The organism is Corynebacterium nasorum (assembly GCF_032821635.1).
GTDB classification, from domain to species: domain Bacteria; phylum Actinomycetota; class Actinomycetes; order Mycobacteriales; family Mycobacteriaceae; genus Corynebacterium; species Corynebacterium kefirresidentii.
The window spans coordinates 1-57,671 of sequence record NZ_JAVBIE010000013.1; the positions used below are offsets into that span (position 1 = coordinate 1).

49 protein-coding genes and 3 tRNA genes (1 of these 52 running past the window's edge) are annotated in these 57,671 nt (G+C 57.2%); 32 read left to right on the forward strand and 20 right to left on the reverse strand.

Annotated features, from left to right (window positions below; all coding sequences use genetic code 11):
• Positions 1–84 precede the first annotated feature (84 nt).
• Positions 85–927, reverse strand: coding sequence for an HNH endonuclease (locus tag RAE07_RS10020; RefSeq protein WP_317001778.1), 843 nt, complete (start codon positions 925–927; stop codon positions 85–87).
• A 208-nt stretch (positions 928–1,135) separates the two neighbouring features.
• Between RAE07_RS10020 and RAE07_RS10025 the strand changes: the two genes are divergently transcribed.
• Positions 1,136–2,296: a glycoside hydrolase family 25 protein gene (locus tag RAE07_RS10025; protein ID WP_317001779.1), complete on the forward strand. Its 1,161-nt coding sequence runs from the start codon at positions 1,136–1,138 to the stop codon at positions 2,294–2,296.
• On the opposite strand, the gene RAE07_RS10030 is transcribed toward RAE07_RS10025, so the two are convergent.
• On the reverse strand, positions 2,277–3,113 hold the full coding sequence (locus RAE07_RS10030; RefSeq protein WP_239205686.1) for a spermidine synthase: 837 nt from the start codon (positions 3,111–3,113) through the stop codon (positions 2,277–2,279). The genes RAE07_RS10025 and RAE07_RS10030 overlap by 20 nt on opposite strands.
• Before the next feature lie 94 nt (positions 3,114–3,207).
• On the opposite strand from RAE07_RS10030, the gene mnmA reads away from it, so the two are divergent.
• Positions 3,208–4,293, forward strand: a complete 1,086-nt coding sequence (mnmA, locus tag RAE07_RS10035) for a tRNA 2-thiouridine(34) synthase MnmA (RefSeq protein WP_023021730.1) — start codon at positions 3,208–3,210, stop codon at positions 4,291–4,293.
• A 24-nt stretch (positions 4,294–4,317) separates the two neighbouring features.
• Positions 4,318–5,211: a uroporphyrinogen decarboxylase/cobalamine-independent methonine synthase family protein gene (locus tag RAE07_RS10040; protein ID WP_396127274.1), complete on the forward strand. Its 894-nt coding sequence runs from the start codon at positions 4,318–4,320 to the stop codon at positions 5,209–5,211.
• On the opposite strand, the gene RAE07_RS10045 is transcribed toward RAE07_RS10040, so the two are convergent.
• Together RAE07_RS10045 and RAE07_RS10050 are read right to left on the reverse strand one after the other, a co-directional pair.
• Entirely contained in the window at positions 5,208–6,329 is a 1,122-nt protein-coding gene (locus RAE07_RS10045) for a DUF8462 domain-containing protein (protein ID WP_317001780.1), read from the reverse strand. The two genes, RAE07_RS10040 and RAE07_RS10045, sit on opposite strands and share 4 nt — an antisense overlap.
• A 78-nt stretch (positions 6,330–6,407) precedes the next feature.
• Entirely contained in the window at positions 6,408–7,079 is a 672-nt protein-coding gene (locus RAE07_RS10050) for a 3'-5' exonuclease (protein ID WP_200287671.1), read from the reverse strand.
• A 45-nt stretch (positions 7,080–7,124) separates the two neighbouring features.
• Between RAE07_RS10050 and ligA the strand changes: the two genes are divergently transcribed.
• Positions 7,125–9,194 carry an NAD-dependent DNA ligase LigA gene (ligA, locus tag RAE07_RS10055; protein WP_524535623.1) on the forward strand — a complete coding sequence of 690 codons (2,070 nt, stop codon included), beginning with the start codon at positions 7,125–7,127 and terminating at the stop codon, positions 9,192–9,194.
• 10 nt (positions 9,195–9,204) lie between these two features.
• Here the strand turns inward: ligA and RAE07_RS10060 are convergent, their stop codons facing one another.
• Positions 9,205–9,864 (reverse strand): ACT domain-containing protein, encoded by a 660-nt coding sequence (locus RAE07_RS10060; protein WP_239208877.1) that lies wholly within the window; start codon positions 9,862–9,864, stop codon positions 9,205–9,207.
• A gap of 204 nt (positions 9,865–10,068) precedes the next feature.
• Here RAE07_RS10060 and gatC point away from each other — a divergent pair, with 204 nt between their 5' ends.
• The 3 genes from gatC to RAE07_RS10075 all read left to right on the forward strand — a co-directional run bounded on the left by gatC (position 10,069) and on the right by RAE07_RS10075 (position 12,435).
• On the forward strand, positions 10,069–10,365 hold the full coding sequence (gatC, locus tag RAE07_RS10065) for an Asp-tRNA(Asn)/Glu-tRNA(Gln) amidotransferase subunit GatC (RefSeq protein WP_034656449.1): 297 nt from the start codon (positions 10,069–10,071) through the stop codon (positions 10,363–10,365).
• On the forward strand, positions 10,366–11,853 hold the full coding sequence (gene gatA, locus RAE07_RS10070; RefSeq protein WP_239208879.1) for an Asp-tRNA(Asn)/Glu-tRNA(Gln) amidotransferase subunit GatA: 1,488 nt from the start codon (positions 10,366–10,368) through the stop codon (positions 11,851–11,853).
• Positions 11,854–11,940: 87 nt separating this feature from the next.
• Entirely contained in the window at positions 11,941–12,435 is a 495-nt protein-coding gene (locus RAE07_RS10075; RefSeq protein ID WP_239208881.1) for an META domain-containing protein, read from the forward strand.
• A gap of 76 nt (positions 12,436–12,511) precedes the next feature.
• Here RAE07_RS10075 and RAE07_RS10080 read toward each other — a convergent pair whose 3' ends face one another.
• Positions 12,512–12,835 (reverse strand): hypothetical protein, encoded by a 324-nt coding sequence (locus RAE07_RS10080; protein WP_005323344.1) that lies wholly within the window; start codon positions 12,833–12,835, stop codon positions 12,512–12,514.
• Between the two features lie 47 nt (positions 12,836–12,882).
• On the opposite strand from RAE07_RS10080, the gene RAE07_RS10085 reads away from it, so the two are divergent.
• The 3 genes from RAE07_RS10085 to RAE07_RS10095 all read left to right on the forward strand — a co-directional run bounded on the left by RAE07_RS10085 (position 12,883) and on the right by RAE07_RS10095 (position 16,378).
• The gene (locus tag RAE07_RS10085) at positions 12,883–14,259 is read left to right on the forward strand and encodes an MFS transporter (RefSeq protein ID WP_316327331.1); all 1,377 of its coding nucleotides are present in this window, start codon (positions 12,883–12,885) and stop codon (positions 14,257–14,259) included.
• Positions 14,260–14,283: 24 nt separating this feature from the next.
• On the forward strand, positions 14,284–15,315 hold the full coding sequence (locus tag RAE07_RS10090; RefSeq protein ID WP_023021719.1) for an ATP-dependent 6-phosphofructokinase: 1,032 nt from the start codon (positions 14,284–14,286) through the stop codon (positions 15,313–15,315).
• 64 nt (positions 15,316–15,379) lie between these two features.
• Positions 15,380–16,378, forward strand: coding sequence for a bile acid:sodium symporter family protein (locus RAE07_RS10095; RefSeq protein WP_317001782.1), 999 nt, complete (start codon positions 15,380–15,382; stop codon positions 16,376–16,378).
• Here RAE07_RS10095 and RAE07_RS10100 read toward each other — a convergent pair.
• Positions 16,375–17,160: a DUF4261 domain-containing protein gene (locus tag RAE07_RS10100; RefSeq protein WP_239205668.1), complete on the reverse strand. Its 786-nt coding sequence runs from the start codon at positions 17,158–17,160 to the stop codon at positions 16,375–16,377. The genes RAE07_RS10095 and RAE07_RS10100 overlap by 4 nt on opposite strands.
• Before the next feature lie 57 nt (positions 17,161–17,217).
• On the opposite strand from RAE07_RS10100, the gene gatB reads away from it, so the two are divergent.
• The 4 genes from gatB (at position 17,218) to RAE07_RS10120 (ending at position 22,630) form a co-directional block, all read left to right on the forward strand.
• Positions 17,218–18,723 (forward strand): Asp-tRNA(Asn)/Glu-tRNA(Gln) amidotransferase subunit GatB, encoded by a 1,506-nt coding sequence (gene gatB / locus RAE07_RS10105; protein ID WP_234288100.1) that lies wholly within the window; start codon positions 17,218–17,220, stop codon positions 18,721–18,723.
• Between the two features lie 136 nt (positions 18,724–18,859).
• Positions 18,860–19,912: an NAD(P)-dependent alcohol dehydrogenase gene (locus RAE07_RS10110; protein WP_284798674.1), complete on the forward strand. Its 1,053-nt coding sequence runs from the start codon at positions 18,860–18,862 to the stop codon at positions 19,910–19,912.
• 203 nt (positions 19,913–20,115) lie between these two features.
• Positions 20,116–21,543 carry a YkvI family membrane protein gene (locus RAE07_RS10115; RefSeq protein WP_239208417.1) on the forward strand — a complete coding sequence of 476 codons (1,428 nt, stop codon included), beginning with the start codon at positions 20,116–20,118 and terminating at the stop codon, positions 21,541–21,543.
• 16 nt (positions 21,544–21,559) lie between these two features.
• Positions 21,560–22,630 carry an aldo/keto reductase gene (locus RAE07_RS10120; protein ID WP_284835757.1) on the forward strand — a complete coding sequence of 357 codons (1,071 nt, stop codon included), beginning with the start codon at positions 21,560–21,562 and terminating at the stop codon, positions 22,628–22,630.
• Between the two features lie 21 nt (positions 22,631–22,651).
• On the opposite strand, the gene RAE07_RS10125 is transcribed toward RAE07_RS10120, so the two are convergent.
• Entirely contained in the window at positions 22,652–23,344 is a 693-nt protein-coding gene (locus RAE07_RS10125) for a LysE/ArgO family amino acid transporter (protein WP_239208419.1), read from the reverse strand.
• A 70-nt stretch (positions 23,345–23,414) separates the two neighbouring features.
• On the opposite strand from RAE07_RS10125, the gene RAE07_RS10130 reads away from it, so the two are divergent.
• The 4 genes from RAE07_RS10130 to RAE07_RS10145 all read left to right on the forward strand — a co-directional run bounded on the left by RAE07_RS10130 (position 23,415) and on the right by RAE07_RS10145 (position 26,201).
• On the forward strand, positions 23,415–24,287 hold the full coding sequence (locus tag RAE07_RS10130) for a LysR family transcriptional regulator ArgP (RefSeq protein ID WP_317001783.1): 873 nt from the start codon (positions 23,415–23,417) through the stop codon (positions 24,285–24,287).
• 69 nt (positions 24,288–24,356) lie between these two features.
• Positions 24,357–25,304, forward strand: coding sequence for a DoxX family membrane protein (locus RAE07_RS10135; protein WP_317001784.1), 948 nt, complete (start codon positions 24,357–24,359; stop codon positions 25,302–25,304).
• A 125-nt stretch (positions 25,305–25,429) separates the two neighbouring features.
• Entirely contained in the window at positions 25,430–25,894 is a 465-nt protein-coding gene (locus RAE07_RS10140; protein WP_316328176.1) for a hypothetical protein, read from the forward strand.
• On the forward strand, positions 25,887–26,201 hold the full coding sequence (locus tag RAE07_RS10145) for a transcriptional regulator (RefSeq protein WP_200287647.1): 315 nt from the start codon (positions 25,887–25,889) through the stop codon (positions 26,199–26,201). Before RAE07_RS10140 ends, RAE07_RS10145 begins: the two co-directional genes overlap by 8 nt.
• Here the strand turns inward: RAE07_RS10145 and RAE07_RS10150 are convergent.
• The 3 genes from RAE07_RS10150 to RAE07_RS10160 all read right to left on the reverse strand — a co-directional run bounded on the left by RAE07_RS10150 (position 26,176) and on the right by RAE07_RS10160 (position 29,978).
• The gene (locus RAE07_RS10150) at positions 26,176–27,450 is read right to left on the reverse strand and encodes a glycosyltransferase family 87 protein (RefSeq protein ID WP_317001785.1); all 1,275 of its coding nucleotides are present in this window, start codon (positions 27,448–27,450) and stop codon (positions 26,176–26,178) included. The two genes, RAE07_RS10145 and RAE07_RS10150, sit on opposite strands and share 26 nt — an antisense overlap.
• Positions 27,451–27,527: 77 nt before the next feature.
• The gene (gene ilvD / locus RAE07_RS10155; protein ID WP_317001786.1) at positions 27,528–29,381 is read right to left on the reverse strand and encodes a dihydroxy-acid dehydratase; all 1,854 of its coding nucleotides are present in this window, start codon (positions 29,379–29,381) and stop codon (positions 27,528–27,530) included.
• A gap of 54 nt (positions 29,382–29,435) precedes the next feature.
• Positions 29,436–29,978 (reverse strand): PH domain-containing protein, encoded by a 543-nt coding sequence (locus RAE07_RS10160; RefSeq protein WP_200287641.1) that lies wholly within the window; start codon positions 29,976–29,978, stop codon positions 29,436–29,438.
• A gap of 306 nt (positions 29,979–30,284) precedes the next feature.
• On the opposite strand from RAE07_RS10160, the gene RAE07_RS10165 reads away from it, so the two are divergent.
• From RAE07_RS10165 to RAE07_RS10205, 9 genes are all read left to right on the forward strand, one after another.
• A complete protein-coding gene (locus tag RAE07_RS10165) occupies positions 30,285–32,135 on the forward strand; it encodes an acetolactate synthase large subunit (RefSeq protein ID WP_200287640.1) in 1,851 nt (616 codons plus the stop codon).
• 2 nt (positions 32,136–32,137) lie between these two features.
• Positions 32,138–32,656, forward strand: coding sequence for an acetolactate synthase small subunit (ilvN, locus tag RAE07_RS10170; RefSeq protein ID WP_086589129.1), 519 nt, complete (start codon positions 32,138–32,140; stop codon positions 32,654–32,656).
• 100 nt (positions 32,657–32,756) lie between these two features.
• Positions 32,757–33,770 carry a ketol-acid reductoisomerase gene (gene ilvC / locus RAE07_RS10175; protein WP_200287638.1) on the forward strand — a complete coding sequence of 338 codons (1,014 nt, stop codon included), beginning with the start codon at positions 32,757–32,759 and terminating at the stop codon, positions 33,768–33,770.
• Between the two features lie 113 nt (positions 33,771–33,883).
• Complete coding sequence (locus RAE07_RS10180; protein ID WP_200287637.1) at positions 33,884–35,674, forward strand: GmrSD restriction endonuclease domain-containing protein; 1,791 nt, start codon at positions 33,884–33,886, stop codon at positions 35,672–35,674.
• Entirely contained in the window at positions 35,616–36,569 is a 954-nt protein-coding gene (locus RAE07_RS10185) for a hypothetical protein (protein WP_259824478.1), read from the forward strand. Before RAE07_RS10180 ends, RAE07_RS10185 begins: the two co-directional genes overlap by 59 nt.
• A gap of 63 nt (positions 36,570–36,632) precedes the next feature.
• Entirely contained in the window at positions 36,633–38,219 is a 1,587-nt protein-coding gene (gene serA, locus RAE07_RS10190) for a phosphoglycerate dehydrogenase (RefSeq protein WP_308767516.1), read from the forward strand.
• 121 nt (positions 38,220–38,340) lie between these two features.
• Positions 38,341–39,360 (forward strand): 3-isopropylmalate dehydrogenase, encoded by a 1,020-nt coding sequence (locus tag RAE07_RS10195; RefSeq protein WP_259824344.1) that lies wholly within the window; start codon positions 38,341–38,343, stop codon positions 39,358–39,360.
• 181 nt (positions 39,361–39,541) lie between these two features.
• A complete protein-coding gene (locus tag RAE07_RS10200; RefSeq protein WP_049360951.1) occupies positions 39,542–40,351 on the forward strand; it encodes a fumarylacetoacetate hydrolase family protein in 810 nt (269 codons plus the stop codon).
• A 201-nt stretch (positions 40,352–40,552) separates the two neighbouring features.
• A complete protein-coding gene (locus RAE07_RS10205) occupies positions 40,553–40,918 on the forward strand; it encodes a class I SAM-dependent methyltransferase (protein ID WP_375545471.1) in 366 nt (121 codons plus the stop codon).
• Here the strand turns inward: RAE07_RS10205 and RAE07_RS10210 are convergent.
• Positions 40,915–42,018: an isochorismate synthase gene (locus RAE07_RS10210; RefSeq protein WP_317001787.1), complete on the reverse strand. Its 1,104-nt coding sequence runs from the start codon at positions 42,016–42,018 to the stop codon at positions 40,915–40,917. The two genes, RAE07_RS10205 and RAE07_RS10210, sit on opposite strands and share 4 nt — an antisense overlap.
• A 100-nt stretch (positions 42,019–42,118) precedes the next feature.
• Between RAE07_RS10210 and RAE07_RS10215 the strand changes: the two genes are divergently transcribed.
• A complete protein-coding gene (locus tag RAE07_RS10215; RefSeq protein ID WP_316328167.1) occupies positions 42,119–43,270 on the forward strand; it encodes a CE1 family esterase in 1,152 nt (383 codons plus the stop codon).
• An 85-nt stretch (positions 43,271–43,355) separates the two neighbouring features.
• On the opposite strand, the gene RAE07_RS10220 is transcribed toward RAE07_RS10215, so the two are convergent.
• From RAE07_RS10220 to RAE07_RS10250, 7 genes are read right to left on the reverse strand one after another with little or no spacing between them, the layout of a single operon-like run.
• On the reverse strand, positions 43,356–44,837 hold the full coding sequence (locus tag RAE07_RS10220; RefSeq protein ID WP_317001788.1) for a choice-of-anchor M domain-containing protein: 1,482 nt from the start codon (positions 44,835–44,837) through the stop codon (positions 43,356–43,358).
• On the reverse strand, positions 44,834–45,742 hold the full coding sequence (locus RAE07_RS10225) for an anchored repeat-type ABC transporter permease subunit (RefSeq protein WP_316328164.1): 909 nt from the start codon (positions 45,740–45,742) through the stop codon (positions 44,834–44,836). The genes RAE07_RS10220 and RAE07_RS10225 overlap by 4 nt, the downstream gene beginning before the upstream one ends.
• Positions 45,739–46,467, reverse strand: coding sequence for an anchored repeat-type ABC transporter ATP-binding subunit (locus RAE07_RS10230; RefSeq protein WP_316328162.1), 729 nt, complete (start codon positions 46,465–46,467; stop codon positions 45,739–45,741). Before RAE07_RS10230 ends, RAE07_RS10225 begins: the two co-directional genes overlap by 4 nt.
• A complete protein-coding gene (locus RAE07_RS10235) occupies positions 46,460–47,338 on the reverse strand; it encodes a choice-of-anchor M domain-containing protein (protein ID WP_316328160.1) in 879 nt (292 codons plus the stop codon). The genes RAE07_RS10230 and RAE07_RS10235 overlap by 8 nt, the downstream gene beginning before the upstream one ends.
• Positions 47,331–48,842 (reverse strand): anchored repeat ABC transporter, substrate-binding protein, encoded by a 1,512-nt coding sequence (locus RAE07_RS10240; protein WP_316328158.1) that lies wholly within the window; start codon positions 48,840–48,842, stop codon positions 47,331–47,333. Before RAE07_RS10240 ends, RAE07_RS10235 begins: the two co-directional genes overlap by 8 nt.
• Positions 48,842–50,443 carry a choice-of-anchor M domain-containing protein gene (locus RAE07_RS10245; RefSeq protein ID WP_316328156.1) on the reverse strand — a complete coding sequence of 534 codons (1,602 nt, stop codon included), beginning with the start codon at positions 50,441–50,443 and terminating at the stop codon, positions 48,842–48,844. Before RAE07_RS10245 ends, RAE07_RS10240 begins: the two co-directional genes overlap by 1 nt.
• A 36-nt stretch (positions 50,444–50,479) precedes the next feature.
• On the reverse strand, positions 50,480–52,921 hold the full coding sequence (locus tag RAE07_RS10250) for a choice-of-anchor M domain-containing protein (protein WP_301716148.1): 2,442 nt from the start codon (positions 52,919–52,921) through the stop codon (positions 50,480–50,482).
• 232 nt (positions 52,922–53,153) lie between these two features.
• Here RAE07_RS10250 and gltX point away from each other — a divergent pair, with 232 nt between their 5' ends.
• The 4 genes from gltX (at position 53,154) to RAE07_RS10270 (ending at position 55,843) form a co-directional block, all read left to right on the forward strand.
• A complete protein-coding gene (gene gltX, locus RAE07_RS10255; RefSeq protein WP_023021686.1) occupies positions 53,154–54,647 on the forward strand; it encodes a glutamate--tRNA ligase in 1,494 nt (497 codons plus the stop codon).
• Between the two features lie 246 nt (positions 54,648–54,893).
• Positions 54,894–54,965 (forward strand) — tRNA-Gln (locus RAE07_RS10260).
• 39 nt (positions 54,966–55,004) lie between these two features.
• Positions 55,005–55,077 (forward strand) — tRNA-Glu (locus RAE07_RS10265).
• A gap of 690 nt (positions 55,078–55,767) precedes the next feature.
• A tRNA-Glu gene (locus RAE07_RS10270) sits at positions 55,768–55,843 on the forward strand.
• A gap of 289 nt (positions 55,844–56,132) precedes the next feature.
• Here RAE07_RS10270 and RAE07_RS10275 read toward each other — a convergent pair.
• Positions 56,133–57,671, reverse strand: the 3' portion of a protein-coding gene (locus RAE07_RS10275) for a YhgE/Pip domain-containing protein (RefSeq protein ID WP_239208446.1). The gene runs 669 nt beyond the window's last position; 1,539 of the gene's 2,208 nt are visible here — the last part of the coding sequence; its start codon lies beyond the right edge, outside the window; it ends in the stop codon at positions 56,133–56,135.

Consider the following 57,671-nt stretch of genomic DNA (forward strand, 5'->3'; position numbering starts at 1 on the left):
CATGTCGCGTGGGTGCAAAATGAGCTCAACGAAACACCCCGACAAATCCTCGGCGGCGCAACCCCACGTGAAATACTTAACGAACTATTCAAGCGTGGCGCATCCACCGCTTGATTCCGCCACGTAGCTTTCGCTTTCCATTTCTTTGGCTAAGTCCATGTCTCGCGTCTGAGCGGGGCGCAGGTTATCCGCGGTCTCTGGGCTTACCCATCCGAATCCCCGGATAAACGCGGGTGCAGACTCCTGATCATGGGCGCGATACATATGCAGAACTACCTTAGTCCGAGACTCAATTTCACCCAGAATCAATTTGGCCAGTGCTTCTGCCTTGGAAAGGCCATGTTCCTCGGCGGCTTTGCTGATGTGTTCGTCGATAGCTATAAGGGTAGTTTCGTCAAATTCAACTGCTAGCCCGGCTTTGCCACCGAAGCTGGAGTAGGTGAAATAGGAGTTATTCTTCGTGGGAGCCTCTTTATTTTCTTCGGTGGATGGGTTTTCAATAGCAATGAGGCCATTGAGTTTTCGCCGTAAATTCGTGTTGGAGGGCAGTACCTGTCCCGGCTTCGAGGGGGTCAAATAACGAGATAGTTCTTGGTCTATCCTCTCGAGGGTTTCCGCAGGGACATCACCGAGCTTGCTAAGTACGGCGTCGATAGTAATGAGGCGAGAGAAATCCAGGAAGTAGTAGGTTTCCTGCAGGGTCATTGTTAGAGGTAACTCAGCCAGCCGGTAGAGCGCCATGGTTATATCGCGCGTGCGCCGCTCACTCAATCCCGTACGGGTGGCAAGGGTATGGCAAGAAATGTCGAAATCGTCTTCTAAGTCTGGTTTGGCATCTTTCCAGAAAAGGTAATCTTGCTTTCTGATTTCGGTAGCTTTAACTGCTAATGGATCTTTAGGATCATTGACTATGTAATAGGCTTCCAAAATTATTTCCCCCGAATATTAGAACTGCTGAACTAATCTTCACGGTGTCTATCTTACGCTGTGGGTGCGCCCGCCACAAGAGGGGGGCAAAAATATGTTCTAAATGGTGAAATTGCCTACGGTGACAGAAATAGAAGAAAAGAAAATTATCTCAAGTGGTGCGTGTTAAAGATGTTGATAGAGTGAAACCATTGTTAGACTCACGCGCATGACTTCAAAGAAGGCACTCCGAAAGAGTATTACTGCGGTAGTTACCGTGGCTGCACTAGCTATTAGTGGTACCGCTGTTGCCCGGGCGGTGAGCTTTGGCGCCCCTAAGGGCGTGGACGTTGCGGCACACCAGCACCCGGGCGGCACGCCCATCGATTGGTCTAAGGTACGTACTGACGGTCAGTCTTTTGCATTTGTAAAAGCAACTGAGGGTGGGGATTGGGTAAATCCGCACTACGTCGAAGATGTTCAGGCCGCCCACGCTGCCGGCCTTAAGACAGGCGCATATCACTACGCTCGTCCATCGACTGACGCCAAAACGCAAGCGGCGAACTTTGCCGCGCAGATTGCGCTGGCGCCAGATCAGACATTGCCTCCCGCACTCGATATCGAGGTGGATGAAGGTAAATCCGCGGCCCAGTTGGAGCAGTGGATCGAAGAATTTACCAGTGAGCTCAAGCGCCTTACCGGCCGCACTCCCATGATCTACACCTACAAGTACTTCTGGATGGGGCAGATGAATAACTCCCAGAAGTTCTCGGATATGCCGTTGTGGCTTGCGGCCTATCAGGATCAGGCGCCCGAGGCCGTGGGTGGCTGGAAGAAGCTATCCTTCTGGCAGCGTTCTGGCTCCGGCAAAGTGGCAGGAATTCCTACCGACGTTGATATGAACCTTTTTAATGGTTCCAAGCAGCAGCTGCAGTCCTTTAGCGATGGAAATTATGTGGATGTCGGCGGCGCGCTCGAACAGCTCGTGGTGGGCGATGGCGTTGACCTAAGCTCGGACAGCACGCCGCTTATCGGCGCTATCCTAGCCCTCGCAGCAGGACTGATTGCGATACCACAGCTTGTCGACGCCGCCGAAAAGTCCGGCCTTGACCCCCAAGCAGCGCAAGGCCTAGCAGGCTTCGTGAAGACCTTGCAGGACAAGGATGCCCTCCCAGTAGAAGATCTGGGTGATATGGCAAAGGGGAACTTCTCTGTCAGTGACCTAGCAATCCTGTTGGACAATGCCGGTCACGTGAACAACGTTAAGTCTGGCAATGTCTCCGAGTCCGAAGTTTCGGAGGCTAAGAACGCGGCCAAGAAGGCTGGCGCTGATGTTCCCGATTTCGATGCGGGCCAAGTAGCCACGCTACTTAATCGCGTGCTGCAGTAGCACCAGCGAAAAACGCGCGGGTCCACGCCTCGTCCTTGTAGTGGGCAGGCACCGCCCCGCCAAGGAGTGCCTTAGCCAGCTGAGCGGCTTCAATGGAGCCCTCGGCTGGCATTTCTGTATCCGAGGCTATAAGGATGATGTTTCCGTAGCGCCGGCCTTTAAGCATTGGTGGGTCCGCGATGACCGCGAGGTGGTCAAAAACCTTGCTTAGTCCGGCCAGTTCGCTTTTTGCTAGCTGCAGATCAGAATGGTCTCCGCAATTGGCAATATAGAGTCCACCTGGCTCTAGTGCCTGCTTTGCAGCCTGGAAGAACTCCACGGTGGTGAGGCTAGCCGGAGTCTTATCGCCAGCAAATACATCACGGATGATGATGTCACGGCTGGCGGGCAGGAACCCCTCGGTTTCTTTGCGTGCTTCGCCGGCGCGGATCTTCACGGTAGGGGAACGGGGGACGTCGAAAAGCGTACGCACCAATTCCCCCAGTTTGGCGTCGAGTTCGACCACCGTGTGGCGGCTACCCGGGAGCTTGCTGGCAAAATAGCGTGGAAGGGAGCAGCCTGCGCCACCTAGGTGGGTGACACGCAGCTTATTCGCTGGCCGAGTATTGAGGTGTTCGACGGCCGCTGCAATCCAGCGCATGTATTCGAACTCCAATTCTTCTGGCTCGCCCAGCACGATGTGGCTACTCGGCACGCCGTTAACGTTGAGGATATAGGCTCCATCGCGGAACTCATCCGCCACAACCTCGGCTGTTCCGGTCGAGATTTCGTAGGTGCCGGTGATTCCTTGTTCGGTGGAGGCTCGCTTTCTTCCCATGTGACACAAGCTTAGGGAATGGATTCGATTTAAACCGCGTTGGGGCTAGGGAGTAGACTTTCGGGCCTGTAGTCAAGGTGAATTGGGGAGCGAGATGCGAGTATTGGTTGCCATGTCCGGCGGCGTGGACTCATCTGTTGCCGCCGCCCGGGCGGTAGAAGCTGGCCATGAGGTGATTGGCGTTCACCTCGCCCTGCACAAGGACGCGCAGCAAACCAGAGAGAAAGCGCGCGGTTGCTGCTCGCTGGAGGATTCAGCCGATGCTCGCCGCATCTGCGATAAGTTGGGCATCCCCTTCTATGTGTGGGATTTTTCGGAGGAATTTAGAGAAGAAGTCATCACGGACTTCGTGGATTCCTATGCTCGCGGCGAGACACCTAATCCTTGCTTGCGCTGCAACGAGAAGATTAAGTTCCGGGCACTGCTACAAAAGGGCATGGCGCTCGGCTTCGATGCTGTGGCGACGGGTCACTATGCCACCATTGACGAAAACGGCTACATGCGCCGTTCTTTGGATGAGAATAAGGACCAGTCTTATGTCTTGGGCGTCATCTCGGCCGAAGAGCTGGAGCACTGCTTTTTCCCCATTGGCGATACTCCTAAGCCGCAGATCCGTGAAGAGGCCGCGGCGCATGGCTTTTCCACCGCGAAGAAGCCGGATTCCTATGATATTTGCTTCATTCCCGACGGCAACACTCAGGCATTTTTGGGCGCTCGCATCGGGCTTCGCCCTGGCCTGATCGTGGATCAGGAGGGCACGGAGCTTAAAGAGCACGATGGTGCATGGAACTACACCATCGGTCAGCGAAAGGGCCTAGACATCAAGGCGCCGGCTGCCGACGGCCGTCCCCGCTACGTCACCGACATCGATGCTTCTACGGGCACGGTGACCGTCGGTGCCCGCGAGGACTTGGCCGTGACCTCAATTCAAGCTGACCGCCTGAAGTACCTTCACCCAGCCATGGATGGGGACTTCGAGTGCGAGGTTCAGGTGCGTGCGCATGGTTCCGTGGTGCCTTGTGTCGCGCACGTCGACCGCGATGCGGATGAGATGCGCCTTGAGCTTAAGGAACCGCTTTCCGGCGTGGCTCGTGGCCAGGCGGCGGTGCTGTATTTGCCGTCGCCAGACGAGCTTGGCGATATCGTTATCGGGTCCGGCACCATTTGCGGGACGGCCTAGATGGCCGGCTTTGCACTTGGCCCCATGCCCGGCACTTCCGTAGCGGAGGCGGCGGACATCATAATCAGTGAGACTGACCTTCCCGCTATCCCGCAGCTTCCTGATAGGGGACTCGGCTCCGATGCGGTTGGGCGTACGGCCAGCATGCTCGAAGCCATCAATATCGATCGTGGTCCGCGGTCGTGGCGCATGACTGCGCGTCCGCAGCTTTTGACGCGGCGGACCTGGGATCGCTTAGAACGCGACCTCGATGAGGTTCAGGGGGTCTGGGGCGAGACGGTTTCCCACATTAAGGTGCAAGCCTTGGGGCCCTGGTCTTTGGCGGCGAGCATCGAGCTCTCCGATGGCCACCGCGTGTTCACTGACTCTAGCGCTTTCGCAGAGCTTTCCGATGCCCTCTTACACGGCCTCCACACCCATGCCCACGATGTGGCAAGCCGTTTCCACGGCGAGGTGCACGTACAACTCGATGAACCGCTACTGGCAGATATCATTGCTGGCCGGATTCCCGGGACTACTGATTTTGACTCGATACCAGCGGTCCCAGAGGAAGTCGTCCTAGAAAGCCTTTTAGCGTTTGAGGTCGACTATGTGCATGCTGCGCCTATTTGGTCGGTGGCGCGCGCAGCGAAGACTTTTTTGGTTGATTCGCGCTTTCGCCAGCAGCTTTCCACCCCACAGCACTATGACGGATTGGGCGAGCACCTCAGTGCGGGCTACCGCATCGGCTTGGGCATTCTCGGCAAAGATGCGAGGGAGGAAGCAATCGCCCTAGCTTCCCACCTTGATCGCATAGGTATGCCGCGCGAGCTATTGGTCGACCACTTCGATGTTTTTCCCAGTGCGGCTTCGGCTAGTTCGCTTCGTTCTGTCACTGAGACCGCCGACATCCTCGTCCGGGACGCCGGCGATCTTTAATCGACACGCCCGCGGCTATCCGTGGCGGTGAAGTATTCGCCCATATAAGGGATGACGTAGCGCAGTTTGCCGTGTGCGGTGGGTTCGATCAGGTCGGCGTCGATAAGCCGCTGGCGAGTGGCGGACAAGGATCGTACAGTGCGGTCCATGTGTCCTGCTATGTCGGCGATGGTGGCCACGCCGTCTAGCTCCACTGCGGCCATTGCTTCCAAAAACTCCCGCTGTGCCGGTGGCAAGGTCAACGTCGCAGGCTGGTGTACCTGCGCGCCCATAATTGAAATCGCATCTGGAGCTATCGAGGCAATCGTCTCCTGAGAAATGCCACTTTCTTGGTTCTGGCGACTGCGCTCCCATGCCAGCGAGCCAACCAATTGCACGAGGTACGGGTAGCCGCGCGTAAGCGCTGCGGCGTCCCTAGTCGCCTCGGGGCTAAACTCTAACCCCGAGCCAGACGCTGTGTGCTCTAGAGCCTGCTGCGAATTGGCCGGAGACAGCGGTCCTAAGACGAACTTCTGGGCCCGGCGCAGAAACGTCACCCCGGGCAAATCCAATAGGTGGTTGACCCCTTGGGGAAGGCCGGCGGCTACCAAAGCGATATCAATTTCATCGCGCACCAGGTCTTGGTAGGCCACGGCGATGGTGGTGAGTTCATCGACATCGGCGTCTTGCACCTCGTCGATGGTAAGCAGGATTCCGGTGCCTTTTAGCTCTGTGGAAAGCTCACGCAGGCGAGTATTCAGCGTGGGGGTGAAGCGATCTTCCTTTTGATGGTCGAAGCCGATTGATCCCACGCCGCCGATGCCGATGCGGCTGACCTTCTTCTTGTCGCTCGGCGAGAGTTGTTCAAGCAGCCTGGGGATGGTGGTATTGACCAGTTCCTCGACCATGGTGGAGCGCCCTGAGGCGCGTAGCGTTACCCACCCTCGGGCCTCGGCGATGTCCTCCAACTCGTTGATGAGAACAGTCTTGCCGATGCCCCTTGCACCGCTGAGCACCATGGAGCGGGAAGTATTGCCTGCCGAGCCATCGAGCGCAGTTCGGAAGCTATCGAGCACGATACCGCGCCCGACCCAGAACAGGGGAGGAGCGCCGAATGTAGGGCGGAACGGATTTTCCATAACGCTAGTGTAACCCTTGTTGTCGGAGATTTGGGAGACTTTTAGCCGTACTTGGAGATCTAGGAGATTTGGGAGACTTTATCCGATGAGGGGCCATGCAGTCGAGACATCCGAGGCATCGCGGCCCTTGCCCTCTAGGTATTTCTTAAATGCAGTCCGATCCTCGTACCACTTGACCGCCTGGAATTCCATGAGCTCGTTTTCATCCATCTGCGCCAAGTTGGGGTAGTGCTGGCGTACCTGTTTCCAAGCGACGCGGGCGGCTGCGAGGGCATCGGCAGTAGCTTCGTGGGCGTTGCCCAACTCGACGCCGTAGTGCTCGCACACTGCGCCAAGGGTGCGCTTGCCCTTGCGCCATTTATCGCTGACGCGGTCGATTACATAGGGGTCATAGACCGGGCCAGTGACCGTGAAATCGCCGGTGAGGCTCCGCAGCACGGTGAGATCAAAAGCAGCGTTGTAGACAATGAGCGTTAGACCATCCTCCCAGGCGGCCTTGATGGCCGCGACCGTATCTTTCAGAACCTCTTCGTGCGGTCGGCCCTCGGCGCGGGCTTTTTCGGTAGTGATGCCATGCACGTTGGTCGCTTCCTCCGGGATCTCGATTCCGGGATCGGCGAGGTGCTCCACCTTTTGTACATCGCGGCCATCAATGCGGACTAAGGCAGAGGTGACGATGCGGGCTTCTTTGGGATTGGCCGAGGTGGTCTCAAGGTCGAAGGCGAGCATGCGGGAGGCGTCGAAAGTCATGATCAATACCTTAGTAGCTAGCCCCGACACGAGGGATAGCTACACTTGAGCAGCGTGACTAATCCAGTTGATCTGCACCGTGAATGGAATGACCTTGCGCAGGAAGTGCGCCGCCACCGCAACCTGTACTACAACGGTGAGCCGGCTATTCCCGACGCCGACTTTGATGCCCTCTTCCAACGCCTTCTTGCACTCGAAGAAGAACATCCTGAGCTTGCCGTGCCTGATTCACCTACCCAGCAGGTGGGTGCTGCACCGAGCGCCGGTGAGGATATTGAACACCTTGAGCCCATGATGAGCTTGGACAATGTCTTTAGCGCTGGCGAGATGCAGGATTGGCTCGATAGAACCCCAGCAAAGACTTATCTGACTGAGCTCAAGATTGATGGCTTGTCTATCGATTTGGTCTATCGCAATGGGCGCCTGACTACCGCCGCGACCCGTGGCGATGGCACAGTGGGCGAAGACATCACTGCTAATGCACGCGTGATTGAAGACATTCCGCATGAGCTCAAGGGGACAGATGAATACCCGGTCCCAGAGCTGATCGAGATTCGCGGCGAAGTCTATATGCGCCCCGAGGATTTTGAAGAGATCAATGAGGAGCGCGCGGCCGATGGCAAGGAAAAGTTTGCTAATCCGCGCAATGCCGCGGCAGGTGGACTGCGCATGAAGGATCGCGCCGAGGTGAAAAAGCGCCGCCTGAAAATGGTGTGTCACGGGCTAGGCGCGCGCGAGGGATTTTCACCCACTTCCCAACATGATGCTTATAAGGCAATTGCGGCTTGGGGGCTGCCCGTTTCCCCATATACCAAGCAGGTTTACTCGGCTGAGCAGGTCCAGGACGAGGTGGCACATTGGGCAGAACACCGCCACGATGCCATCTTTGAGATGGATGGACTCGTCGTCAAGGTAGATGATTTGGGCTCGCAGCGCGCACTGGGTGCGACTTCCCGCGCCCCGCGCTGGGCCATTGCCTATAAGTATCCACCGGAAGAGGTGACTACAAAGCTTAAGGGTATTGAGGTGGGTGTTGGGCGTACCGGGCGAGTGACCCCGTTTGCCATTATGGAGCCGGTCTTTGTCTCCGGTTCCACAGTGTCCATGGCTACCTTGCATAATCAGTCCGAGGTAAAGCGCAAGGGTGTGCTTATCGGGGATACCGTCATCATTCGCAAGGCGGGCGAGATTATCCCGGAGGTGCTCGGACCAGTGCGCGAGCAGCGCGATGGTAGCGAGTATGAGTGGGCATTCCCGGAGAACTGCCCGGCATGCGGCACGAAGTTGGCCCCACAAAAAGACGGCGACGCGGATTGGCGGTGCCCCAATACCCAATCGTGCCCAGCACAGCTTTCCGCGCGCTTGGAGTATTTGGCCTCGCGCAAGGCACTGGACATTGAGGCCCTGGGCGAGAAGGGGGCAATGGACTTAATTGAAAATGGTATTCTCGTCGACGAATCAGAGCTTTTCGAGCTCACCGAGGAAAAGCTCCTGGCCTCGGACGTCTACACGGCGAAGAAGGATACAAAGGACAAGCGCACCAAAAAAGAAGGAAATGTCAAGGTCAATACGGCCGGACAGAACTTGTTAAAGAATCTGGATGAGGTCAAAGGCCGTGACTTCTGGCGCGTCCTGGTCGCGCTGTCTATTCGTCACGTGGGGCCAATTGCCGCTCGGGCGCTGGCCTCCCGCTATGGAGCCATGGAAAAGCTACGCGCAGCCAAAACGGAGGAGCTGGCAGAAGTCGATGGCGTGGGTATGACCATCGCACAATCTTTCCATGATTGGTTCGAAGTGGACTGGCACCGCACTATCGTGGACAAATGGGCTGCCGCAGGGGTGGCTATGGAGGTAGCGGTGGAAGACCACAAGGAGCAGACTCTAGAGGGTCTGACCATCGTGGTGACCGGCAGCTTGGAGAACTTCACCCGTGATTCCGCGAAAGAAGCTATTGTTTCTCGTGGCGGAAAGGCTACCGGTTCGGTCTCGAAGAAGACCTCCTATCTCGTGGCTGGCGAAAACGCCGGTTCGAAGGAGGATAAAGCCCGTGAGCTGGAAATCCCGATTCTCAATGAAGCGGAATTCCAGCAGCTACTAGAAACAGGTGAAGCCTAAATCGGTCCGGCTACTTGAGGAAGCTGCCCAAGATAGTGCCGATGTGACCTAGGTGCTCCACCTCGGAAGCTAGGTAGTCAGGGCCGCCGGTGCGGCCCATGGCTATAACTAGGCCGGTATCGCCGAGCGGGGCGGCGGCTAGGGCGGAATCGAGAAGGGACCAACTTTCCGGGATCCATTCATCACGCTCGGGGCTGAGCACGCGGGCGCTTTCCACCTCAATATCGTGAGGAACGGTTCCATCATCTTCGGGGGCGGCATTGGAAGAAGCTACGCGGTGGATGGGCTCGTTATTGTCGATGACGATGCACCACGTGGAGGTTAGAGCCCTTGGGATCGCGGCTACTACCTCTTCCATAGCGGCAGTGACATTCGTGGCATGGGCAACTCGTGCAAGGAGCTCGATTTGCCCGCGGCGGTCTACGCGGCCGCTGAATGGGCGGATGGAGTCGACCTCCACGCCCTCGACAGAGGAGGCGGCGGTAATGAGGACATCGGCCATGGTGCCTTGCGGCAACTCAATGACAATGTCATCCATGACTGTTCCATCGGGAAAGTTTTCTACGATATCGACCGATTGGATATTGCCATCGACGAGTCCAAAGGCGTCGGCAAGCTGGCCCAAGCTGCCAGGAGCATCGGGGAGCAGTACGCGGATCAAAAAGGACATGGTCTTGCACGCTTTCGGTAGTTTGTAGTCCCAGACATGATACGTGCGTCACAATGCGGGCTTCAAGCAACGCAAATTTGGGGTGACGCGGCAACCGTCGTGGTCGGTGCAGTACCATGGGTCGTTAGCAATTCACATAGTACATGCTGACGGTGAATATTTTTCACCCGCGTGTCAATTATGCAGAAAAAGGATGGAGTTCGCGTGTCTGAGATTTCGCGTGATGAGGTAGCCCACCTCGCCAAGCTTTCCCGCCTGGCCCTCAGTGAGGAAGAGCTAGCCCAGTTCGCAACGCAGATTGATGAAATTGTTGATTCGGTTTCCGCGGTGGGAAACGTTGATACCGAGGGCGTGGAGCCGATGAGCCACCCGCACTCCGTGGACGCCCCGATGCGCGAGGACGTTATTGTGCGCACCCTTACTGCAGAACAGGCCTTGGACCAAGCACCGGCCGTAGAAGAAGAGCGCTTCGTTGTGCCACAGATCCTGGGAGGAGAATAAATGTCTAACCTGACCGTTCCCGCGGAGGGCCTGACCTCCCTGACTGCTGCCGAGCTGGCGGAGAAGATTCACGCCCGTGAAATTACTTCCCGCGAGGTAACCCAGGCATTCCTAGACCGCATTGCAGAGACCAACGAGGAGCTCAACTCCTTCCTGCATGTGGGTGCGGAAGAAGCCCTCGCGGCTGCCGACGCCGTGGATAAGGCACTCGATGCCGGCGAAGAGCCTGCTTCTGGTCTGGCCGGCGTGCCGCTGGCGCTTAAGGACCTGCTGGTTACCACCGATGCGCCGACAACCGCCGCTTCCAAGATGCTGGAGGGCTACGTTTCTCCCTATGACGCCACCGTGACCAAGCGCCTGCGCGAGGCTGGAATCCCCATCCTGGGCAAGACCAACCTGGATGAGTTTGCTATGGGTTCTTCCAATGAGAACTCTGCTTTTGGCCCAGCGCATAACCCTTATGACACGGAGCGCACCCCAGGCGGCTCCGGCGGTGGTACCGCTGCTGCGCTTGCATCCGGTCAGGCGCCGCTTGGCATCGGTACCGATACCGGTGGTTCCATCCGCCAGCCAGCTGCACTGACCAACACCGTTGGCGTAAAGCCGACCTACGGCACCGTGTCCCGCTACGGTCTTATCGCTGCTGCCTCGTCCCTCGACCAAGCGGGCCCGTGCGGCCGCACTGTCCTCGATACCGCGCTCCTGCACGAGGTCATCGCTGGCCACGATGCTTTCGATGCTACTTCCGTTGATAAGCCGGTAGCGCCGGTTGTCGCCGCTGCACGCGAGGGTGCTACGGGGGACCTCTCTGGAGTCAAGGTCGGCCTGATTAAGCAATTTGAGCGCGATGGCTGGCAGGAAGGCGTGATGGAGAACTACCATGCCGCCGTTGAGCAGTTGCGCGAGCAGGGTGCGGAGATTGTCGAGGTAGATTGCCCGCACTTTGACGACGCCCTGGCAGCGTACTACCTGATCATGCCGTGCGAGGTGTCCTCTAACCTGGCGCGTTTCGATGGCATGCGCTACGGCCTGCGTGCGGGAGATGACGGCTCCCACTCTGCCGAGCAGGTCATGTCCCAGTCTCGTGCAGAAGGCTTTGGCCCAGAGGTCAAGCGCCGCATCATGCTGGGTACTTATGCACTGTCCGTGGGCTACTACGATGCCTACTATCTGCAGGCGCAGCGCGTGCGTACGCTCATTGCCCAGGACTTTGCTCGCGCCTTCGAGCAGGTTGACGTAATTGTTTCCCCGACCACCCCGACTACCGCGTTTAAGCTGGGGGAGAAGGCCGAGGATCCGATGGCAATGTACAACTTTGACCTGTGCACTCTGCCGCTGAACCTGGCTGGCCTGTGCGGCATGTCTGTGCCATCCGGTATGGCAAGCGATACCAATTTGCCCACCGGTCTGCAGATCATGGCGCCAGCCTTCCAAGATGACCGCCTGTACAAGGTCGGCGCTGCCTATGAAGCTGGCCGCAATAAATAAGCGACTTCCTGTGGGGTCCCTGGCAATTCCATAAAGGTTTATCTGCCCCCGTTGAATTTGTATTCGGCGGGGGTAAAATTATCGGGTATGCATTTCAAGAAGACCGCAATTTTTTCGCTGTCCGCCGCTGCACTCATGGGCGTGGGCGTTGCCAATGCCGCGCAGGTGCCCTCCATCGATCCGGGGTTCAGCATGACCGCGCCGACCAACTCTGGGCTTATTGCCCCGCTGCCGAAGGGCGCGGAGAAGCTGGAGCCTCACATCGAGGGGCAGACCATCACTGGAACTCTCCACTCCATTAAGGAAGAAGGAAAGTTTAGCGTCGAATTTGCCAAGGACCACTCCTTGGTGATGAATGATGGCTGCAATACTTACACCACCACCTACAAGGTGGCTGCGGATGGCACCATCAGCGTCGGCGAGTTTAACTCCACCCGCGCGGCGTGCGATGAGCATACGCAGCAGCTTTCCGACGCCCTGCTCGGCCTCCTTGAGTCCAAGCCTTCCTTCTTTAACCTCCCTGGCGGCACCGTCGCCTTGGGCAGCGAGGAAGCTGCGGCCGAGTTTAGTGTTGCCAAGTAAAAACTCGCAGCACACTAAAACTAAAGATGCGCACCATGTCTTCGGGCATGGTGCGCATTTTGTGTGTGTGGGGGGATTACTTGGCGTCGGAAAGCGCATAGGCTGCGCCCGCCGAGGCCGCGGTCACGCTAAGGACGGCTGGCCAGGCGCCAATCTTCTTCGCCAACGGGTGGGAGGCGCCGAATGCGCCCACGTAGAGTGCACACAGGCCAGCAGTGGTAGCCGGAGTGGTTTTCTTTGCCCAAGAGCGGCCTGCCCACACGCCAGCGGCGGCGAGGATAACGCCGCCGAGCGGGCGGATTCCGGTCTCGCGGGCGGTCACCCACCCGCCGATAAGACCGAGGGTGACAGTAGTGGCGGTAGATACGTCTTGGGGCTTTTTGATATCAATCATGGACATGCGGCCAGTCTAGGCCGATACTTCTGGCCCCGCTAGACTTTATGGCTATGACTGTGGAGACGCACTTGCCGCCTGAGCGCCAAGCATGGCGCGCCATGTTTGCACTGTCCCTGGGATTCTTTGTGTCTCTTCTGGACCAATCCATGGTGGCGGTCGCGCTGCCGAACCTGCAACGTGATCTAGACGCGGGTGTAAACCAGGCCATGTGGGTATCCGCGTCCTATTTATTGGCTGCAGTGGTGCCGTTGCTCTTCGCCGGCCGTCTGGGCGACGTTTTGGGCCAACGCCGGATGTTTTGTCTGGGCGTGGCTATCTTCGGGGTCGGTGCGATGGTTTGTGCCATAGCTCCCCAAGTAGAAGTACTCATTGCCGCGCGTGCCGTGCAAGGCGTAGGGGCATCTCTCCAGATGCCGCAAAGTATGCCCGTCATCAACCGAATCTTCGCACGCGAGCGCCGTGGACGTGCGTTGGGCGTGTGGGGTGTAATCGGCTCGATTGCAGCACTTGTCGGTCCACTCGCCGGAGGCTTCTTAGTGGGAAACTTCGGTTGGCAGGCCGCCTTTTGGGTACATATTCCTTTCGTGATGCTGGCCATCGTGCTGGCGCTGTTGTGGGTGCCCGAGTTGCCTACTACCGCGCAGTCCATCGATGCGCCATCGGCCGTTGTTTCTCTGATCGCGTTGGCGGCGATTGTCTTTGGCATCCAACAGGGACCAGTACTGGGGTGGGGCTGGACCATTTGGCTTATTCTGCTCGCCGGAGCAATCGCTAGCGCAGGTTTTATTCGGTTGCAGGCTACCGCCGATGCCCGCGGGGCGAGCCCGCTGGTGCCGCTGACGCTCTTTCGCGACCGCAATTACCTTGCCGGCTCGGTGGGCATTATTGCCATGGGGTTTATGGCGGCTGCAGTGATGCTACCCATCATGTTGTGGCTGCAGACCATGCAGGGCATTCCAGCAGGCGAGGCTGGCATTATCGTGGCGCCAATGGCTCTGATTTCTCTACTGATATCTCCGCTCGCGGGAATTATGGCGGATTATGTGAATCCTCGAATTCTTGGAGTGGTGGGATTTTCCCTCCTTATTCTTTCTCTGCTTGCGGCATGGTGGGTGATGCATGTAGACGCCTTGCCGTGGGTGCTCGGGCTGCCCATTGCAGGCCTTGGCGTGGGGCAGTCCTTCATCTGGGGTTCCAACGCAGCTACCACCTTGCGCGATATTTCGCCGGAGCTCATGGGTGCTGCATCCGGTGTGTATAACACCTCCCGCCAAGTGGGATCCGTAGTGGGCGTCGCCTTAGTGTCTGCCGTTATGCAAACAGGTGACCCAGCAGTGGCACTTATTAATTCGCTCCTTGTCATCGTAGTTGCGCTGGTGGTGGGCTTGGTTTCTGCTCTCTGCTTTCGGGACACTCTGCAGGGCTAAAAATAGCGCGCTAGATTGGTAGGTATGCGTCTAGGTGTTTTAACGTCCGGTGGCGATTGCCCCGGCCTCAATGCTGTAATTCGTGCGGTTGTGCGTACCGCATCCAATGAATTTGGAGATACCGTCGTAGGTTATGAAGACGGTTGGGTGGGCCTGATGGAGGACCGCCGCCGCGACCTCTATGATGATGCAGAAATCGACCGCATTTTGTTGCGCGGTGGCACCATCCTAGGCACTGGCCGCCTGCATCCGGATAAGTTCAAAGCGGGTCTTGATCAGATTAAATCCAATATGGCCGATGCCGAGGTGGATGCCCTCATTGCCATCGGAGGCGAGGGAACCCTCAAGGGGGCAAAGTGGCTATCTGATAATGGGGTGCCGGTAGTAGGTGTTCCAAAGACCATTGACAACGACGTCAATGCCACCGACTACACCTTTGGTTTTGATACCGCAGTATCTGTAGCTACCGATGCTATTGACCGCTTACATACCACCGCGGAATCGCATAACCGTATTCTGATTGTGGAGGTTATGGGCCGCCATGTGGGGTGGATTGCCTTGCACGCGGGCATGGCCGGTGGCGCGCATTACACGGTGGTGCCCGAGGAGCCCTTCGATATCGCAGAAATCACCAAGGCGATGGAGCGCCGCTTCCAAATGGGTGAAAAATACGGCATCATCTGCGTTGCAGAAGGCGCCCTCCCCAAGGAGGGGACGATGGACTTTGAAGCCGGCGGCGTGGATCAGTTTGGCCACCAGACTTTCAACGGTATTGGTCAGGTCATTGGCGATGAGATCAAGGCGCGCACTGGATATGACGTGCGAACGACGGTGCTGGGACACATCCAGCGCGGCGGTACACCGACTGCCTATGACCGCGTTCTGGCAACTCGATACGGCGTGCACGCAGCCCGTGCTACCCATGAGGGCAAGTCAGGTATGTGTGTAGCTCTCCATGGCGAGGATATTGATCTAGTTCCGTTGGAGGAGGCCGTGGGAACCCTTAAGACAGTGCCGGAATCGCGTTACCGCAATGCACAAGCGCTCTTTGGGTAGAGACCGCGCACATTTCGAATATTAGGATAGCGCTCCCACTGCGTGGGAGCGTATTCTTTTGTCCATGAGTATCGATAGCATGACAGATAATCGGATGGTGGCGGCTACCGGGCCCTCCGCAGCTCAAGATCGCCAAGCATTTATCGCAGCGCTAGGCTTTCCCGTGCTTGTGATTATCGGTGGAGTGATTGGATACTTCGCACCGAATACCGCAGCCTCCTTTGCTCCGCAGGTCACCCCGCTGCTGGGCATCGTCATGTTCGGGATGGGACTTACCCTCAAGCCAGTGGACTTTGCCTTGGTGGCCCGCCGGCCGCTTCCCGTGCTCATCGGAGTAGTTGCGCAGTTTGTCATCATGCCGCTGGTGGCATTGGCGGTGGTAGCAATCATGGACCTCCCAGAAGCGGTAGCGGCCGGGGTCATTCTTGTAGGCTGCGCTCCCGGTGGAACGAGCTCTAATGTGGTGTCCTATTTAGCGCGTGGCGATGTAGCCCTGTCGGTGACCATGACCTCGATTTCCACCCTATTGGCACCGGTGTTTACCCCGTTGCTGACCTTGTGGCTGGCAGGGGAGTATATGCCGGTTTCCGCTTCGTCTATGGCATGGTCCATTGTGAAGGTGGTGCTCATTCCTGTCGTCGCCGGCATCCTCATAGGCATGCTGGCGCCGCGGGTGGTGGCAAGGATTAACTCGGCATTGCCTTGGATTTCGGTTGCGGCGATTTCCGCCATCGTGTGCATCGTGGTGGGCGGAGCGCACGACACCATCGCCAGCGCCGGTGCGCTGGTCTTTGCCGCCGTGATTATCCACAACGGGTGTGGCTACGGTCTGGGCTACCTAGCCGGATTGATAACCAAGCAGCCAGTCGCTGCTCGGCGCACGATGGCCGTCGAGGTGGGCATGCAAAACTCCGGCTTGGCCACCTCCTTGGCATCGACGTATATGAACCCATTGGCTGCTCTGCCAGGAGCCGTCTTTTCCGTGTGGCACAACCTTTCCGGTGCGGTGCTGGCTGCCATCTGCCGCTATGTGGATTCCCGTAGGAAGGAGAGTACTAGCTAGAAACCAATCGTGACCGCTGGAAGAGACTCGTCTACAAACCAGGGTTCTTCCTGTGCGGTCAGGGGCGGCTGACCTTCTTCGAAGCTTAAGGTGTCGCCGTCCTTGACGGTGGCGCCTTGGAGAACGTGGTCTGCGATATTAGCCAGCTTGTAATAGAGATCGGTGGGATCCATCGATTCGGTGGCCGCCTGGACTTCGGGGTGACCTGCTTGGACTAGCCCCACGGTATAACCCAGAATCTTGTTTCCCTTTTGGGTGAGCCATACTGGCGCAATGTGCATCGGGGCAAGGTTGTCCCGAACGGCCTCGAGGAACGTATTCGGAGCGATAGATACGTTGCCTCTGGGGTTGTGGACGATGAGGCATTCTGGGTGTTCGGCTACCACAGCGGTGGCTTTAGAGAGCAGCTCTAGGTGCTCGCGGCGAGCCTCACGAAACTGCTTGGCACCGTTGTCTTCTGCATCCCGGGGAAGTACGGAGACGAGGATTTGTGCGGTGGCAGAATCGAGACCGCGTGCGTCCGCGCTCAAAATGGGGTGGAGACCATAACTATCGCGGGTGGGAGGGGTATCGATGGCTTGGTAGTGCAATAAGAATGAATCATCGAGCTCGGCCATGAGGCTACCGGGATTCTTGCCCGGAGTGATGTCTCCCAAGCGATCGGCAAAAGTGGTGGTCAAACGCTCGCTTACCTCCTCGGGCGTGGGGGCAGTGCGAAAGACTGCGATGTTGATCAAAGGGGCATCGATAAGCTGAGCATCAACGCTATGTGGTGTAGTCATAATATTCAGCTTAGGGGCGTGAGCGCGCGGGTGCATGGACGTATTAAGATGGCACGCATGACTGCTGCGATGTATGACCTGATGGACTTTGATGAGGTCCTAGAAAAGTTCGAGCCGGTAATGGGCATGGAAGTCCACGTAGAGCTGGATACGGAAACCAAGATGTTTTCTACCTCTCCTACGAACTTCAACGCAGCGCCTAACTCCAACGTTGACCCGGTCTCACTGGGTCTGCCCGGTGCGCTGCCGGTAGTAAATTCCAAGGGCGTGGAGGGCGCCATCAAGATTGGCTTGGCGCTTAATTGCTCCATTGCCGAGTCCTCTCGCTTTGCCCGCAAGAATTATTTTTACCCGGACCAGCCAAAGAACTACCAGATTTCCCAGTATGACGAGCCGATTGCCTACGACGGCTACTTGGACGTAGTTCTGGAGGACGGCACCGAGTGGCGGGTGGAAATTGAGCGCGCGCACATGGAGGAAGACACCGGCAAGCTGACCCACTTGGGCGGCGTGGACGGCCGTATTCACGGTGCTACGGCTTCCTTGGTGGATTGCAACCGTGCGGGCATTCCTCTCATTGAAATTGTCACCAAGCCGATCGTCGGCGCCGGCGAGCGTGCACCGGAGGTGGCTAAGGCCTATGTTTCCGCTCTGCGTGAGCTTGTGGCAGCCCTAGGCGTTTCCGATGCCCGTATGGATCAGGGCTCGATGCGTGTGGACTCCAACCTGTCTCTGCGCCCAGTGGGGCAGGAAGAATTCGGCACCCGTACCGAGACCAAGAACATCAACTCCCTGCGTTCTGTGGAACAGGCGGTTCGCTTCGAGATGCAGCGCCAGGCACAGGTACTTGAAGATGGCGGCACCATCGATCAGGAAACCCGCCACTACCAAGAGACCGACGGCACTACCTCCAAGGGGCGTCCGAAGGAGACCGCGGAGGATTACCGTTACTTCAATGACCCGGATCTTCCACCGGTCATCGCCCCACGCGAGTGGGTAGAAGAACTGCGCCAGACCCTTCCGGAGCTGCCATGGGTTCGCCGTGCGCGCATTCAGGAAGAGTGGGGCATCAAGGATGAAGAGATGCGCGACTTGGTCAACGCCGGCGCACTCGACCTCATCGTGGATACCGTTGAGGCCGGCGCGAAGCCGGACGAGGCGCGCTCTTGGTGGGTTTCCTATCTAGCAGGCAAGGCCAACGAGAAGGAAACCGACCTTGCAGGTTTGTCCATTACCCCGCAGCAGGTGGCGCGCGTTATCGCGCTCGTCAATGAAGGGAAGCTGACTACCAAGCTGGCGCGTAAGGCGGTAGATGGCGTGTTGGCGGGCGAAGGCGACGTCGATGAGGTCGTCGAAAAGCGCGGCTTGGAGGTCGTGCGCGACGATGGAGCCATTGAAAAGGCCGTGGATGATGCGCTGGCAGCTAACCCGGACATCGTGGAGAAGTACCGTGCCGGCAATAAGAAGGTAACTGGTGCCATTGTGGGTGCGGTCATGAAGGCCACCCAGGGTAAGGCCGATCCTGGTCAGGTCAATAAGCTCATCGCAGAAAAGCTTAACTAAGCACCACGTTAAGCCAGCCGCGCTCGCACTTCCTCGAACAGGACGCGTGGCTGGCTTTTGTGCCCTCATTTCCTGTCAAAATTGGTGATTATTTTCGTTAGGCGAGGTCAGTAGGGGTGGGCGTAGGGTTGTGGGCATGTCAATTAAGAGCAAAGTATTGCAAAAGGAAAGTCCTGAAGCTCCCTTTAAGGTCGTAGAAATCGAGCGCCGCGATCCGCGCGAGGATGACGTGGTCATTGATATCAAAGCTGCGGGCATTTGCCACTCCGATATCCACACCATTCAAAACGAGTGGGGCGAAGCCCACTTCCCACTGACGGTGGGCCATGAGATCGCCGGTGTTGTAGAAGCCGTGGGCGATAAGGTCACTAAATTCAAGGTCGGCGACCGCGTTGGCGTGGGATGCTTAGTAAATTCCTGTGGCGAGTGCGAGCAATGCCGCAATGGACAGGAGCAGAACTGCCTTAACGGCAATGTAGGAACCTATAACTCCGAGGACGTGGACGGCACCATTACCCAAGGTGGCTACGCTCAGAAGGTAGTCGTCAACGAAGGATTTGTATGCACCATCCCAGAGGGCATCGATTTTGACGAAGCGGCCCCGCTGCTGTGCGCGGGAATTACCACCTATTCGCCGCTGGCACGCTGGCAGGTCAAGGAAGGTGACAAGGTCGCTGTAGTGGGCTTAGGCGGATTGGGCCACATGGGTGTCCAAATCGCGGCGGCAAAGGGTGCGGAAGTGACCGTGATTTCCCGCTCCTTGCGCAAGGAGAAGGAGGCCTACGAGCTTGGTGCGAAGCACATTTTGGCCACCGGTGAAGACGAGGACTTCTTTGCCAACCACCGCGGCGAATTCGATGTCATCCTGTCCACCATTTCTGCCCAGTACTCTCTCGATGATTACCTGCAGCTGCTCAAGCCGCGCGGCATCATGTCCGTGGTAGGGCTGCCACCAGAGGAGCTGGGAATCCATATGGGCAGCCTCGTCGGCGGCGGTAAGGTGCTGACGGGCAATAATATCGGCGGTATCGCTGAGACCCAGGAGATGCTGGACTTTTGTGCCGAGTACGGCATTGGTGCCGTCATTGAGAAGATCGGCGTCAACGATGTCGATGCTGCCTATGAGCGCGTGGTAGCCGGGGACGTGAAATTCCGCTTTGTGATTGATACCGCGACCTTCGAAGACTAAGGCGTTTGGTTGATTTCGCTGAATCCCCATATGTGATTTAGCACAACATCGGTATGCATCAGTAGGTGTTTGGCGGGTCACTTACGTACCATTCCTTAAGGAACGCATATCGGTGTTGCGTAGCCCACGTGCTGGGGAGCGGGGGACAAAGGGGCCGCGCGCACCAGTATGCGAGAGATATTCGCTACAAAAGTTAGGCAACTGTGTCTTCTAAAAACATTATCGCCATTGCAATGTCCTTCGTGGGCTTGTTGGTCGGCGCAGGCTTTGCCACGGGACAAGAGGTGGTGCAGTACTTCACTGCCTTTGGCACCTGGGGCATTCCTGGCATCATTATCGCCGCACTCGTCATGACCCTCGCGGGTACAGTGTTCTTGCAGCTGGGAAGCTATTTCCACGCCTCGGAACACAATACTGTTTTCCGCAATGTCACCCACCCGATCGTCTCCAAATTGCTGGATGTGGCGGTCATCATCACCCTCTTTGCCATTGGTTTTGTGATGCTGGCCGGTGCCGGCTCTAACATGGAACAGCAATTTGGCTGGAAGACGTGGATTGGTTCCACGCTCATGCTGGTCTTGGTCTTGCTCGTCGGCATGCTCGACGTGGATAAGGTTTCCAAGGTTATCGGTACGGTCACACCGTCCATCATCATTGCGGTCATTGGCGTAGCCATCTACACCGGACTCAATATGCCGGATGACATTGGGGCGGCCCTAGACGCTTCGAGTCAGATCGATACTCCGATTGGCAACTGGCTGATTTCCGCACTGAACTACAACGGCCTTGCTCTGATGCTAGCCGTATCTATGTCCCTGGTTATCGGCGGCGATAATATTAGCCCGCGCGAGGCCGGCTGGGGCGGCGTCGTGGGCGGCATTATCTACTCCGTCATGATGGGTCTTGCCGGTTTCTCTTTGCTGATGAACTCGGATAAGGCACAAGGCTCCGATATTCCGATGTTGTCTCTGGTCGATGACGTCAATCCCACATTGGGCGCTGTCATGGCGGTCATCATTTACTTGATGATCTTCAATACCGCCATCGGCATGTTCTACGCGCTGGGTAAGCGCCTGTCTGCCGGCCATGAGAAGCGCTACCCGGTCATCTTCGTCATCGGCTGCTTGGCTGGTTTCGCTGTTTCCTTTGCCGGCTTTAAGACCTTGATGAACTACATCTATCCAATCATTGGCTACATGGGAATCCTCATGGTCGCCATCTTGGTTTTTGCGTGGTTCCGTAGCCAGTCCCAGATCCAGGACGAGGCAGTGCGTCGCGAGCGCGTACGAGCCCTCATGCACCTGAAGCTGCACCCAGACAAGGATTACGACGCCGAGCGTTACGACGATGAAATTGGCCAGCACATCGAGGACTCCAATATGGACAACGAGGCCCTCTACGATGAGCTGGTGGAGGAAGTCACCGAAGAGCTCGACGGCGACGATGACGTGGACTTTGACAAGGAAAAGTACGAAGAAAAGCGCCACGATTACTCCTACTACACCGAGCGCGATGCGGTAGAAACCGACCGCACCCCGGAGGAAATTGAAAAGTGGGTCGAAGAAACCGGGGCATCCGGCGACCCCGAGGAAGATGAGGAGCTTCCGCAGACTGACAAACCGAAGAATTAAGCGGACAATGGGTGCCATGAGTATCTATGCACCCGCATCTGACCGTTATGATTCGATGGAGTACCGCCGAGTAGGCAACTCTGGGCTGAAGCTGCCGGCCATTTCCCTTGGCCTATGGCAGAACTTCGGTGACGATCGTCCCCTGGCCACGCAGCGCGAGATTCTACGTGCAGCGTATGACCGGGGGATTACTCATTTCGATTTGGCCAATAACTATGGCCCAGAACCTGGCGCCGCCGAAGACAACTTCGGCCGCATCTTCGCCCGCGATTTCCGTCCCTTCCGTGATGAAATGATCATCTCTTCCAAGGCCGGCTGGGTGATGAATGATTCCCCTTATGGCTTTGGTGGCTCCCGCAAGTATCTGGTGAGTTCCTTGGACGCGTCTCTCGAGCGCATGGGCTTGGACTACGTGGACATTTTTTATCACCACCGCCCGGATCCAGATACCCCGCTGGAAGAAACCCTTTATGCACTGCGCGATATCGTAGCTTCCGGCAAGGCCCTCTACGTGGGCATTTCTTCCTACGGTCCGGAGCTTACCGCGGAGGCCGTGGAATTCATGGAAGACGAAGGCTGCCCATTGCTGATTCATCAGCCAAGCTATTCCATTCTCAACCGCTGGATTGAGCGTCCGGGCGAAGATGGCGAGTCGTTGCTTGACGTCACCGGGCGTAGCGGATTGGGAGTCATCGGCTTCGGGCCGCTGGCACAGGGCATGCTGACCGATCGCTATATCGATGGCATTCCCGCAGACTCTCGCGCGGCACAAGATAAGACCTTGGAAAAGGGCTGGCTCAACGAGGAGAACCTGTCCATGATTCGCGACCTCAACGATATTGCGCGTAAGCGTGGACAGTCTCTAGCTCAGATGGCTATTTCGTGGGTACTGCGCGACCAAGGCGATCGCACGCTAACCTCGGCGCTGTTGGGCGCTTCTTCGGTGGAGCAGCTCGAGCATAACCTAGGGGCACTGGACAACCTCGACTTCAGTGCAGAGGAGCTGGGCGCGATTGACGACGTCGCCCACGACGCCGGAATCAACCGGTGGGCCGGTGCGACCGCGTCGCGCGTTCGCGGCAATTAGGCGGCCCTTTGAACCCGGCCCCTAGAGCAGGAGCAACTTGAGCGTTAGGCCAATCATGATGACGCCGATACCGAAGTTGATCCAACGCCATACCGTGGGTCGGGACAACACATGGGAAAAACGTGCAGCGCCAAAGCCGATGAAGGGGAACCAAGTGAAGCTGGCGCAGATAGCACCCACGGCGAAAAGCCAGCGCCCTGATTCGCCGTATTGGTTGGCGATGCTGCCGAGCATGACCACCACGTCTACGTAGGCGCCTGGGTTCAGCCACGTTAAGGCCAGGGCGGTCAATAGTGGCTTAACCCAGGAGGGGGAGCGCTTTATCTCCACCCGAGTTTTAGTCTTCGTCGTGCTGCGTGACGTGGAACCATCGAAGGTGGCTACTTCCTGCGGGACCTTAGGCTGTGTGGATTCGACCTCAATGGCCTCGCCCTTCGTCTTTAACGCATCGCGGAAGCAGGTAAAAGTAAAATAGGCCAGGTAAGCCGCGCCAACGTATTTCAGGACTTGCAGGGCGTTGGGAAACTTTTCGACCAGGTAGCCCACGCCGGCTGTGCCGGAGGTAATCAGGATGACGTCGGAAAGCGCGCAGACGGCAATGATTAAACCGATGTGATCACGGCGGATGCCGAATTTAAGCAGCATGGCATTTTGCGGGCCGACGGCCACGATGAGCGATAATCCCAGAAAGAAACCAGCAAGCACGATGGACATGCCTTCTAGTGTGATTTCTTAGGCTGGATTAGTCCAGTTAATGCTTCTTCAGTTGGTTTAGAATGGCTTCATGAATCCGGTGCACCTAGAAACCTTGCTTGCGATCGTGGACGAAGGCAGCTTCGATGTTGCCGCAGCCGTGCTCGGTATATCGCCGTCTGCGGTGAGTCAGCGTATCAAGGCCTTGGAATCGAGCACCGGACGAGTACTCCTTCGCCGTGCCACCCCGGTAACCGCCACGGAAGCGGGCGAGATCCTTGTTCAGTCCGCGCGCCGCATGGCGTTAGTGCAGGCAGAAACGGATGCCCGCCTCGGCCATCGCCTAGCTCGGGTCCCGCTGTCTGTCGCAGTAAATTCGGATTCTTTGGCGACGTGGTTTAGGAGGGTTCTAAGCGATACCGCGCGGCGGGGTGACGTCGCCTTGCGCATCCGGATTGAGGATGAAGCACGCACCTTAGCCATGTTGCGGCGTGGCGATGTGCTGGGCGCAGTAACGAGGGAGGCCACACCAGTTTCGGGTTGCGAGTCTAGCTTTTTGGGCACTATGCGCTACTTTCCAGTCGCGGCGCCACATATTGCAGAAAGCTTCCATAGCGGTCGGCTGACCTGGGAAACCATGCCTTTGGTGGGATATGGTCCCAACGATCAGGTATTGGATGATGCCATGCGCGAGCGCTTCATTGATTCGGCCGTGGTGCGTGCCCGGGTGTCGCAGATTCCCTCTTCCGAGGGCTACCTCGAGGCGGTTCGGGTCGGCCTAGGGTGGGGATTGCTGCCCCAAGCCCAGGCACTGCCGCTTTTGGAGGCGAAAGAGCTGGTGCTTCTCGACGGCTCCCCGCTCGATATCGACCTCTATTGGCAGCGTTGGCGTTTGGAATCGGAGGTTTTGGGTGCGCTCACGCGTTCGGTGATTGAGGCCGCAAGCGGCTTGGAAGCACTCTAGCCAGTTTGCTGCAACGGCGCGCCGTGGCGGGTACCACAAAAGCGCAGGCCCGTGCCTTAAATTGGAGCTATGAGCGATAAACAGCCGGATAAAGCCACACCGTTAGATGAAGACATGGGCGTGCCTACCTACAACGCCAAGCCCGCGAGCAAAGATTCCGTTTCCAGCGAGAAGAACTCGAAGCCTGGCCTCTTCGAGCGCGCCGGCCGCGCTGAGCCGCAGGAGATCAAGCCTTTCCAGGCGCGGCAAGACCACCCTGAAACTGAGGTAATGTCCTACTCCAGCGCGAATGAAGCCGCGCGTCAGCAAAGCGGCGCCAGCGAGGAAACTGTAGCGTTTGCGCAACCGGAGTCGGCCACGCCGGTTAGTGCCGAGGAGGAATCGGCACTTGCTACTGCCGACGCCCCTGAAGAAGGTGCCGCCAGCGCAGAAACCGCAGAGGAGCGCGAGGCCCGCTTGCAGGCGGAACAGGAAGAAAAAGAAGGCTACCACCGCTATGGGCGCCGCGGCACTATCGACTTTGGTCTGCTATTCATTTGCATCGCACTGAGCGCCTACCTAATCATTGCCGGTGCAAAAACCTTCTTCGAGCTCGGCGATAGCCAGGGCTTGTCCGGTCTAGAGGGTGATTTTGCCAACTATGCTTGGGATACCGCGCTGTCGATTGCGGTTCCGACCATGCAGCTTATCGCTGGTGTATTCCTGTTGCTGGGACTCATTACGCCTCTGGCTGCCATGCTGGGCTTGGTGGTGACCGGCTTTAGCGCTGTCCACGAGCTAGCGCAGACCGATGCCGGTTTGGACGTCTTTAGCTGGCCAGATTCCGTCTGGCTTTCTTTGGTCCTCTTCGTTATTGCTGTGGGCCTGCAGTTTACTGGCCCGGGCTTTATTTCCGTAGACTTCAAGCGCTCCTGGGCACGCCGCCCGCTGGGCACCTCCTGGGTCTTTGTGCTTATCGGCGTAGCGATTCTCGTAGCACTGTGGTTCTTCGGTGCGGGAGTTAATCCGCTGAAATAATCGCCAAAAAATAATCCGTCGCGCACGCGGCGGATTTTCTTTTACCCCTTGCTTTCCAGGAGGGAAAGTATGATACTTTCTAAAGTGGAAAACAACGAAATTCGAGGGTGAAAGGGATAGAGACGATGGAAGACAGCGTGCACGAGGCACTGGCATTTAATGAAGAAATGGAGCAAGACCAGAGCGCAGGGCGGAAGACCGCGCTTAATGCATTGTTTGCTGCGGCGTTAGCAGGACTGTGGTTTGGCCTGAGCCAATTTGGGAAAGGTATGCCGCTATGGTTATCTCTCGGAGTCATAATTGCCTGCGTGGGTGTAGGCCTTTGGGTAGGCGCTAAAAAGCGTGACGTACGTGCAGGCTATAGACAAAATCCTTTTGACCAGCCGCAGCCGGACTGGAAATACTATCTCGGATTTTTTCTAATGTTTGCCCCTACGTTTTTCCAGACCTTTCTCGAAGGGCACATGGTGATTGCGGCCACCGTATTCACGTTGTGGGGCGTGGGTGTGTTTTGGGCTCTCAATTCGGGAGCAATGGATATGTCCACGCGTGGCCATAGAGACGACAAGCAGGCGAGCGGTGATGAGTGAGCTTGATCCAGTAATTCACCCGCTTAACCGGTTTAAGATTTGTGCGGTACTTAATGCTGCCGGGGCAGTGGAAGGTGCCATTAATAAGGAGATGCGCTTTGCGGCGATCCGGGACAAGGTGAATCAATCCGATGCCACGCTGTCTAAGCAGCTAAGCGCACTGGAAAAAGAGGGGTATGTCAGTCGCTTTCGTGAGTATGGATCCTCACGTGGCAAGGACACGGTATGGGTAATGCTCACAACTAAAGGTAAGGCCGCATTCGATTCGCACCTTGCAGCGCTTAAGACGCTAGCGGGACAGGAGTAGCGGTATTCGCGTTCCGGTTATTGCGCTGGGAGGCATAGAAAGCGGCTGCGAAAAGTGCGACGGTCAGTATGGTTAGCCACACGAAGTCATCCACCCAGAACTTCTGGTAGCGCTCCATGGCGTGGACATCGACTTGGTCGCCCCACCACCATTTGGGCGGGACGGTCAGAAGCATGCCTGCCCAGGCAACGAGAACGGTAAGAAGGCTGCCCGCGGCCCATCCCGTAGAAAGCCAGCTCCAGGCGCGGTAAAGAAAGACTGGGATGATGAGCGTGAGCCAGACCCAGTGGTGTGACCAGGAAACGGGGGAGATGAGCAGGAGGGTGAGGGCGGTGACCAACTGGGCGTCGACAAGCAAATGCTCTTCGCACAGGCGCTTAATAAGACACGCCGCGAATGCAATGACCACGAGGGAGGCGGCGATCCACGCGATGTTGATAGCCAGCCCATTGGCATCCATGGCCTCCGAAGAAGAATACATGCGCTGAATGGCGCCCTTGATAGAGCTATTCGACTGGTAATCAGTCCCCACGCCGAAATCGCCGCCAGAGCCCATATCGAGCAATTTGGAACTGAAGAACTCCACGAACGCGTCCCAGCGGAAGGCTGCGGCAAGGAGGGTGGCCGCAACAGCGGAAAGGAGCGCTGTGGCAATCTGCTTCCACTCCTTGCGCACGAGGAAGTAAAGCAGCATGGCCAGAGGGGTTATTTTGATGGCGGCCGCCAGACCGATCAGGATTCCTTGCGGTAGGAAGCGCCGGCGCGGAACGAAGTCGAGGACAACGAGCGTCATGACCACGATATTGATTTGGGCAAAGCCGTTATTGAGGTCAACCGGCTCAAAGCGCAATACAATTGCCCAAGTAATGGCGGCGACGGGCAGGAGGAACTCCGGATTTTTCAGCACGGCCTTGAAGACAAAGTAAAGGCAAACGAGAACGAGCAGGTCAGAGAGAATGACCATGATGTCGCCTGCCATGTCGTGGTCAATACCGTCGAAGGCCGTTAGCGGAACCATGACCAGCGCGCCAAAGGGTGGATAAATGAAGGGCAATTGAATATCGCCGGCCAGCATGGGTTCGCTGTAGACAGAGCGGTGTTCAAGGAAGGCCTTGACGCCTTCGCGGTAGACCACCATATCGATGGGGAAGTCCGTAATGTGGATATCTTGGACGATCTTCCGAGCGCCAAAAATGAGCCCCAGTAAGGCCAGGGCATAGCGGAATAACGGGGTACGCGCGAATTTCATCGCAGGATATCTTATGTGATTTGCAGGCAAAAGGCGCGCACCCCACCGAAGCACAGCAATTTAGCAGCTATCTCCTGCTAATTCACATAACCGTCAACCACGCGAACCGCGCCGCGGTCAGCTGAGGTTGCCATTGTCGCATATGCACGCAGTGCCTTAGTGATCGGGCGGTTGCGGCTTACTGGGGTCCAAGGGGATTCGCGCTGTTCTTGGGCGGCGCGGCGGCGCTTCAGTACTTCCTCATCCACGTCTAGGGTGAGCTCGCGCTCGTGGATATTAATAGAGATGGTGTCGCCGTTTTCGATGAGCCCGATAAGTCCTTGGTGAGCAGCCTCGGGGGAGATGTGGCCAATGGATAGGCCGGAAGTACCGCCGGAGAAGCGGCCGTCGGTAATCAAGGCACATGCCTTGCCCAAACCGGCGCCCTTGAGGAAGGAAGTCGGGTGGAGCATCTCTTGCATGCCAGGGCCACCGGCCGGGCCTTCATAGCGGATGACCACGACATCGCCCGGCTGAACCTCCTTATTGAGGATGATAGATACCGCTTCCTCCTGGGACTCTACGACTCGTGCAGGGCCGGAGAAGGTCCACAGCTCCTCTTCGACGCCCGCTGCCTTGACGATGGCCCCGTCGGGAGCGAGGTTGCCGCGCAGGACAACGAGGCCACCGTCGGAAGAAAAGGCATGCTCGGCGTCGTGGATGCAGCCATTGGCGGCGTCGGTATCGAGATCGTCCCAGCGGTTGGATTGGGAGAAGGGCTCCGTGGTGCGCACGCCGCCGGGGGCGGCGTAGTAGAGTTCGCGGGCCTCCTCGGTGGCGTGAGGGTTGCGGATATCCCAGTCATCGAGCCACTGTTCGGCGTTGTCATATAGCGCTGTATGTACCTTGAGGTTGAGGTGCCCGGCGCGGCGAAGCTCGCCCAAGATGGCGGGAATGCCGCCGGCGCGGTGAACATCTTCAATGTGGTAGGTCCCGTTGGGCGCTACCTTGGACAGGCAGGGTACGCGGTAGGAGATGTCGTTGATGTCATCCAGGGTGAAGTCCACCTCGCCTTCCTGCGCGGCCGCCAAGGTGTGCAGGATGGTATTGGTGGAGCCACCCATGGCCATGTCTAGGGCCATGGCGTTAGTGAAAGCTTCCTTGGTAGCGATATTGCGCGGCAGTACGGATTCGTCTTCTTCGCCGTAATAGCGACGGCACATATCGACGATGGTGGTGCCGGCCTTTTTGAATAGGCCGCGGCGGGCCGTGTGGGTGGCCAAGGTGGTACCGTTGCCGGGCAGTGCAAGGCCGAGGGCCTCGGTCAGGCAGTTCATAGAGTTGGCGGTAAACATGCCGGAGCAGGAACCACAGGTGGGGCAGGCAGATGCTTCGACCTGGGTTAGTCCTTCATCCGAGACCTCATCATTGGCGGAGGCCGTAATGGCCGTAATGAGGTCGGTTGGGGCGTGGGCTACGCCATCTACAACGACCGCCTTTCCTGCCTCCATTGGCCCACCAGAGACAAAGATGGTGGGGATATTCAAGCGCAGGGCAGCATTGAGCATGCCGGGGGTGATTTTATCGCAGTTGGAGATGCATACCAGGGCGTCGGCAGTGTGGGCATTGGCCATGTACTCGATGGAATCGGAGATGATTTCGCGGGAGGGAAGCGAGTACAGCATGCCGCTATGGCCCATGGCAATGCCATCATCGACTGCGATGGTGTTGAATTCCTTGGGCACTGCGCCGGCCTCACGTACGGCATCGGCGACAATATCGCCGACGTTTTTGAGGTGCACGTGGCCGGGGACGAATTGGGTATAGGAGTTGGCGATGGCCACGATCGGTTTACCAAAGTCATTTTCCTTGGTGCCGGTTGCGCGCCACAGGGCCCGGGCGCCAGAGGCCTGGCGGCCGACGGTAGTTACTTTTGAGCGCAGCGGGAACATGGTTTAAAGTCACCATTCCTTCAAGGGATGTGGGGGAGAGCGTCGGTGGCGTATTTAGTTTTCGGCCGAGGGCTTGAGCTCGGGGTGGCGCTCAAGGTAGTCCGCATACTCTTCTTTGCTGAGCAGGACTTGCTGGCCGTCGCGGTGGACGATAACCACCTTTTCATCTGCCGCTTCACGGCCCTGGGTAAGGGCGTCCGGGATGCGGCCGCGGGAGGCCTCTGAAAGGCGTGGGAGCGAGTTAAAGGTGATACCGGGCAGGTTGTGCTCTGCGCCGCTTCTCGTACGAGCAAAGGCGCGGGAGCGTTGGAACCCGATACCGGCAAAATCGCCCCAAGGGATCTGGACCTTTTTCCGGAAAGCATAGGAAATGTCGATCCCGGATTCGGAGACCTTGGTGCGGGATTTTATGACCCACCACAGCCCAAGGGCGGGGATGATAAACAGCCATGCGAGGTATTTGGGGGCCCACCCAATGCTCAATAGCGCAATGGTGGACAGGATAAGGATGCCCAAGATGTGGTCACGGGATGGCTTGAAAACCTCTGCCTGGGTGGTGGACTGATGAGGTTTATTGTCCTTAGGTGGTGGAGTCATAGTGTGCAAGCCTAATTCACAGGGGTGGGTGAGGGCTAACCTATTTTCAGGAATGTCTCACCATGTGGGAAACCGATCCCAAATGGGGGTAACTGTCATAACCGTAATACCTATCGGTGTATAGTCATGCTCATGATCATTATTCGACTTCAGGTAGTACCAATGTGGCGGTGACCGCGGCGCTCATGACGTCGACGCTTTTCGCCCCCGCAGACACACCAGCCCGCGGGGGCTTTGTTCATATCTAAAGGCGTTAACGATGATGATCACGACCAGTATTAGAGCAATCCAAGGAGCACATTAACCGTGGTTACGACAACTTCGCCCACGCCCGCTTCGGTGGCTGCAGCCTCACGCGCCCACGCTCCGGAGCGGATGAGTGGTGCCCACGCCATTGTCCGCACTCTTGAAGATTTGGGAACCGATCTTGTCTTCGGCATTCCAGGCGGTGCCGTGCTTCCGCTCTACGATGCTTTGCATACCTCGACCAAGCTGCGGCATGTGCTCACCCGTCATGAACAGGGAGCTGGACATGCTGCGGAAGGCTATGCGCAGGCTTCTGGCAAGGTGGGGGTGTGTATTGCCACCTCGGGGCCGGGTGCGACTAACTTGGTGACAGCGCTTGCCGACGCCAACCTGGACTCCGTCCCCATCGTCGCTATCACTGGCCAAGTGGGAAGCAATCTTTTGGGAACCGATGCCTTCCAGGAGGCCGATATCCGTGGTGTGACAATGCCGATTACCAAGCATAACTACATCGTGACGGATCCTAGGCAGATTCCCGCTGCTATTGCTGCAGCATTCCATTTGGCTTCTACAGGGCGCCCAGGACCGGTCCTAGTGGATATTCCGAAAGACGTTCAAAATGGCCACTTGGACTACTCTTTCCCAACCGAATTCGATTTGCCTGGATATAAGCCAACGACCAAGCCACACCACCGTCAAATCGCGCAAGCGGTTGAACTCATCGCGCAAGCAGAAAAGCCGGTTATTTATGCCGGAGGCGGTGTCATCAAGGCGGAGGCAGCACAGGAGCTGCGTGCGTTTGCGGAATTTACCGGAATTCCAGTTGTGACCACACTCATGGCCTTGGGATCTTTCCCGGAGTCTCATCCGCTGCATATGGGCATGCCGGGCATGCATGGCACCGTTCCGGCGGTCGCGGCGATGCAACGTGCGGATCTGCTCATTGCCATCGGCGCGCGCTTCGATGATCGAGTAACTGGGGATACCTCAACCTTTGCCCCTGAGGCCCAGGTGATTCATGCGGATATCGATCCTGCTGAAATCGGCAAAATCCGTGAGGTGGACGTGCCTATCGTGGGTGATGCGCAAAAAGTACTAGCGGGACTTTTAAAGGAATACCGTAAAAACTCCTCTCTGGATCTGCCGCAGACAGGTCCATGGCGGGACTACCTTGACGGACTCAAAGAGCGGTTTCCCCGTGGTTATGATCCCACTCCGGATGGGCAGCTAAATCCTCAATTTGTCTTGGAGAAGCTCAGTGAAACCGTAGGCCCCGAGGCAATTTATTGTGCCGGAGTGGGGCAGCACCAGATGTGGTCGGCACAGTTTATTGACTTTGAACAGCCGCGTTCCTGGATTAACTCCGGCGGGGCTGGAACCATGGGCTACGCGGTACCGGCAGCCCTTGGCGCTAAAGCAGCATGCCCAGATAAAGAGGTATGGGCGATTGACGGTGATGGCTGCTTCCAGATGACCAATCAGGAGCTAACCACCGCAGCTTTGGAGGGCTTTCCATTCAAGGTTGCCGTTATTAATAACGGCAACCTAGGTATGGTCCGCCAGTGGCAAAACTTGTTCTTTAATGAGAACTACTCCCATACAAAGCTGCGAGAGCGCGATGTCTATACCCCGGACTTTGTCCGCTTGGCAGAAGCGCTGGGGTGTGAAGCCATCCGGGTCACCTGCGAGGAAGAAGTGGTGCCAGCGATTGAACGGGCCCGTGCAATCAATGACCGCCCTGTGGTTATTGACTTCATCGTTGGAGAAGATGCCCAGGTGTGGCCGATGATTGGCGGTGGGGCGTCTAACGAAGAGATTCAATACGCCCGCGGTTTGCGCCCGCTATTCGATGAAACTGAATCGGCAGCAGAAAGTCCTGCCGATATCGACGAGACCATCCAGGAGGTATAGGCATGGCACCCACTGACGTTTCCCGGCATACCTTGTCGGTCCTGGTGGAAGACGTAGAGGGAATCCTGTCGCGGGTGACCGGAATGTTTTCGCGGCGCGGTTATAGCATCATTTCCCTGGTTTCCGCCCAAACGGAAAATCCGGGTATCAACCGGCTGACTATCGTGGTTGATGCATCCGAGACAATCATGGAGCAGGTAACTAAGCAGCTCAATAAAATTGTTCCGGTCATCAAGATAGTTGAGCTTGAGGCTGACGCAACCGTGGCGCGAGCTCTGATGATGGTCAAGGTGGCTGCAAATAATACCAACCGGCCCCAGGTTGTCGATGCCGTCAATATCTTCCGCGCTCGCGTGGTAGATGTGGCGCAAGAATCCGTGGTAGTAGAAGCGACTGGTACCCCGGGAAAGCTGGCGGCGCTACTGGATGTATTAGAACCTTTTGGTGTACTCGAGCTGGTGCAGTCGGGCGACGTGGCCTTAGGGCGTGGGCCCAAAGCATTGGCTCCGCCCCGAAATTAATGTCTCACTAGGTGGGCATTAAATCCCATACACTGATACAATAGTGGGTGGGACGTTGATTCATTGAACTTTCAATCACTACAGAATTGAGGATTAGGACATGGCAATTGAGACCTTTTATGACGATGATGCGGATCTGTCCATCATTCAAAACCGCAAGGTAGCCGTCATCGGCTACGGTTCCCAAGGTCATGCACACTCGCAAAACCTGCGTGACTCCGGCGTTGAGGTTGTTATCGGCCTGCGCGAGGGTTCCAAGTCGGCGGATAAGGCTGAGGAAGCAGGTTTTGAGGTTAAGACCGTGGCAGAGGCTGCTAAGTGGGCAGACGTCATTATGCTGCTGGCGCCAGATACCTCTCAGAAGCAGATCTTTGAAGAGGAAATCGCCCCTAACCTGGAAGATGGCAATGCACTGCTGTTTGGTCACGGTTTGAATATTCACTTCAAGCTGATTGAGCCGCAGGCCAGTGTCACCGTCGGAATGGTTGCTCCTAAGGGGCCTGGTCACTTGGTTCGCCGACAGTTTGTAGATGGCAAGGGAGTTCCGTGCCTCATTGCTACTGAGCAGGATCCGAAGGGTGAAGGCCATGATTTGACCTTGTCCTATGCCGCAGCCATCGGTGGTGCGCGTGCCGGCGTTATCCCGACTACCTTCGAAGCAGAGACGGTTACTGACCTCTTCGGGGAGCAGGCTGTCTTGTGTGGCGGTGTGGAATACCTGATTCGTACCGGCTTTGAGGTTCTGACTGAGGCTGGATACGAGCCAGAAATGGCCTACTTTGAGGTTCTCCATGAGATGAAGCTGATTGTGGACCTGATGTTTGAAGGCGGCGTCGCCAATATGAACTACTCGGTATCTGATACCGCAGAGTTTGGCGGCTACATTTCCGGTCCCCGCGTTATCAATGCCGATACCAAGCAGCGCATGAAAGACATCTTGTCTGATATTCAGGATGGCACCTTCACCAAGCGCCTGCTGGCCAATATTGAGGGCGGCAACAAGGAATTGGAGGACCTGCGCGAGGAATTTGCACAGCACGAGATTGAAAAGACCGGCGCTAAGCTGCGCGATTTGATGAGCTGGGTCAAGAACCCACTGGATGCTACGGCCTAGCACATAAGGCCACGCGAATAGCGCCAAACCCACGGTGAATTAGGGGTGTTCACCGTGGGTTTTTCTGAATTATCGGCAGGAAAGAATTAATCCTTGGGGGTAGGATGTCGGGCATGGGCTTTACGACGCCAAGTTATGATCTCAAAGACCTCTTTGCACGGATTAATCGCGGGGACATCCAGCTACCTGATTTCCAACGCAGCTATGCATGGGACGAAGATCGCATCCGTTCACTCATTGTTTCTGTGCTGCGCGGCTATCCCATCGGGGCGCTTATGGCACTTGATACTCGAAACGAAAAGATGCGCTTTCGCCCCCGCGCCCTCGCCGGCGCGCCGGATACCGGCGTTGACCCCGGCTTGCTCCTTTTAGATGGACAGCAGCGTTTGACCACGCTGTATCACTGCTTCAACGGCGAGGGCTTTGTAGACACAACTGACTTCCGCAAGAAGAAAATTCATCGCCGTTTCTTCATTGATATTCGAGCTGCCGTGCGGGGCGAGATTATGCCGGATGACGCCATCTTTGCAGTCGATCACAAAGGAAAAATTCGATCGCACTTCGCACCGACGATTGAGGGGGACATTCTTTCACGGGAAGACGCCCTAGAGAATATGTGCATTCCTGTTGCTTCACTATTGAGTGAAGATGGCGTTGGCATGCTCTTTGAGCTTGCATCGACCAAACAGGAATACAGCGCGGAGCTAGCAGCGTTTAATAATCGCATCGTTAGACCATTGTCCGGCTATGACCTGCCGATGATTCGGCTTTCCCGAGAAACAGAGCGAGCCGGCATCGGGTCAATTTTCGCGCAGGCAAATTCGGCAGGCCTGCAAATGGACGTATTCGATTTACTCACCGCAGTATTTGCTTCCGAGGATCCCACGTTCCACCTGGCCACTGATTGGCAAGAAGTGGAAAAGGATCTGCGTACGTCCCCAGCTTTGGACGGAATTGGGCGCACAGAATTTCTTTCTGCAGTATCGCTTTTAGTCTCCGGAGAAAAGGGCCGTGCTGGTGGGCAGCGCGAGGACATCTTAAAGCTGTCCCTAACGGAGTATAAGGCGGCGGCCAATGATTTACGCATTACTTTCCGTGAGGTATCTGAGTTTTTGGCGGAACGATGCATCCTTAATACGGATCAGGTTCCGTTTAATGAACAGATTGTTCCTCTAGCCGTCATCATTGCCCGCCTGGCTAAACGCGGGGGAGCGCTGTCTACCCAGCAATCGTGGGACCGCATGAACCAATGGTTCTGGTGCGGCGTCTTCGGCGAGCTTTATGGCTCGTCTGCAGTGCAGCTGCGCGCCGCTCGCGACGTGGATGAGGTCACCGAGTGGGTAGCGGGCGCAACGGATGAGGCCCCGAAGACTGTCACCGATGCCACCTTCCGGGAATCCCGTTTGCTCTCTGTGGATGATAATGACGGTGTATGGCATGGTCTCTATGCCCTCCTTATGGCGCGCGGCGCAAAGGATTGGCGCACAGGAAAGGCGTTTAATAGGCGCACATTTGAAGAGCTCAAGCCGGGCTTTTTCCCGGTGTTCCCGCTGAATTGGTGCAAGCGCCACGGAGTGGACCCCGTTTTGGCGGAGTCCGTGATGAACTACACCCCAATGGGCAAGCGAACTGAGGTAGTACTCGATGGCTTCGCTCCCGATCGCTACCTGCCGCGCGTTCAGTCCAAGTCCATCATGGAAGACAGGCAATTTGATGAGGTACTAGCGTCCCACGATATGAATTTGAATTACCTGCGGGCGTCACAGCCGCGAGAATTCCTAGCAGACCGTCGTCAACGGTTCCTTGACATCGTGGAATATGCTTTAGGTAAACCTGTCATCCGTGATGTGGATGAAGCAAACCTGTTTGGTGGAGAGGAAGGCCCGCAAGCTTTTGATCGCTAATTCTGTGCGCCTGACTGCCACAGTGCTTGTCGCATCGCTCGCATTAGCTGCCTGTGGCACGCCAGTTACTGAAACCAAACTGGTCAGGCGGGGATTGTCTGATTTGGATGAGTCTGAAATTGACCTCAATAAGGCCAAAGCGGAGAACCAAAACCGGCTGATTGACCCGAAATTTGACGGCAGATTCGTCATTGTCAATGACCCCATAGGCATCGAGGCTAGCCGCCTATTTTTTGAAGATTCCGATTCGCTCGTCCTCTTTACCGCGGATGATAAATCTATTCTGCGTGCAGCAACGTTGGCGGTAAACCAGCATTTGCCTGCGGTGCAGTATGACGACGCTAGGCGATTGGAAATCCATAAGCTACTCACGGACCTGGGAGTACGACGCTTGGTGATTGTCGGCGATGTGCCGTGGACACAAACATCTGGGGACTTCGAGGTGATTAAGGATCCAGGTACGCACAAAGCGCTGGGAGAGTTTACGGCATTCCAATACGGCTCCAAGGTGGTAGCTTCCCCTGAGCAAATGGTCAAAGATATTGCGCGATTGGACAAGACTCCCCAAGTGGAGCTGCGGCCCGCATGGGTGCCGTATGAAGGCGAGCCTGAGGCTGATGGGAAAAAGAAAAAACCTGTCCCAGCACAGTCCCGCAGGGATGCCCAGATGGCGCCGAATATCATCGCGACAAAAGACAGTCCCATCGCGAACGTCATTACGGCTGCAGCCTATGGCGGCAAGGTGTTGGTGGTGCCGACTGTTGATCCATTGGAGGATAAGCACAGCATGGCCGCTGTTGCAGGCCTTGAAGATGGTGCCTTAGTAGCCCTTGGATCGGAATTCGGTCGAGTGAAAGAATTTAAGTCAAAAATCAAGCAGAGCACTCCTTCCTGAACTACACTTCCTTGACACGCGGGAATTCCGCGTGCACCGCATCACACTTAAGCGAAGGAAGATATGTCGAAGCCGGTAGTCCTTATTGCCGATAAATTAGCTCAATCCACAGTTACGGCCTTGGGGGATTCAGTTGAGGTTCGTTGGGTGGACGGTCCAAACCGTGCGGAGTTGCTCGCCGCAGTTCCGGATGCAGAGGCTTTGCTGGTGCGTTCTGCAACTACTGTTGATGCAGAGGTTTTAGAAGCAGCTCCAAAGCTAAAAATTGTGGGCCGCGCAGGAGTAGGCCTAGATAACGTTGATATTCCGGCGGCAACGGAAAAGGGCGTCATGGTGGCAAATGCACCTACGTCTAATATTCACTCGGCGTGCGAACAGGCCATTGCATTGCTCTTGGCGACGGCGCGCCAGGTACCAGCAGCCGACCAGTCGCTGCGCGAGGGGGAATGGAAGCGTTCTTCTTTCAAGGGCGTGGAGGTATATGGAAAGACCATCGGTATTGTTGGTTTTGGACACATTGGTCAGCTCTTCGCACAGCGTCTGAAGTCTTTTGAAACGACCATCATTGCCCACGACCCCTATGCCAACCCGGCTCGTGCGGCGGCACTGGGCGTGGAACTGGTCGAATTGGAAGAGCTCATGTCTCGTTCCGATTTTGTGACCATTCACCTTCCGAAGACCCCAGAGACTGCCGGAATGTTTGATAAGGAGCTTTTGGCTAAGGCGAAGAAGGGGCAGATTCTCATTAATGCGGCTCGCGGCGGATTGGTGGATGAGGAGGCCTTGGCCGAGTCTATCGAACAGGGGCATCACCGAGGTGCGGGATTCGATGTTTTTGCTACGGAACCATGCACTGATTCTCCGCTCTTTAAGCTGCCGCAGGTCACCGTTTCCCCACACTTGGGAGCCTCCACTGTAGAGGCCCAGGACCGAGCAGGAACCGATGTGGCGGCTTCGGTGCTCAAGGCTCTCGCTGGTGAGTTTGTCCCGGATGCGGTAAATGTCTCCGGTGGTGCTGTAGGAGAAGAAGTTGCTGGCTGGCTGGATCTCGCGCGCAAGCTAGGACTTACGGCTGGACGCCTGCTGGGGCAGGCACCCGTTGCTGTGGAGGTAGAAGTCTGCGGCGAGTTGTCCACCGAAGACGTAGAAGTACTAGGTCTATCTGCCGTGCGGGGTCTGTTTAGCGGCGTGACATCGGAGCCGGTGACATTTGTCAATGCCATGCAGATTGCGCAGAGCCGTGGGGTAGAGGTGGAGGTATCTACCAACGCGGAATCCAAGGGGCACCGCTCCTCCTTGCAGGTGAAGGTTATCGGTGCTGATGGAGAAACTTCCTCGCTTACAGGTGCGCTTATCGGCATCGATGGAACCGAAAAGTTTATTCGTATTGACGGTCGTGGCGTCGATATGCGCGCTACTGGCCGCAATCTCTTCTTCCGTTATGCGGATGCTCCGGGCGCGCTGGGAACCGTGGGCACCAAGCTGGGAGCTGCTGGAATTAATATCGTGGCGGCGGCGCTTACTCACGCTAAGCAAGAGTCTGACGCTGTTCTTATTTTGCGCGTGGATACCGAGGTGCCGGAGTCGGTCATTGCTGAGATTAATGCGGCATTGGGTGCAGAGTGCGAACAGTTAGATATGGACGCATAAAGCTGCTGGTGCAGAATCCGTGGAGCATATCCCGCGTAGTGTCAGGTAACTTCCTGCGCTGCGCGGGTCCTTTTTGGTAAGGTTGGTAAAAATCCACTCTGTGAGAAAGGAGTCCTACGTAATGAAACTTGCGGTAATTGGTGGGGATGGTATTGGGCCCGAGGTAACGGCTGAGGCTCTCAAGGTGCTGCATGCCGTTCGCTCCGATATTGACACCACCGAGTATGACCTTGGTGCCCGGCGCTACCTACGCAACGGGGAGCTTCTCACGGATGCGGATTTAGCTAGTCTCTGCGAACACGATGCCATCTTATTGGGGGCTATTGGTGCCCCGGGTAAAGTGCCTTCAGGCGTATTGGAGCGAGGGCTATTGCTCAAGATGCGATTTGCGCTGGATCATTACGTAAACCTCCGTCCTTCCAAGCTGTATCCCACTGCTTCTTCGCCGTTGGCCGATCCTGGAGACATTGATTTTGTGGTGGTGCGCGAGGGCACCGAGGGGCTGTACTGCGGAAACGGTGGTACCTTGCGCGAGGGCACTGAGCATGAGGTGGCCAGTGAGGTATCACAAAACACCCGCTTTGGCGTGGAGCGCGTAGTGCGCGATGCCTTTGCGCGGGCTGAGCAGCGCCGCAAGCACCTGACCTTGGTGCACAAAACCAATGTATTGGTCAATGCGGGTGGGCTGTGGCAGCGCACTGTCGATGACATCGCCGCTGAGTTTCCAGAGGTTCAGGTGGATTACCAACATATTGATGCTGCGACCATTTATATGGTTACGGATCCGGCGCGATATGACGTAATAGTCACCGATAACCTTTTTGGAGACATTCTTACCGATCTTGCCGGTGCCGTAGTGGGTGGCATTGGCCTTGCTGCCTCCGGAAATATTGATGCTTCAGGAGCGAATCCCTCGATGTTCGAGCCGGTCCATGGTTCTGCGCCGGATATCGCTGGGAAGGGGATTGCGGATCCGACGGCTGCTATTTTGTCGGCGGCCATGCTCCTTAGACACGTAGGCGATGAAGCCAATGCGCAACGGATAGAGGATGCGGTGGCGCAAGACGTTGCCCAACGCGGCGATGGGCCGGTGAATACCACTGAAGTCGGCGACCGAATTTCGCGCGCCCTAGCTACATAGGAGCAAACCTGCCCTGCACGATGCGCTTGCCGACGCCCCCGGATCCGAACGGTTGCTTTCATCCCCTCTTCCAGGGGCTTGCAATGGCGTTTGAAAGAACACCGCAATTTACTCAAATTAACTAATTAACACCGTAACCTTTGCACACATGTAAAGGGAGCGATTGAGTAGGATTACCGCTATGCGTTTAGGACGAATTGCACACCCAGAAGGAATCTGTTTCGCCATTATCGATGGGCCGAAAGACGCCCCGATGCAAGAGCTAGTAGCAAAAGAAATTGCTGGCACGCCTTTCACTCCGCCGGAGCCAACCGGGCGCGAGTGGAAGCTTAACGAGGTTCGCCTCTTGGCGCCGACCCTGCCTACCAAGGTTGTGGCGCTGGGCCGCAACTATGCGGACCACGTTGCGGAAGTCTTCAAGAAGTCTGCCGATAGCTTGCCGCCCACCATCTTCATTAAGCCGTCCACCGCGGTCATCGGCCCGGATGCCGCGATCAAGATCCCAGACTATGCCACCAATGTAGAGTTTGAGGGCGAGCTTGCCGTAGTCATTTCCAAACCGTCGAAGAATATCAAGGCCGAGAACTGGCAAGACCACGTACTGGGCTACACCATTTGCAATGATGTTTCCTCCCGTGACCTGCAGTTCAAGGACGGACAATGGGCTCGTGCCAAGGGGATCGACACTTTCTGCCCGCTCGGCCCATGGATTGAGACGGATCTGGACAGCTTGAATCTGGATGACCAGAAGATTAATGCCTACCTGACACATGAGGGCTCTCGTGAGCAAAAGCAGGATTCCAATACGGACCAGATGATTGTGAAGATGGGCGGCATCTTAGAAGAGATTTCCGCCGCCTATACCTTGCTTCCCGGCGATGTCATTACTACTGGTTCACCGGCGGGCACCGCTCCGATGGTGCCGGGGGATACCATCGAAATCGAGATCCCAGGCCTGGGAACCCTACGCAATTCCATCGACCGTGCATAACTCCCACCAGAGCGAGCATCGCCCCTACGTTCCCACTCCCGCGGAAATGGAGGAGCGGTACCGCAGCACTGATCAAGTATGGTCGGGAAAACCGAACTCCACCCTTGTCGATTATGCTGCGGAGCTTGCGCCTGGCTCTGCCCTGGACATTGGCTGCGGAGAAGGCGCGGACGCGCTCTGGCTTAAAACCACGGCTAGGATGTGTTGGGCATTGACTTCGCCCCGACGGCCGTAGCCCGCACTCGCGCCCTCGGCGTTGCCGCACAGGTTGCTATGTTTAGTGGCTTTAGCCATGAGCCCTTTGACTTGGTAAGCGTCCACTACGGTGGGATACGCGCAACGTCGGAAGAGGTCGAAAAGCTTGAGCACTTGGTAGCTCCAGGGGGAACACTGCTTTTTGTTCACCACGATATGGAGTCCACAGAACTGGCGAAGCCGGAATGGTTGGCGCACAACCTGCGCGAATTGGAAACTGTCACCCTAGCCCGCCGGGAGCGCCACTTGGCTGAAGGTGCAGGTGCGCACCACCGCACCGACGTCGTGCTCGTCGCCAAGCGCGTGGGCTAGAGGCTTAGCGCCTTCAAAATGGTGCGCAGCTTAGCGGTGGTTTCTTCCAACTCCGCTTGGGCATCAGAATCGCCGACGATGCCTCCACCAGCCCAAGCGCGTGCGGAGAGTCCATCGCCGGCAACCTCTGCGCAGCGAATGGCTACCATATATTCGCCGTCACCTGAACTATCGCACCAGCCGACCGCGCCGGCATAGAAACCACGGTCAGTCTCCGCAGTCTCAATAAGGGCTTGGGCGGCTTCGGCCGGGGTGCCACAGATAGCCGGTGTGGGATGGACCGCTAGGGCAAGCTCGAGCGCAGTCAAGTCTTTATCCTTGAGCGTTCCGGAAATCGGCGTGCCAAGGTGCCACATTTCATTTGTGCTTATCAGTTGTGGGACGTCCGGAATATCTAGTCGCTCGCACAATGGGGTGAGTGCCCGGCGCAGGTGGTCGACCACAAAAGCGTGTTCGTGGAGATCCTTGGAAGAATGCAAGAGGTCCTGTCCTGCGAGGTGATCCTCGGCCGCCAAGGCGCGGCGCGGAGACGATCCCGCCAAGGGAAAGGCTGACACAGTCGAGCCTTGACGCTTGACTAGAACCTCCGGGGAGGAGCCGACAAGCATCGCGCCCGGCCTTCCAGCGGGAGAGAGATCAGCAATGAACCCGTCACGGTTGGCGGAGAGATCGATAAGGCGCGCCGCCACGAGGCGCGGATCGATGGCTTCAGAGAATTCGATGTCTACCGCGCGGGCTAGAACTACCTTTTCTAGTTTGGAGGTTTCAATCGTGCCGATGGCTGCCTCCACGCGGCGAAGGTGTTCCTCAGGCTCTGGATCGAAGCCAACTACGCGGGAGCTTAAACTCTGGTTGCGATAATACGCGTGCGGTTCCAGCGGGCCCTCTTCGCGGATGATGGCCTCCGGTACGGTTAGTGCCGCGGGGGTGTCCGAATCGAAGGGGATCGCACCGACGACCATCTCTACATCCTTGCTGCGGAGAGCGGAAATTGCCGCATCGACGTCATTAAAAGTGTGGCGCGCCCCTTGGGTACGGACAGACCCCGTTGCCCGTGAGAGCAAAAAATCGGGGGCGGTGCTTGGTCTGTCTTCGTGCATGAAAATATAGCTTAATGCCTTGGGCTTTTCTTACAGAATTGAGTGTGCACTGGGCGTGTAAACAGTGTCTCTAGTGAAAAATGTGGTTAGTTTTAACCTTGTGGCTAATGTTACTAATTTTCTTCGCTATTTCCTTTACCTGATTGTTGTTGGTGTGCTGGCTTGCGGGGCGCTGCTGAGCGTGTCTCCTGCCCACGCGCAAGAAGCGCCTGCACCTGCACCTGCGCCGGCCCCAGCAAACGCACCACAGCCAGCACCGGCACCAGCACCGGCACCGGGGCCGGCACCCGAAAACGCGAAGCCGGTTATCCCGCAGCCAGATGGATCCCACCTCGTTCCAGAAGGCGTGAAAGAATCCACCCCGGCACCAGCAGATAAAGGTGCTGACCAAGACAACCCGGCACCTGCTCCAGAGGGATCATCGCTTCCGGAGCCGGCGCCGCGGCCAGCGATGGTAGATGCCAGCATCAACCCCAACCCGCCATTTAAGCCGGGCTCCATACAGTCGCTCACTATGGAGCACGAGGGAAAGACCCGCAGGTATCTATTGCGCATTCCCAATAACTATTCGCCGGAAAAGGCTGCGCCTGTACTTTTCGGCTTCGGTGGATGGGGAGATTCCCCGGAAAACTATTCCAGCTACGCACGCATGCAGACCACTGAAGCCAATAACGAGGCAATCATCGTCTACCCGGAGGGTTTTGAGCGTGCTTGGGAGGCAGCACCTTATGCCAAGACGCGCGATGGTGAGGACATCCGCTTCATCAAACGCATTCTTGACTCTGTGGACAAGGACTACCACGTTGACCGCAACCGCGTGTACGCCATGGGTATGTCCAATGGCGGCGGCTTTACCTCAGTGCTGGGCTGCCACGCCCAAGATACCTTCGCCGCTGTAGCCATGGTCTCGGGTGCTTTTTATAACCCGGTCGAGGTCAACTGTGCCGATGCGCCGATGAGTACCCTCATCATGCATGGCGTCAATGACAAGATGATGACCTATGAAGGCGGTGACCGGCACGAGGCTGGCTACTTGCCGGTGCGCACCGTGCTTGGCGGCTACCTGAAACGCAATCGATGCGATATGACCTTCCAGGCGACTCCAGAGGCTGGCGGTTCCGAACGCCTGAACTTCAACGGTTGCCAAAAGGACGTACAGCTGGTCAAGGTTCCAGAAGACCACACCTGGTTCTGGCAGCCAGATACTCCAAAGGTGGTCTGGGACTTCCTCTCGTCCAAGACCAGGGTATAAAAACAGCGGCGCTTAGCCACGGATGAGGCCCAGAGGAGAGATCCTCTGGGCCTCGTTCTATTGTTGGCCGATAATCAGCACTGCGCTAGTCGACGCGCGGCAAGTGAGCCGTGGCATTATCGGCCGGCTGCTGGGCTGGGGCCTTCTTCTTGCGGAAGAACTGGACATAGACCAACAGGCCGATTCCGAGCACCAGAGCGAATGCGCCTAGTCCGGCTAAAAGGCCCGCCCAGAAGCTGCTTTTAGCCAGGGTGGCGGTATACGCAGCGGCATTAGTCAGTACATTTCCAGTGTTTTTGCCTTCCGCAGCGCCGGCATCCGGCACCCTCTCTGCACCAGCGGTGCCTGCGGCCTTGCCCTTGGTACGCTTTGCGGACTTTGCGTCCCGAGAGCCGGTGGACTTTTTGGCCGTCGAGTGGGAAGAACCGCTGGTGGAAGCAGAACGGTGCGAGCCCGTGCCAGCGCCTCCGCTTTTTCCGGATTTCGCAGTGGAGGCAGAATCATTGACACGGCTAGCCGAATGGTGGGTCGTAGCCCCAGAACCAGCACCAGACTTTCGCGTAGTACCAGAGGCGTGAGCCGAACCGGTGGACGGCGTCTTATGTGGCGCTCCATCCTTCCCAGCGTCTTTTTCCTTGGTGCGGGAGGGCTGCTGGCGCTTGCCCGCGCTGTCCTCGTCAGAACCCTTCTTGTCTTCTTGTGGCTTGCCACCTTCTAGGAATTTCTGGCCCTCCTGCAGGGTATTGTCGAGTTCTTTGTCTAGCCCGGCGATGGCTTTGTCTACGTCTTTGACGTCTTTTTCCAGTTGCTTGGGGCGGCTATTTGAGTCGCCACCGTTGCCGGTAGCAGCGTCCGCATCGGTATAGTCCACGCCGCATAGATCTTTCGCATCTGCCTGCTCGCCGACGAGGAAGCCAGCATGGAGGTGATGGCGGGAGCCGTCGGGAAGCTCGAAGGTAAAGCTCACCGCGTAAGTACCCGGCTCGGTAAAGGCAAAGGCCGGGTGGGAATGGGAGTTGCCGGGGTAGTCCCAGGCAGAGCCATCGGCAGTGTCCATAAGCACCTTGGGGTCACCAAGATTCACCTGGTAGGCCAGGATGCGGCCATCTTCGGGGCCCTGTGCGATAGCCATGCTCAAGGTAGCGGTATCTCCAGTGGCGAGGAGATCCTGAGACAACTCTTGGGTATTAAAACCTAGCCAAGGAGCATCGGGGTCTTGCGTTTGCGGCAGAATCCAACCTTCATCGGGCAGGGAAGAATCACCGAGCTCTGATAGCGGTTGTTTAAGGTCATCAGATACCTCAATGGCGAAGGACTCAGAGTCATGCTCGACGCCCTTGTCATCATCTTTCACCGTGAAGCTGAGATCACCGGAATCGCCGCTGAGCGCCATGTCCTGGTGGCCCTTGGTGATGAGGTCGAAGTCGCTGGAAGAGCATTCCTCGGTGGATTCTTCGGCATATGCGGTGGCGGGCTCGAAGGGTTCTACTCCCGCTCCCGGAAGGGCGCCGAGGCTAATAAGTCCGGCGGCGCCAAGGGCCACCGCGGTGCGGCAGACAGGTTTCATGAGGAGACGGATTCCTTTCGTGGGGTGGGGTGTGGGGCGTCGGAAAGCGAGGCACCTGCGTGCTTGCGGGGGCCGAGCAGTGGGTGGATGGCCCAAACGCCCAAGAAAATTACGGTAAGGGTGAGCACGATGGTGGCGCCGGCTGGCAGGTCAATGGCCCATGCTAGGTAGATACCGAGGAAGCTAGATAGCGCGCCAATGAGGGCGGATAGCCACATCATGGTCGTGAGGTTTGCGCTAAGTAGGCGTGCCGTCGCGGCCGGAGTGATAAGCAGTGCGAGGACCAAGATATTGCCGATCGTGCTTACGGAAATGACCACTGCGGCCGTGACGCACAGGTACAAAATGATATCCAGCACAAAGACGGGCAAGCCCATCGCGCGAGCGGTTTCCCGGTCCAAGCACGTGGCGTTGAGCTGGGGGCCAAAGGCTATAACGATGGCGATAACCACGGAACATACGCAGGCCGCGATGATGATATCGGTGCGGGATACGCCGGTGAGTGAGCCGAAGAGGAAGCTTGTCAACGAGGCACTATAGCCATCGGTGCGCGAGATGATCACCATGCCCAAGGCGAAGGCCGCGGCGAAGAAGATACCGATGATGGAATCCGCTCGTACGTGGCGACGCTGCGAAAAGGCGGCGATGAGCAAGGCCACAACCGCACCGGCGACTGCGCCACCCACGAGCACCGAGGCTTGCAGGGCGAAGGCAATGGCTAGGCCAGGAAATACCGCGTGGGAGACGGCATCGCCAATAAAGGCCATGCCGCGCAGCACGACATAGCAGCCGATGACGCCGCACACGATGGCCGCCAGCAAGGAGATGCCTACCGCGCGAGCGAGGAAGTCAAGGTGGGGATTAACCAGGTCGCGCAGGAAATCGAGGAAGGAAATTTCTATCATGCGGAGACTCCAATGGCAGAAAGCAAAGGCGAACCGGCACGCACGCCAAAGGTGTGCGTCCACGGATCCGTCTGGCGAAGAAGGCGCGAAGCGGAATCATCGGCTACCACGGTGCCGTTAAAAAGAATGAGGCGGTGGCAGGAATGTGCGGCTTCAGAAAGGTTATGAGTGGACATAATGATGGAGGTGCCGCGGTGGGAAAGCTCTTCAAAAAGCTCGAGGAGTGATTCGGTATTGGGCGCATCTAGCCCGGTAAAGGGCTCATCGAGCAGCAGCACGTGTGGTTGTGTGACGAGTGCCCGGGCGATGAGCACGCGCTGGCGTTGACCACCGGAGAGTTCTTCGATGGGGCGGGTAGAAAACTCTTCCATGTGAACCAAACGAAGCGCCTCTGCCGCCGCGGCGTGGTCCGTGGCGCGCGGTCGCTTGAGCCAGCCGATAAGGCCGGTGCGGCCGCTGAGAACGGTGCGATAGACATTGATGGGAAAGCCCCATTCCACCTCGTGGCGCTGGGGAACATACCCCACAGTGCCGGAGATGCTGCGAGTTCCGGAGGAAGGAATAAGCCCTAAAATCGCACGCATGAGAGTGGTCTTACCAGCACCATTGGGCCCGAGGAGCCCGATGAATTCGCCCGGGCAGACAGTGAGGTTGGCATCGGTGATGACGCTGCGGTGCGAGAGCGAGACGTTGAGATCAGCAACGGAAATAAGCGGTTTAGCCACGGTTATCGCCCCGCTTGGCTGAACGCAGGGCGAGTCCCAGGGCCAGTAGCAGTACTACGGCGCCGACACCGGCGAGGACAAAGACCCAGGTGGGAATAGAGGAGCCCGCGGTCTGGGCATCGTCTGGATTCCAGGTGGTGTCCTGGGCCGCTTGGACGTCGGCATCATCGCCCACGGCGAAGGTGAGTACGCCATCGGTGTTGAAATCGGCACCGTCCTTGGTCTTGCCCTTTACCCTGATGCCTACCTGATGGGTGCCTGGCTCCGTAAACGTCCAGTTGGCGTGGGTGTGGGTATTGAGGTCTACCCAGAAGTCCTCGTCGCTCTTCTGCGCGGTGGACCACAAGAGCTGTGGCGCTTCGAAGCCGCCGTTTTGCAGGAAGAGGGAGAAATCGCCTGGCCCGGAATGGCCGAGGAATTCCATGGTGACTCCACGATCGGCGGCGTCGACAAGTGAGGGCGCCTGGGTATTCCACCCCAGCCAGGGAACACCGACTTGTTCGGTTTGGGGAACTACCCAGACCTTATCGCCGGATTCAGCGCCAACGAAGCCAAAGTCATCTGTATCGGGAAGGGTTTGTTGTGCCTTATCGCCCACGGAAAACACGAGGTCATCCAGGTGACGCCAGACTGGCTTATCGCCGGCATCATCGCGGGCCATAAGCTCAGAATCCGTGCCATCAAGCAGGGCACCAACGTCTACGTGACCGGTATCGATGACCTTTTCCTGGCCTTGTGGGGCAACGTGTTCATCGGCACCGACTACCTGGGCGAGGTCGCCCGCCCAAGCAGGACTGGTAGAAAATGCCAGGCCTGCAGTAAGGACGCAGGCGGCGGTGCGGGTGGCGGTACGAGTAGCGAATTTAAGCATTTTTATCTCCATCGGTGGGGGTGGGGGTGAGGCAGCGCTGAAGGGAATCAGCGTTAAATTTCATAAGTTCGATGTAGGAGCTGACGGTGTCATCGAACGTGTCGCCGTAGATGGGGCACAGCTCCACGCCTTGCTCCGCGGCAGCCTGCTTCAATGTCTCGGCGCTTGCCTGCTGCACGGGTTCTACAAACACCGCTGGCAGATGTAGGTTCTCCAGCGTGCGGCGCAAGGAAATGACTTCGCGTGGGGAAGGCTCGATGGCCGGATTGGGAGTGACGAAGCCGGCCACCGACATGTCATATCCTTGCTCCAGATAGGCGTAGCCGTGGTGGGTCGTCACGAGGTGCCGGTTTTCTTTAGGGATAGAAGAAATGGCGCGGTCAACATAGGTATCCGTATTCCGCAAGCGCTGGGTGTAGGCCTCCGCCCGTTGGCGGTAGGACGCCCCGTGGGAAGGATCTGCTTGCGCCATTTCCTCGGCAATGACATCGACGTAGGCGATGGCGTTGTCCACGTTGTGCCATAGGTGCGGGTCCACCTCGCCGTGGATGTGCTTACCTAGGACCGCCTGCGGCAATAGGTAGGTATCCGCGCCCGGCCTGCCCAGGAAGCGGTAGGCAGGATCAGGCGGAATGGGCTGCAGCACTGAAGAGGCGATGGACACCACGGTGGTGGCAGGGTCGAAACGCTTGTCCTGATCGCGCAAGTCAATGCTGTGCTTGGCTAGGTCACCTGCAATATCCAGGTGTCCGGAATCTATCACTTGCATGCCTTTAGGTGGGTTTACTCCCACGGCCACAGTGAGGTGTTGGACGTCGGTGCCCTCTGCTTGGAACCCGAGGTGATAGATCCCTGGCTGGGAAAATCCCCAAGAGACATGCGTGTGAGCGTTGGCCGGCAGGGTCACTGAGTCTTCTTTTTCATCGATGCCATCGGCCGAGTTAAAAAGGACCTCCGGGGTGCCGAAGGTAGAGACCACATAGGCCGCGACGTTACCTGGTCCGTCGGCAGAGACCATGCGGAAATCCACTCCAGAAGAGCGCTGTTGTGCGCCGCTGATACGCAGGCCCAGCCAAATTGCCTCGAGCGAGACATCTTCTACCAGCGGCACGAGAGTGGCACCGCGGGTGGAGGCAGCATCGGCCACTTCCACCACGGGGGCATCGGTGGATTCGTGCAGCGTATCGATGAGAGACTGCGGCTCCAGCAAGTAGCCATTGCTCAGCGCCAAATCGGCATTGGCAACATCGCGTACCGTGCGCAGCGTTGGCTCAAAGGTATGCGGATCTTTTCCACTGGGGATAAGGCTTTGTACGCGGGCATCTTCTCCCGCAATATTGCGCGCGAGATCCGCGAGGATCGGGGTGGTGGCCACCACGGTGAATTTCTCTCCGTCTCCAGCATCCAACGCGGCCGAGGGCGCACAACCAGTGGCCAGCAGGCAGGAGCCCAGCAGCGCGCCAATGGTCCGAAGCCTGCGTCTATGGGAAAGCGCACGCGCCATTAGTCCGCTGCCTTAGCTACAGCTAGGCGGGCAATGCCCAGGCCGAGGAAAAGCATGCCCAAGCCCAGTGCTCCGATGCCAAAGGGAACAATGGGAGTCCCCGTATTGGCTAAAGAACCGCCCTTGCTAGGGGCCTGAGCGGCCTGGCCAGTGCTTGTTCCGGTACTTGTGGAAGAGCCACCAGCGCTTGCCGACGCCTCATCTGCCGCAGCACCATATCCGCAGTCTCCGCCCTCCGGATTTACCGCAGCGCCTAGGTCGAAGTGCCCGTTGTCAAAGGCTTCCGCCGGCTTGTCGCCGCCGACCACGAAGTGAAGTGTCGCTTCGCCGGCGACTTGCTTGCCCTCACCGGTCTTGGCCACCTGGCGGATGGTGACGTCATAGGTGCCCTGCGCACCAAAGACCCAGTTGGGGTGCACGTGCGTATTAGGGGCAATCGAATAGGTGCCCTCCGCCGCATCGGCATTGCCTCGGAACCACTCATCGCCCACAATCTTTCCCAGTCCGCCCTGGGAGTAGACCATCATCGGGCCAGGGCCCTTGAAGCCTGCTAACTCCCAGGTGACATCGCCAGGGATATTCTCGCGCATGGTCGGACTTTGGGTATTAGCACCGAGCCACGGCACGCCATCGACCTGGGTAGAACCAATCATCCACGCCTGACCAGCTGGCACTGGGCCTACCTCTTGGGGCAGATCGACGCTGGATTTATCGGAGAGATAAAAGGTAGCGCCATCAGCATCGCGCCACTGGGAAGGAGAGACAGTATCGTCCTTGATTTGCGGCGTCATACCCGGGGTGCACTCTTTATCCGTAGCTGCACCGGATTTATCTGCGGCTGCAGCGCCGCCCTTGTCTGCTGAACGCGGAGTGCTCGTAGCTTCTTGGTCATTGCTAACCTCGCCGGTATCAGCCGATCGATCGGCTGCGGATGCATCGCCGCCGTCGCCCACCTCCCAGGTGTAGGTCACAGCATTGCTGGATTCGCCGTTGGAATGGGCTTGCACCGTCATGGTGTACGTGCCGGCCTCGCTAAAGGCCCAGTTGACGTGCCGGTGAGCAGGATTGGGCTGGTTGATGACCTCGCCGCTGGTGAGCTCCATTGAGCCGGAATCGGTCACCGTCTTCACATCGCCAAAGCCGCTGGTCTCAAAGACATAAACAGAACCCGGGCCGGAAACTTCGGCGAATTCTAGGTCAACGTTGTCAAAGCCGCCATCGCGTGCAGGCTGGGTATCCCAGCCCGGCCAAATGATGCGTTGATCCTGGGTCTGCGGCAGGAAATAGGTGGGCTGGCCGATCTCCGGCACGGCCTCGGTGGCATCGGACCAAGCGTCCTCCACAACCTTGAGCACCACATCATCGCCGGAGCGTGGAACGCTCGATCCAGTGATGTCTTCCTTCATCGATAGGTGTAGCTGACCATCTGGGGCCGTGACATAAAAGGCGTCTACGTGGCCAGAGTCGAAGACCTCATCAAAGGCAAGTGCTGCGGCGGGGGAGAAGAAGGCCAGTGCTGTGGCAAAGACGGCGGCGAATACGTGAATGAATCGGCGCCGCAGCGGGACGCGCCGAGGGGCAAAGGAGGGTGAATGATGCATTGTGGTTTCCCGTCTAGTTGGTGGGGTAGAAGAGGCTTAGAAGTTGAGACCGAAGCGTTTGCGGATGAGGTCCTCGTTATCGCGGAAGAAGTTATAAAAGGCCTTGAAAACCACCACGAGAACCGCTGGGAGGACCAGGCTCCACGGGCTAAATGAGGAACCTGTCGGCTCTTCTGGCCTACCGGGGTGAGCTGGCTTGTCCGGCGTATCTGGGGTGGATGGTTGGGTGGAAGGCTTCTGGGAAGGCTCCGCGGAAGGCCTATCCGTTGGACTTTCGCTGGGCTCTCCGCTCCCAGAGGTGCCCGGCGCGCGGAAGGAACAGGAATCCAACGTCTTATCGCCCACGGCAAAGGTGAGGGTTTGGGGCGCGGACTTTAGCTCCTTGCCGTCTGTGCCCGTGGCCGTATAGGTGGCCTCAAAGGTGTACAAGCCAGGCTTGGAAAAGGCCCAGTGCGTATGGGTATGGGCCGGAAAGTTGGTTTCGATGGTGTAGTCTTTAGCCGCAGAATTGGCGAGGACCGAAAAGCCCTTACCATGGGTGCCATCGATGAATGCGCCCCACTCGGCGCCGTCCGGCGTGGAGGTGGGCTTCAAGTTGAGGTTGACGGCATTGTCCTTGGTTAAGGAATAGTCCAGATCCTGGGTGTTATAGCCTGGCCAAATGATGTTTTGGTCTTGGGTTTGCGGCAGGTGATAGAAACGCTCACCGGGCTTTCCTAGAAAATCAAACTCCTTGCCCGCGAGCTTCTTATTGCGTGGGGTAAGAGCATTATCGTGTACACCGAGTACAACGTCATCGAGTTTGCGGTCAACAGATTTCTTGTCTACCTGCGCCGTGTCATCGCGCAGAACGGTTGCAAAGCCTCCCTCGGCAGGCTGGGCCTTGATATCTACATGCCCACGGTCTAATAGGTACTTGTCGCTGCATTGTGCATTGCCGGTTTGCGGTTTTTCGGTGCCTGGCTGCGGCGCTGAAGACGGAGTACCTTGCTCGCCGGGAGTAGTCTCCGGTTCGTCAGTGGAAGTAGAAAACTTCCCATTGACTTCATAATTTTCGCCGAAAGCAAAGGACTCGGTGATTACGCTGCTGGCATGTCCGGCCTTCAGAGTGGAATGGGGGAAGAGGTCAACCTTGGCAAAATAGCCCTTGAAGTACTCGCCCTCATCAAAGGAGACCTCGCCGTGGCCATTAGTAATAGGGGTTTCCAGATCCACGGTGGGGTATTTCGCCCCTTTGGTGTCATAGAGCCCGCCGGTGAGTAGGCCGTTGAAGTTTTTATCTTCGGTATCCACCACGATCTTGGTGCCGCCATCGCCCTGCTTGCGCATGCGGATGGTGTAGCCCAGTTCCTTTAGCTCGGTTTCCTGGGTGGGGGCAAGCTGGCGCGGCTGGGAGGTTTCCTGCCACGTATCAGCGGCGGCAGAAGAATCGGTGTGGCTGGATTTACCGGGTTGGAAGTCAAGAGGTTGGGATATCCAGCGTGGGGCATCACCCTCTGAGGTAAATACAGCCTGCACCTGGGAAGGGTCGGGGCCCATGTATTCGTCCCACTGAGCATGTCCATCCTTAACGGGAAGGTCGGTGAGGAAGTAGCCGTCGATAAGCAGCGTAAGGGTGCCTTGCGCCTTGTTCTTGGCATCGAAAGAGATGGTGGTGAGCTTGTCATCACCGTCTTTTTCGGGATTGGACTTCGGCGCCATGCGCAGGCTGTAGCCTGCAGCAGCGGCGTTACCGGCTGCGGATTGTGCGAAGCGTTCCTTGAGGCTCGGCGTCTTTTCTTCTTTGGGTTTCTGCCCGCCCACTTGGATGGTGGTGGTCTGTGGCTCATTGGCTATGAGCTGGCCGTCCCTTCCGCGCGCACTAGTGCGGTAGGTCAGGCGGTATCGTCCGGGCTTGGTAAACAGCGTGGAGTTGTGCGTATGCGTGCCGGCAACAAGGTAAGCAGAGTGCGGCGAATCCGGGAAGGAACCGAGCATGCGGTGCAGCTGGGTGCCGGCCTCATCATCTTTATTGGTAAAAAGCTCTACCTCGCCGGGGCCATCGACGCTGAGCAAATCAAGGAACGCGACCCCGTCACGGAATTTGTCCGTGGGCAAGGAGGTATCGGCGCCAAAGCCCAGCCAAATGGGTGAAGTATTGCCGGATACTTGGTGCGGCGCTGTGTAGTAGGTTGTACCAGGTGCCCCAATGTAGTCTTGGGTCCCGTTTGCCGGAAGCGTATAGAGATACTGGTTGCTGTTATCCGTGGCGCTGTAGCCCTTGCCCACCCAGGCAACGGTGTCGGCTATCGGGGGCTCTTGACCGCCAAACTCGGATTTCAGGACGAAATCGTTGTTCTCCCAGAAAGACTTGGGGGAGTCAACGTGGGTATTGGTAGCGATGTGCTTGCCATCATCCGGGCCCGCGACAGCCGTGGCGGGAGTGATTAGCGCCAACGTGCTCAGCGTGGCAAGGAAACGGGTGCGTGGGGAAGCCACAGTTGGGAAGGCCTTTCTACAGTTCTCACAAGTTCACCAGAAACTATAGAAAATGATTCCCATAACCTGTTAGCTCTAATGGAAGTCAGTTTCATTGACCTGTGGTTTTGTAGTGAAACCTGTTTCCAATTACCCCAATTTGCGTGTAGGAATAAACTGCAAACCGCTACGCGCCGGGCAGGTTTCAGGGGCGCCTGGGCTGGTGCGGACTGGAATCGGCGGCTCCACTACGATGGTGGGCATGACTGAAGTACGCGTTAGATTCTGTCCATCCCCAACCGGCACACCGCACGTAGGCATGGTGCGCACCGCACTATTCAACTGGGCCTACGCCCGTCATACCGGCGGAAAGCTGGTATTTCGCATCGAGGACACCGATGCCGCCCGTGACTCTGAAGAGTCCTACCAGGCCATCATTGATTCCCTGACCTGGCTCGGGCTGGGCTGGGATGAGGGCATCAATGTTGGTGGCCCGCACGAGCCTTACCGTCAGTCCCAGCGCATGGACATCTACAAGGAAGTCCTAGACAAGCTCATCGAAGGTGGCTTTGTCTACCCGGCATATTCCACCGCCCAAGAGGTAGAGGAGCGCCACAAGGCGGCTGGCCGTGACCCGAAGTTGGGCTATGACAACTTTGACCGTGATCTCACCCAGGAGCAGATCGACGCTTTTGAGGCCGAAGGCCGCAAGCCGGTGTGGCGCCTACGCATGCCGGATCAGGACTGGACCTGGACTGACTTGGTCCGCGGGGAAATGACCTTCAAGTCTGAAACCCAGCCGGATTACGTGGTTGCTCGTTCCAACGGTGCGCCGCTCTACACCCTGGTTAACCCGGTGGATGATGCCCTAATGCGCATCACCCATGTGCTGCGCGGTGAAGATCTGCTGTCTTCTACTCCGCGGCAGCTCGCGCTTTACGACGCCCTGCAGAAGATCGGCATTGCCGAGTTCACTCCAGAGTTTGGTCACCTACCGTTCGTGATGGGCGAGGGTAATAAGAAGCTCTCTAAGCGTGATCCGCAGTCCAACCTGTTCAACCACCGTGATAATGGCATTATCCCGGAGGGCATGCTTAACTATCTCTCCCTGCTAGGGTGGTCGCTGTCTGCAGACCAGGATATTTTCAGCATGGAAGATTTGGTGAAGAACTTTGATGTCCACGATGTGCTGGGGAATCCGGCCCGCTTTGATCAGAAGAAGCTCGAGGCTATCAATGCCGACCATATCCGCCAGCTGGAACCAGAAGAGTTTGCCTTCCGTCTGCGCAACTACCTGACGGAATACACCGACTTTCCGGCCGACTATGACGGCGAGAAATTTGCCTTCGCGGCAGATCTGGTACAGACCCGTATCAAGACGCTTTCCGATGCTTATGGCCTCATGAGCTTCTTGGTTACCCCAGATGCGGAACTTCAACTCGATGAGAAGGCAGCGAAGAAGAACCTCAAGGAAGAGGCCGTGCAGCCTCTGGAGGTAGGTATTGAAACCCTCGAAGGCGTTGCCGAGTGGAAGACCGAGAATATCGAGGCGGCCCTTTCCCAGGCGCTTATTGAAGACCTAGAGCTGAAGCCTCGTAAGGCTTATGGTGCGCTGCGCGTAGCTATTTCTGGTGCCCAGGTTTCCCCACCGCTCTTTGAGTCCATGGAGCTGCTGGGTAAGGAATCTACCTTGGCCCGCCTGCGTGCCGCACGCGAGGTGACTCCCTACGTCCCGGCGGCGCAGTAGGTAACGCTGCGGCAAGCGCTGCAGTCAACGCTGGAATTAAGAACTCCTCTCGCGTTAGCGCGGTGGATGACGGCTGAACTACAGCACTGTCATTCACCGCATTTTTAATGCCGCCTTTATGCGCTGAAAAAGCGTTATGCGCTGGCGATTTGGCAGTTTACGCGAAGATCATTATAGTTATTACACGTTGCAGCGAGCAAGGGAGAACGGCTGAAAGGCAGTTAGCTTCCCTAGCGAGTTAGCAAATGGCCTATGGTGTAATTGGCAACACAGCGGTTTCTGGTACCGCCATTCTAGGTTCGAGTCCTGGTAGGCCAGCAGTGAAAATGCTTTAAACGGCAGGCTCACTAGTTCTATGCCCCGTTCGTCTAGCGGCCTAGGACGCCGGCCTCTCACGCCGGTAACACGGGTTCAAATCCCGTACGGGGTACAAAGACCTCCAGCTTAGCGCTGGAGGATTTTTCATATCCGAGTCGGTATCCTTTCGGGGCTTAAAGGGGAAGGTATCGATTGTGAGGTGTCGTCTAAAGGCCACGTGGAGATGCGGTCAAGCATGGGGGACTGGTTATAACCTAACCCCGGACCATTGGTAGCTTTCGCGCAGGCAGCGACGCGCCGCCGATAAGACCAGGGTTAAGACCACCGCGAAGTTGTGCGAACCCTTTCCAGTCCTGCAAGTACAGGCATAGACTGCAAGTACAGCAGAAAACAGACAGAAAGGAGAGCGGGTGACAGAAATCGAAACGCACCACAGCGAAGGCGCACAGGCCGAAAGCATAGCCAGGTAGTAACGCTATAATCCACAACTTCCTTCCCACCAACATTTGTACGAAGTATAGGAGCCTGCAGTATATGCACTTCGACGCACAGCGCCATCCCGAGTCCTACTAGCACAGCGTTCTCGGCCACGGACTATCCACAGATTGCCTGCGGAATAACCACTGATTCGATCCGCACCTCGGCCATGAAGAAACCTCACTGCAGTAGAAGACTCGGGACCCTTTTCGTTTTCCTAGCCTCCGCCCTCAAAACCGCCCCTAAGCGTGCGATTTGTGCTCAGTTAACCCATCGTTTACTCTTAACGAGTCCGCAACGCACAGTGTGTGCTTGCTGCGAACGCGCCCCGTTCGTCTAGCGGCCTAGGACGCCGGCCTCTCACGCCGGTAACACGGGTTCAAATCCCGTACGGGGTACCACTACCAAGCTGCGAGCCTCATGGCTCGCAGCTTTTGTTTTCCCTAGTTCCCAAAGCGCATTCCTTGAGACTGTTGGGGCATATAAGTCGGCCTTTCAGGCGCCTGCATTCTTCAATTCTCGCTCGATTCTCGTCGATCGCCCTAACAGTGCAGCAGGCGGCGTTGCACCTCCCTACAGTGAGTTCTGAGTGGTCAGCTGCGCCCTGCGCTAGACCGCAGCAAGGAAGAAGCCCAACGGGCCGTGAAACGGCTCGCTGGGCTGTGTAAGGAGGGCGTCGCCAAGCGCTGGCTATGCCATCACCTTCGTCTTCTTAATCGCCTTTTGTAGGCGCTTATGATAGGCGTCCATGGCGCGGCGGATAAGGAGCCCGACGAGCAATGCCGGGATGGTAAACAGCAGCAGCATGCCCAGCTCACGCCAAATATCGCCATGGTAGATGCCCGCAATGGCGCTGCGGAAGGCATCGATAGCATAAGTAGCTGGCAGCCAAGGGCTGACGTTCTGGAACCATTCAGTCAGCAATGGCAACGGGTAGGCGCCGCCGGAACCAGACACTTGTATCACAAGCAACAATACCGCCAAGGCCTTGCCGGCACTATCGAGTGTGATGACCAGTGAGTAAATGATCAACATGAATACTAGCGAGACTACCCATGCTGCGAACATGAGCATGAACGGGTGTGCAGGCTCGATTTGGACGAAGAAAATGAGGCTAAGCACCACCAAGGTGGCTTGAGCCAGACCGACCAACGCGAGCGTGGCAAAGCGACCGAAGAATGCCTGGCCACGGGTGAAATCGCTTTCGTCGTACTTGCCGTTCTCGTCTTTTCGCAAGTACTTGCGTTCGGCGTTGGTATGGACCAGCACGCACGCTAGGAGGGCACCTACCCACAGCGACAAGGTGAGGTAGAACGGTGTCATGCCTACGCCGAAGGCGGCCACAGGATAGACCGGTTCACGGTCCACAGCCACAGGAGCAGCAATGCGGGAGGCGAGTAGCTCTGGGTCAGAGCCAACGATATCGGCCAGTTTGCTTAGGTCGCCGCCATGGCGAACCTCGTCGATCTTGCGTCCCATGTCCGCGAAACGGCCGCTTTGCTCTCGCAGGGTGCCGGCAAGGCTAGCAGTAGTATCGCGGGCGCGGGCTAGGCTTTGCTGTGGGGACTCGTTATCTTGAGAAACCGAGTCGCGAATACCAGCTATGTCCTGCTTAACAGCATCAATATCGCCGGCCACTACAGAGACGCTTTGGTTGAGCTGATCCAGCTGGGGCTTGAGGTTCTCGTTATAGGAAGTGCGCGCCTTCTCTGCGGCGTGCTTCGCATTGGCGATGGCATCCTTGGTGCGCTGGCGCGATTCTTGCGAGGTACCACGGCCCTGCTCAATATCATCGGCGGTCGAAACCAACGAATCATGTAGCGCGTTGCTCTGGGCGATAGAAGCATCAATCTGGCCCATCAACGCCTTATAGCCGCCAGCGACTGGAGCCGGCAGCGCCGCTTTATCGGCTTGCTCCTTGATGGAAGCGCGTACGCCCTCAAAGGCGCTCGTTTGCTCATCTACACGTTCAGCTGCGCTGCGGTAGGTCTGCGCCGTTTGTGCGGTGGCGTTACTTGCGTTATTGAGCAACTCATCCACCTGGGCAGAAAGCGCATCGTAGCTTTGTGTTGTAGCCGCCAAGGAAGCGTCTAGTGAACCTGCAGAGTCATTGAGGGTGGAGCGCAGAATGTCGATGGGGTTCTCGCCTTGGGCATTGTCCGTCTCCGTGGCCTGGCGGCCGGCCTCGGCGAGGATATTATCCGCTGCCTGCGTAAGCGGGAGGGTGGA

Excerpts from the sequence above, each read along its gene's own strand:
- RAE07_RS10160 (WP_200287641.1), bottom strand. The coding sequence starts at position 29,978 with ATGACTCCACCACCTAAGGACAATAAACCTCATCAGTCCACCACCCAG.
- RAE07_RS10080 (WP_005323344.1), bottom strand. The coding sequence starts at position 12,835 with ATGTCCATGATTGATATCAAAAAGCCCCAAGACGTATCTACCGCCACT.
- RAE07_RS10225 (WP_316328164.1), bottom strand. The coding sequence starts at position 45,742 with ATGATAGAAATTTCCTTCCTCGATTTCCTGCGCGACCTGGTTAATCCC.
- RAE07_RS10135 (WP_317001784.1), top strand. The coding sequence starts at position 24,357 with ATGAGCGATAAACAGCCGGATAAAGCCACACCGTTAGATGAAGACATG.
- ilvD (WP_317001786.1), bottom strand. The coding sequence starts at position 29,381 with ATGTTCCCGCTGCGCTCAAAAGTAACTACCGTCGGCCGCCAGGCCTCT.
- RAE07_RS10025 (WP_317001779.1), top strand. The coding sequence starts at position 1,136 with ATGACTTCAAAGAAGGCACTCCGAAAGAGTATTACTGCGGTAGTTACC.
- RAE07_RS10240 (WP_316328158.1), bottom strand. The coding sequence starts at position 48,842 with ATGGCGCGTGCGCTTTCCCATAGACGCAGGCTTCGGACCATTGGCGCG.
- RAE07_RS10125 (WP_239208419.1), bottom strand. The coding sequence starts at position 23,344 with ATGTCCATCGTGCTTGCTGGTTTCTTTCTGGGATTATCGCTCATCGTG.
- ilvC (WP_200287638.1), top strand. The coding sequence starts at position 32,757 with ATGGCAATTGAGACCTTTTATGACGATGATGCGGATCTGTCCATCATT.
- RAE07_RS10050 (WP_200287671.1), bottom strand. The coding sequence starts at position 7,079 with ATGACTTTCGACGCCTCCCGCATGCTCGCCTTCGACCTTGAGACCACC.
- gatA (WP_239208879.1), top strand. The coding sequence starts at position 10,366 with ATGTCTAACCTGACCGTTCCCGCGGAGGGCCTGACCTCCCTGACTGCT.
- RAE07_RS10030 (WP_239205686.1), bottom strand. The coding sequence starts at position 3,113 with ATGGGAAGAAAGCGAGCCTCCACCGAACAAGGAATCACCGGCACCTAC.
- ilvN (WP_086589129.1), top strand. The coding sequence starts at position 32,138 with ATGGCACCCACTGACGTTTCCCGGCATACCTTGTCGGTCCTGGTGGAA.
- RAE07_RS10110 (WP_284798674.1), top strand. The coding sequence starts at position 18,860 with ATGTCAATTAAGAGCAAAGTATTGCAAAAGGAAAGTCCTGAAGCTCCC.
- RAE07_RS10075 (WP_239208881.1), top strand. The coding sequence starts at position 11,941 with ATGCATTTCAAGAAGACCGCAATTTTTTCGCTGTCCGCCGCTGCACTC.
- RAE07_RS10095 (WP_317001782.1), top strand. The coding sequence starts at position 15,380 with ATGAGTATCGATAGCATGACAGATAATCGGATGGTGGCGGCTACCGGG.
- RAE07_RS10200 (WP_049360951.1), top strand. The coding sequence starts at position 39,542 with ATGCGTTTAGGACGAATTGCACACCCAGAAGGAATCTGTTTCGCCATT.
- RAE07_RS10090 (WP_023021719.1), top strand. The coding sequence starts at position 14,284 with ATGCGTCTAGGTGTTTTAACGTCCGGTGGCGATTGCCCCGGCCTCAAT.
- RAE07_RS10180 (WP_200287637.1), top strand. The coding sequence starts at position 33,884 with ATGGGCTTTACGACGCCAAGTTATGATCTCAAAGACCTCTTTGCACGG.
- RAE07_RS10220 (WP_317001788.1), bottom strand. The coding sequence starts at position 44,837 with ATGAAACCTGTCTGCCGCACCGCGGTGGCCCTTGGCGCCGCCGGACTT.
- RAE07_RS10245 (WP_316328156.1), bottom strand. The coding sequence starts at position 50,443 with ATGCATCATTCACCCTCCTTTGCCCCTCGGCGCGTCCCGCTGCGGCGC.
- RAE07_RS10210 (WP_317001787.1), bottom strand. The coding sequence starts at position 42,018 with ATGCACGAAGACAGACCAAGCACCGCCCCCGATTTTTTGCTCTCACGG.
- RAE07_RS10040 (WP_396127274.1), top strand. The coding sequence starts at position 4,318 with ATGCCCGGCACTTCCGTAGCGGAGGCGGCGGACATCATAATCAGTGAG.
- RAE07_RS10045 (WP_317001780.1), bottom strand. The coding sequence starts at position 6,329 with ATGGAAAATCCGTTCCGCCCTACATTCGGCGCTCCTCCCCTGTTCTGG.
- RAE07_RS10185 (WP_259824478.1), top strand. The coding sequence starts at position 35,616 with ATGTGGATGAAGCAAACCTGTTTGGTGGAGAGGAAGGCCCGCAAGCTT.
- RAE07_RS10235 (WP_316328160.1), bottom strand. The coding sequence starts at position 47,338 with ATGCTTAAATTCGCTACTCGTACCGCCACCCGCACCGCCGCCTGCGTC.
- gatB (WP_234288100.1), top strand. The coding sequence starts at position 17,218 with ATGACTGCTGCGATGTATGACCTGATGGACTTTGATGAGGTCCTAGAA.
- RAE07_RS10085 (WP_316327331.1), top strand. The coding sequence starts at position 12,883 with ATGACTGTGGAGACGCACTTGCCGCCTGAGCGCCAAGCATGGCGCGCC.
- RAE07_RS10195 (WP_259824344.1), top strand. The coding sequence starts at position 38,341 with ATGAAACTTGCGGTAATTGGTGGGGATGGTATTGGGCCCGAGGTAACG.
- RAE07_RS10140 (WP_316328176.1), top strand. The coding sequence starts at position 25,430 with ATGGAAGACAGCGTGCACGAGGCACTGGCATTTAATGAAGAAATGGAG.
- serA (WP_308767516.1), top strand. The coding sequence starts at position 36,633 with ATGTCGAAGCCGGTAGTCCTTATTGCCGATAAATTAGCTCAATCCACA.
- mnmA (WP_023021730.1), top strand. The coding sequence starts at position 3,208 with ATGCGAGTATTGGTTGCCATGTCCGGCGGCGTGGACTCATCTGTTGCC.
- RAE07_RS10150 (WP_317001785.1), bottom strand. The coding sequence starts at position 27,450 with ATGAAATTCGCGCGTACCCCGTTATTCCGCTATGCCCTGGCCTTACTG.
- RAE07_RS10060 (WP_239208877.1), bottom strand. The coding sequence starts at position 9,864 with ATGTCCTTTTTGATCCGCGTACTGCTCCCCGATGCTCCTGGCAGCTTG.
- gltX (WP_023021686.1), top strand. The coding sequence starts at position 53,154 with ATGGTGGGCATGACTGAAGTACGCGTTAGATTCTGTCCATCCCCAACC.
- RAE07_RS10130 (WP_317001783.1), top strand. The coding sequence starts at position 23,415 with ATGAATCCGGTGCACCTAGAAACCTTGCTTGCGATCGTGGACGAAGGC.
- RAE07_RS10120 (WP_284835757.1), top strand. The coding sequence starts at position 21,560 with ATGAGTATCTATGCACCCGCATCTGACCGTTATGATTCGATGGAGTAC.
- RAE07_RS10100 (WP_239205668.1), bottom strand. The coding sequence starts at position 17,160 with ATGACTACACCACATAGCGTTGATGCTCAGCTTATCGATGCCCCTTTG.
- RAE07_RS10145 (WP_200287647.1), top strand. The coding sequence starts at position 25,887 with ATGAGTGAGCTTGATCCAGTAATTCACCCGCTTAACCGGTTTAAGATT.